General features: G+C 48.9%; 56 protein-coding genes and 2 tRNA genes (1 of these 58 running past the window's edge). 45 read left to right on the top strand and 13 right to left on the bottom strand.

Translation table 11 applies throughout. The features are described from left to right. A protein-coding gene (locus WH45_RS22720) for a carboxypeptidase regulatory-like domain-containing protein (RefSeq protein WP_152663473.1) crosses the window boundary here: on the bottom strand, positions 1–1,151 show its 5' portion. Its footprint begins 190 nt before the window's first position; only the first 1,151 of its 1,341 coding nucleotides appear in the window; the start codon lies at positions 1,149–1,151; its stop codon lies beyond the left edge, outside the window. A 465-nt stretch (positions 1,152–1,616) separates the two neighbouring features. On the opposite strand from WH45_RS22720, the gene recQ reads away from it, so the two are divergent. The 7 genes from recQ (at position 1,617) to WH45_RS03225 (ending at position 9,545) form a co-directional block, all read left to right on the top strand. After that, a complete protein-coding gene (recQ, locus tag WH45_RS03255) occupies positions 1,617–3,491 on the top strand; it encodes a DNA helicase RecQ (protein WP_046212994.1) in 1,875 nt (624 codons plus the stop codon). 306 nt (positions 3,492–3,797) lie between these two features. Further along, entirely contained in the window at positions 3,798–4,628 is an 831-nt protein-coding gene (locus WH45_RS22715; RefSeq protein WP_052723600.1) for a hypothetical protein, read from the top strand. 87 nt (positions 4,629–4,715) lie between these two features. Continuing rightward, positions 4,716–5,468, top strand: a complete 753-nt coding sequence (locus WH45_RS03245; protein ID WP_046212993.1) for a thioesterase II family protein — start codon at positions 4,716–4,718, stop codon at positions 5,466–5,468. 120 nt (positions 5,469–5,588) lie between these two features. Next, a complete protein-coding gene (locus WH45_RS03240) occupies positions 5,589–7,358 on the top strand; it encodes a B12-binding domain-containing radical SAM protein (RefSeq protein WP_046212992.1) in 1,770 nt (589 codons plus the stop codon). Positions 7,359–7,585: 227 nt separating this feature from the next. Continuing rightward, positions 7,586–8,380, top strand: a complete 795-nt coding sequence (locus WH45_RS03235; protein ID WP_046212991.1) for a PP2C family serine/threonine-protein phosphatase — start codon at positions 7,586–7,588, stop codon at positions 8,378–8,380. A gap of 137 nt (positions 8,381–8,517) precedes the next feature. Continuing rightward, on the top strand, positions 8,518–8,811 hold the full coding sequence (locus WH45_RS03230; protein WP_052723599.1) for a hypothetical protein: 294 nt from the start codon (positions 8,518–8,520) through the stop codon (positions 8,809–8,811). Between the two features lie 2 nt (positions 8,812–8,813). Next, positions 8,814–9,545 carry an HD domain-containing protein gene (locus tag WH45_RS03225; RefSeq protein WP_082096512.1) on the top strand — a complete coding sequence of 244 codons (732 nt, stop codon included), beginning with the start codon at positions 8,814–8,816 and terminating at the stop codon, positions 9,543–9,545. Between the two features lie 111 nt (positions 9,546–9,656). Here WH45_RS03225 and WH45_RS03220 read toward each other — a convergent pair whose 3' ends face one another. Both WH45_RS03220 and WH45_RS03215 read right to left on the bottom strand, forming a co-directional pair. Next, positions 9,657–11,120 carry a glycoside hydrolase family 32 protein gene (locus tag WH45_RS03220; protein ID WP_046212990.1) on the bottom strand — a complete coding sequence of 488 codons (1,464 nt, stop codon included), beginning with the start codon at positions 11,118–11,120 and terminating at the stop codon, positions 9,657–9,659. 339 nt (positions 11,121–11,459) lie between these two features. Beyond that, positions 11,460–12,374, bottom strand: coding sequence for a methyl-accepting chemotaxis protein (locus tag WH45_RS03215; protein ID WP_046212989.1), 915 nt, complete (start codon positions 12,372–12,374; stop codon positions 11,460–11,462). A gap of 330 nt (positions 12,375–12,704) precedes the next feature. On the opposite strand from WH45_RS03215, the gene WH45_RS03210 reads away from it, so the two are divergent. The 3 genes from WH45_RS03210 (at position 12,705) to WH45_RS03200 (ending at position 14,453) form a co-directional block, all read left to right on the top strand. Next, positions 12,705–12,929 carry a DUF7716 domain-containing protein gene (locus tag WH45_RS03210; RefSeq protein WP_046212988.1) on the top strand — a complete coding sequence of 75 codons (225 nt, stop codon included), beginning with the start codon at positions 12,705–12,707 and terminating at the stop codon, positions 12,927–12,929. Positions 12,930–13,145: 216 nt separating this feature from the next. Further along, positions 13,146–13,805 (top strand): nitroreductase, encoded by a 660-nt coding sequence (locus WH45_RS03205; RefSeq protein ID WP_046212987.1) that lies wholly within the window; start codon positions 13,146–13,148, stop codon positions 13,803–13,805. A gap of 171 nt (positions 13,806–13,976) precedes the next feature. Then, entirely contained in the window at positions 13,977–14,453 is a 477-nt protein-coding gene (locus WH45_RS03200) for a DinB family protein (protein ID WP_052723598.1), read from the top strand. A gap of 104 nt (positions 14,454–14,557) precedes the next feature. On the opposite strand, the gene WH45_RS03195 is transcribed toward WH45_RS03200, so the two are convergent. Next, positions 14,558–15,112, bottom strand: a complete 555-nt coding sequence (locus WH45_RS03195) for a hypothetical protein (protein WP_046212986.1) — start codon at positions 15,110–15,112, stop codon at positions 14,558–14,560. A gap of 78 nt (positions 15,113–15,190) precedes the next feature. Beyond that, positions 15,191–16,468 (bottom strand): cytochrome P450, encoded by a 1,278-nt coding sequence (locus WH45_RS03190; protein WP_046212985.1) that lies wholly within the window; start codon positions 16,466–16,468, stop codon positions 15,191–15,193. A gap of 203 nt (positions 16,469–16,671) precedes the next feature. Here WH45_RS03190 and WH45_RS03185 point away from each other — a divergent pair, with 203 nt between their 5' ends. From WH45_RS03185 to WH45_RS03145, 10 genes are all read left to right on the top strand, one after another. Further along, positions 16,672–16,851 carry a hypothetical protein gene (locus WH45_RS03185; protein ID WP_046212984.1) on the top strand — a complete coding sequence of 60 codons (180 nt, stop codon included), beginning with the start codon at positions 16,672–16,674 and terminating at the stop codon, positions 16,849–16,851. 55 nt (positions 16,852–16,906) lie between these two features. Next, on the top strand, positions 16,907–17,380 hold the full coding sequence (locus tag WH45_RS03180; protein ID WP_046212983.1) for a GNAT family N-acetyltransferase: 474 nt from the start codon (positions 16,907–16,909) through the stop codon (positions 17,378–17,380). 226 nt (positions 17,381–17,606) lie between these two features. After that, positions 17,607–17,732 (top strand): hypothetical protein, encoded by a 126-nt coding sequence (locus WH45_RS24065; protein WP_257790511.1) that lies wholly within the window; start codon positions 17,607–17,609, stop codon positions 17,730–17,732. A gap of 167 nt (positions 17,733–17,899) precedes the next feature. Further along, positions 17,900–18,559 carry a DUF2238 domain-containing protein gene (locus WH45_RS03175; RefSeq protein WP_046212982.1) on the top strand — a complete coding sequence of 220 codons (660 nt, stop codon included), beginning with the start codon at positions 17,900–17,902 and terminating at the stop codon, positions 18,557–18,559. A 178-nt stretch (positions 18,560–18,737) separates the two neighbouring features. Further along, positions 18,738–19,265, top strand: a complete 528-nt coding sequence (gene msrA, locus WH45_RS03170; RefSeq protein ID WP_046213280.1) for a peptide-methionine (S)-S-oxide reductase MsrA — start codon at positions 18,738–18,740, stop codon at positions 19,263–19,265. A gap of 453 nt (positions 19,266–19,718) precedes the next feature. Continuing rightward, entirely contained in the window at positions 19,719–20,453 is a 735-nt protein-coding gene (locus tag WH45_RS03165; protein WP_046212981.1) for a Bax inhibitor-1/YccA family protein, read from the top strand. 294 nt (positions 20,454–20,747) lie between these two features. Further along, positions 20,748–21,035: an antibiotic biosynthesis monooxygenase family protein gene (locus WH45_RS03160; RefSeq protein WP_046212980.1), complete on the top strand. Its 288-nt coding sequence runs from the start codon at positions 20,748–20,750 to the stop codon at positions 21,033–21,035. Between the two features lie 34 nt (positions 21,036–21,069). Then, positions 21,070–21,519, top strand: coding sequence for a GNAT family N-acetyltransferase (locus WH45_RS03155; protein ID WP_046212979.1), 450 nt, complete (start codon positions 21,070–21,072; stop codon positions 21,517–21,519). A gap of 115 nt (positions 21,520–21,634) precedes the next feature. Further along, entirely contained in the window at positions 21,635–21,856 is a 222-nt protein-coding gene (locus tag WH45_RS03150) for a tautomerase family protein (protein WP_046212978.1), read from the top strand. A gap of 54 nt (positions 21,857–21,910) precedes the next feature. Beyond that, on the top strand, positions 21,911–22,549 hold the full coding sequence (locus tag WH45_RS03145) for a LysE family translocator (protein ID WP_046212977.1): 639 nt from the start codon (positions 21,911–21,913) through the stop codon (positions 22,547–22,549). A gap of 71 nt (positions 22,550–22,620) precedes the next feature. On the opposite strand, the gene WH45_RS03140 is transcribed toward WH45_RS03145, so the two are convergent. From WH45_RS03140 to WH45_RS03120, 5 genes are all read right to left on the bottom strand, one after another. Next, positions 22,621–23,556 (bottom strand): alpha/beta hydrolase, encoded by a 936-nt coding sequence (locus WH45_RS03140; protein ID WP_046212976.1) that lies wholly within the window; start codon positions 23,554–23,556, stop codon positions 22,621–22,623. Between the two features lie 116 nt (positions 23,557–23,672). Continuing rightward, complete coding sequence (locus WH45_RS03135; RefSeq protein ID WP_046212975.1) at positions 23,673–24,641, bottom strand: type I phosphomannose isomerase catalytic subunit; 969 nt, start codon at positions 24,639–24,641, stop codon at positions 23,673–23,675. 104 nt (positions 24,642–24,745) lie between these two features. Next, positions 24,746–25,135: a VOC family protein gene (locus WH45_RS03130; protein WP_046212974.1), complete on the bottom strand. Its 390-nt coding sequence runs from the start codon at positions 25,133–25,135 to the stop codon at positions 24,746–24,748. Positions 25,136–25,245: 110 nt separating this feature from the next. Beyond that, entirely contained in the window at positions 25,246–25,842 is a 597-nt protein-coding gene (locus WH45_RS03125) for a tRNA 5-(aminomethyl)-2-thiouridylate-methyltransferase MnmM (protein WP_046212973.1), read from the bottom strand. 1 nt (position 25,843) lies between these two features. Then, positions 25,844–26,800 carry a tRNA modification radical SAM protein MnmL/YtqA gene (locus tag WH45_RS03120; protein ID WP_046212972.1) on the bottom strand — a complete coding sequence of 319 codons (957 nt, stop codon included), beginning with the start codon at positions 26,798–26,800 and terminating at the stop codon, positions 25,844–25,846. Positions 26,801–27,323: 523 nt separating this feature from the next. Here WH45_RS03120 and trmB point away from each other — a divergent pair. Then, positions 27,324–28,031 (top strand): tRNA (guanosine(46)-N7)-methyltransferase TrmB, encoded by a 708-nt coding sequence (gene trmB, locus WH45_RS03115; RefSeq protein ID WP_046212971.1) that lies wholly within the window; start codon positions 27,324–27,326, stop codon positions 28,029–28,031. 51 nt (positions 28,032–28,082) lie between these two features. Here trmB and WH45_RS03110 read toward each other — a convergent pair whose 3' ends face one another. Further along, positions 28,083–29,216, bottom strand: coding sequence for an MGDG synthase family glycosyltransferase (locus WH45_RS03110; protein ID WP_407667998.1), 1,134 nt, complete (start codon positions 29,214–29,216; stop codon positions 28,083–28,085). A gap of 119 nt (positions 29,217–29,335) precedes the next feature. Further along, positions 29,336–29,863, bottom strand: a complete 528-nt coding sequence (locus WH45_RS03105; protein WP_046212969.1) for a phosphatase PAP2 family protein — start codon at positions 29,861–29,863, stop codon at positions 29,336–29,338. Positions 29,864–30,473: 610 nt separating this feature from the next. On the opposite strand from WH45_RS03105, the gene WH45_RS03100 reads away from it, so the two are divergent. The 15 genes from WH45_RS03100 to WH45_RS03030 all read left to right on the top strand — a co-directional run bounded on the left by WH45_RS03100 (position 30,474) and on the right by WH45_RS03030 (position 46,962). Next, complete coding sequence (locus WH45_RS03100) at positions 30,474–31,718, top strand: glycosyltransferase family 2 protein (RefSeq protein WP_046213279.1); 1,245 nt, start codon at positions 30,474–30,476, stop codon at positions 31,716–31,718. 310 nt (positions 31,719–32,028) lie between these two features. Next, on the top strand, positions 32,029–32,526 hold the full coding sequence (infC, locus tag WH45_RS03095; protein WP_046212968.1) for a translation initiation factor IF-3: 498 nt from the start codon (positions 32,029–32,031) through the stop codon (positions 32,524–32,526). A 13-nt stretch (positions 32,527–32,539) separates the two neighbouring features. After that, on the top strand, positions 32,540–32,740 hold the full coding sequence (gene rpmI, locus WH45_RS03090; protein ID WP_046212967.1) for a 50S ribosomal protein L35: 201 nt from the start codon (positions 32,540–32,542) through the stop codon (positions 32,738–32,740). Between the two features lie 26 nt (positions 32,741–32,766). Continuing rightward, a complete protein-coding gene (gene rplT / locus WH45_RS03085; protein WP_017811384.1) occupies positions 32,767–33,126 on the top strand; it encodes a 50S ribosomal protein L20 in 360 nt (119 codons plus the stop codon). A gap of 138 nt (positions 33,127–33,264) precedes the next feature. Further along, a complete protein-coding gene (locus WH45_RS03080; RefSeq protein ID WP_046212966.1) occupies positions 33,265–33,759 on the top strand; it encodes a hypothetical protein in 495 nt (164 codons plus the stop codon). Between the two features lie 668 nt (positions 33,760–34,427). Further along, on the top strand, positions 34,428–35,462 hold the full coding sequence (locus WH45_RS03075; RefSeq protein ID WP_046212965.1) for a BMP family lipoprotein: 1,035 nt from the start codon (positions 34,428–34,430) through the stop codon (positions 35,460–35,462). A 136-nt stretch (positions 35,463–35,598) separates the two neighbouring features. After that, the gene (locus tag WH45_RS03070; protein ID WP_046212964.1) at positions 35,599–37,137 is read left to right on the top strand and encodes an ABC transporter ATP-binding protein; all 1,539 of its coding nucleotides are present in this window, start codon (positions 35,599–35,601) and stop codon (positions 37,135–37,137) included. After that, positions 37,130–38,209, top strand: a complete 1,080-nt coding sequence (locus WH45_RS03065; RefSeq protein ID WP_046212963.1) for an ABC transporter permease — start codon at positions 37,130–37,132, stop codon at positions 38,207–38,209. Before WH45_RS03070 ends, WH45_RS03065 begins: the two co-directional genes overlap by 8 nt. Then, a complete protein-coding gene (locus WH45_RS03060) occupies positions 38,210–39,172 on the top strand; it encodes an ABC transporter permease (RefSeq protein ID WP_046212962.1) in 963 nt (320 codons plus the stop codon). Between the two features lie 994 nt (positions 39,173–40,166). Further along, a complete protein-coding gene (gene ilvB, locus WH45_RS03055) occupies positions 40,167–41,915 on the top strand; it encodes a biosynthetic-type acetolactate synthase large subunit (RefSeq protein ID WP_046212961.1) in 1,749 nt (582 codons plus the stop codon). Then, positions 41,912–42,406 carry an acetolactate synthase small subunit gene (gene ilvN / locus WH45_RS03050; RefSeq protein ID WP_046212960.1) on the top strand — a complete coding sequence of 165 codons (495 nt, stop codon included), beginning with the start codon at positions 41,912–41,914 and terminating at the stop codon, positions 42,404–42,406. The genes ilvB and ilvN overlap by 4 nt, the downstream gene beginning before the upstream one ends. Positions 42,407–42,655: 249 nt before the next feature. After that, complete coding sequence (gene ilvC / locus WH45_RS03045; protein WP_046212959.1) at positions 42,656–43,645, top strand: ketol-acid reductoisomerase; 990 nt, start codon at positions 42,656–42,658, stop codon at positions 43,643–43,645. A gap of 335 nt (positions 43,646–43,980) precedes the next feature. Then, a complete protein-coding gene (locus tag WH45_RS03040) occupies positions 43,981–45,525 on the top strand; it encodes a 2-isopropylmalate synthase (protein WP_046212958.1) in 1,545 nt (514 codons plus the stop codon). Between the two features lie 76 nt (positions 45,526–45,601). Next, entirely contained in the window at positions 45,602–45,781 is a 180-nt protein-coding gene (locus WH45_RS23635; RefSeq protein WP_046212957.1) for a hypothetical protein, read from the top strand. A 98-nt stretch (positions 45,782–45,879) separates the two neighbouring features. Further along, complete coding sequence (locus WH45_RS03030) at positions 45,880–46,962, top strand: hypothetical protein (protein ID WP_052723597.1); 1,083 nt, start codon at positions 45,880–45,882, stop codon at positions 46,960–46,962. A 130-nt stretch (positions 46,963–47,092) separates the two neighbouring features. Here WH45_RS03030 and WH45_RS03025 read toward each other — a convergent pair whose 3' ends face one another. Continuing rightward, on the bottom strand, positions 47,093–48,073 hold the full coding sequence (locus tag WH45_RS03025; RefSeq protein ID WP_046212956.1) for an aldo/keto reductase: 981 nt from the start codon (positions 48,071–48,073) through the stop codon (positions 47,093–47,095). A 599-nt stretch (positions 48,074–48,672) separates the two neighbouring features. On the opposite strand from WH45_RS03025, the gene leuB reads away from it, so the two are divergent. The 9 genes from leuB (at position 48,673) to WH45_RS22710 (ending at position 57,504) form a co-directional block, all read left to right on the top strand. Continuing rightward, positions 48,673–49,755 carry a 3-isopropylmalate dehydrogenase gene (leuB, locus tag WH45_RS03020; RefSeq protein ID WP_046212955.1) on the top strand — a complete coding sequence of 361 codons (1,083 nt, stop codon included), beginning with the start codon at positions 48,673–48,675 and terminating at the stop codon, positions 49,753–49,755. Positions 49,756–50,047: 292 nt separating this feature from the next. Continuing rightward, a complete protein-coding gene (locus WH45_RS03015; protein WP_046212954.1) occupies positions 50,048–50,452 on the top strand; it encodes a hypothetical protein in 405 nt (134 codons plus the stop codon). A 152-nt stretch (positions 50,453–50,604) separates the two neighbouring features. Further along, a complete protein-coding gene (locus tag WH45_RS03010; protein WP_046212953.1) occupies positions 50,605–51,627 on the top strand; it encodes an AAA family ATPase in 1,023 nt (340 codons plus the stop codon). Next, positions 51,628–52,734, top strand: coding sequence for a DUF58 domain-containing protein (locus WH45_RS03005; protein WP_046212952.1), 1,107 nt, complete (start codon positions 51,628–51,630; stop codon positions 52,732–52,734). A 27-nt stretch (positions 52,735–52,761) separates the two neighbouring features. Then, on the top strand, positions 52,762–54,159 hold the full coding sequence (locus WH45_RS03000; protein WP_162198435.1) for a DUF4129 domain-containing protein: 1,398 nt from the start codon (positions 52,762–52,764) through the stop codon (positions 54,157–54,159). A gap of 105 nt (positions 54,160–54,264) precedes the next feature. Further along, entirely contained in the window at positions 54,265–55,233 is a 969-nt protein-coding gene (locus tag WH45_RS02995; protein WP_046212950.1) for an aldolase catalytic domain-containing protein, read from the top strand. A gap of 242 nt (positions 55,234–55,475) precedes the next feature. Then, positions 55,476–55,549 (top strand) — tRNA-Pro (locus WH45_RS02990). Between the two features lie 13 nt (positions 55,550–55,562). Continuing rightward, positions 55,563–55,633: transfer RNA gene (locus WH45_RS02985), tRNA-Gly, on the top strand. 194 nt (positions 55,634–55,827) lie between these two features. After that, positions 55,828–57,504 carry a GAF domain-containing sensor histidine kinase gene (locus WH45_RS22710; protein ID WP_052723596.1) on the top strand — a complete coding sequence of 559 codons (1,677 nt, stop codon included), beginning with the start codon at positions 55,828–55,830 and terminating at the stop codon, positions 57,502–57,504. The last annotated feature ends 167 nt before the right edge of the window (positions 57,505–57,671 follow it).

Below are 57,671 nucleotides of genomic sequence, written 5' to 3'. Positions count from 1 at the left end.
TGTGTAATAATTTTATTGTTCAGCTTTACTTTTACTCCTACGCTTACCAGTCCATTGGCAATTGGATTGCCCGTAGCATCAAAAGCACGGCCTTTAACGGTAATATTATAGCCTACTCGCCACTTTTTGCCGTAACCATAGTTTACCATTCCTTGCACACCACGGTCGGAGACCACTTCACTAATGGCAACACGTGTAATGGCCGCATTTTGGTAATTAACACTGAGTGTATAGGGGGTAGTAAGGTCAAAATTGGATGGTGCCATTACCTGCACATAATAACTTCCAGCAGGAAGTATAATCTGTCCATCTGCATTCTGGTTCAGTGTACCCAAACTTTTCAGGTTGGCGTCCCAGATTTGCAGCATATAGGTACCGTTAGCAGACGTATTATTCAAACGAAGATTTACTTTGCTCTGTGCATTCAAAGTGATTTTACTCCAGTCTTCGTCGAGAGCATTATCAATGTTTTGTTGGCTGGTGAAAGGTGTAGTACCGCGATCTTTGGCAAACCATGGATTATCATCCGGCTCACTTTGATCATAGCTGTCTGATTGAGTAGTAAACAGCGTGAATGGATTGGTTGTATCAGCACCTTGGTAAGAAGTTACACTGATATAGTAGGTTCCAGACGTTGCAATATAGCTAAGCAGCTCATACAGTCCTGCGCCTTTGGAAGAGAGAGAGACTTGTTCCAACGTAGATGTTGTCGTGTTCAGGCGATATAGTGCCAGATCATAATCGGTGTTGGTAGCGCCTGCAGCCATATAAGCAGTCAGCTTCAAGTTGGCGGGCACGGATGTTTTATACCAGCGGCTCTCTCCCTGCTGAGTAATGTAGCCATTAGTAATGGTGTTGCTATTAATGGTAAGAGCTTGATCCGGTGAGGTGTTAGTGCCGTATGTATCTTCGGCTACTGTTAGGCTACGCAGATTTTGGTTTTGCAAATCGATATTTTTAGGAGGTACTTTCTTTTGATCAGCAGATTTATTTGCGGAGGGTGCTGACTCAATTAATGGTTTAAAGTTGTGAGGCTTTGGAAAAGAATCTGTAGAGGAACCGGATTGTGCATAAGCAGAAGGGTTACTCATACTAACCCCAATTGATAGAGCAAGCGCAGCGACACTCAATATTTTCAATTTTAATTTCAAATTACTATCCCCTTTAAATGTATTAAATTACCATTTTATTATATATCTTAACAATTAGTTGTCAACCATAAATATACTTTAAGCCCTAAATAATGCAAAATTATAATGGTTCTTATTACATAGTATTGATAAAGAGTAGTGCTAACTTGCTACTAATCCATATGATTTGAGAAAAGAGGATGATTATATCGTAGCCAGCAGATGCAAATACACTGGGAAAAGACCATAGATTACGCTATAATTGAAAACAGGAAGCAGACCAGGCAGGCTACGTATCCTTACGGGTCTGCTTTTTGCCGTCTGCCGCAAATAGCATACATTCACAGGCATACTCTGATAAAATAGAAGAAGAGTATACTGTAATGAGATAAAGTTAATTGTCACCTGCCGCTGGGCAGATCATATGATAAGCCAATCAATACTACAAGATGTAAAGATACATTTTATGAGATAGGAGTTTTGTACATGAGCGTGCAGGCGCCTGCCATGCAGCAGGCACAGGAGCTGCTGCAGAAATATTTTGGATATGAGGATTTTCGGGAAGGACAGCGCAAGATTGTTTCCAGTCTGCTGGAACGACGTGATACGCTGGGCATTATGCCAACCGGCGGTGGTAAGTCGATCTGTTACCAGATTCCGGCGCTTGTCAACGATGGGGTGACGCTGGTGATTTCACCGCTGATCTCTCTGATGAAGGATCAGGTGGATGCACTGACCGCAGCCGGAGTGCCTGCTGCGTATATTAACAGCACATTGTCGGGCAAAGAAGTAAATGATCGTATTCGTGCCGCCCGGCGCGGAGAACTGAAGCTGCTGTATGTTGCACCCGAGCGACTGGAGCTGGACTGGTTCCGTGACGAGATGAACGGCATGCAGATTACCTGTATCGCTGTCGATGAAGCACACTGTGTCTCCCAGTGGGGACATGATTTCCGGACGAGTTATTTGGAGATTGCCCCATTCGTGGAGCAGATGCCGGAGCGCCCGATGGTGGCGGCTTTTACCGCTACGGCTACGCCGGAAGTGCGCAGCGATATTTTGCGGCTGCTGCGTCTGGATCAACCGGAAGTATTTATTACCGGACTGGGACGGGACAATCTGTCCATGTCCGTACTGCGGGGGACCCAGCGCAAGGAGTTTGTTATTGATTATGCCCGTTCTCATGAAAATGAGTCGGGGATTGTGTATGCTGCCACGCGCAAGGATGTGGATGATCTATACAGCCGTCTGCTCAGCAGCGGTGTAAGTGCCGGTCGTTATCACGCCGGGATGAGTGACGATGAGCGTGATCAGAGCCAGGAAGCATTCCTGTACGATGATGTGCGTGTCATTGTCGCGACCAATGCATTCGGTATGGGGATCGACAAATCCAACGTACGTTATGTTATTCATTATAATATGCCCAAAAATATGGAAGCCTATATTCAGGAAGCCGGCCGTGCTGGTCGTGACGGTGATCCGAGTGAATGTATTCTGCTGTTCAGTCCGCAGGATATCATGACCCAGAAGTTCCTGCTGGAACAGAATATGAACGAAGGCGACCGCAAGCATAACGATTACCGCAAAATGCAGCAGATGATCGACTACTGCTATACGACCAAATGTCTGCGCAACGCCATGCTGGACTACTTTGGCGAAGAACATTCCGGTGAGCCGTGCGGACAGTGCAGTTCCTGCCGGGACAGCCGCGAACTGGTCGATACGACCATTGAAGCGCAAAAGATCTTCTCCTGCATCTACCGGCTGCGCGAGCGGTTCGGCGTATCCGTCGTTGCCCAGGTGCTCAAGGGATCACGCAACAAAAAGATCGTACAATACAAGTTCGACGAGCTGCCTACCCATGGCCTGCTGTCTCATCTGACGGAAAAGGAAATCTCCGAGCGCATCAATGTACTGGCTGCCGAGGGATATCTGCTGCTGACCGAAGGGCAATATCCGGTAGTGAAGCTGCAGCCTTTGGCTGGCGAAGTGTTAAAAGGCCAGCACAAAGTGATGCAAAGAGCACCGCTGCCTGCCGCTGCTGCAGCCGGCCGAGCCGCGTCTTCACGCAGTCGTTCCGGCAGCCGCGGTGAAGAGCTGTCTGCCGTGAACGAGACGATCTTCGAACAGCTGCGCCTGATCCGGCGTGAGCTGGCTTCACGCGAAGGCGTGCCTTCCTATATCATTTTCAACGATGCTACACTGCGTGAGATGAGTGTAGTGGAGCCACAGAGCGAAGGCGAGATGCTGACGATCAAAGGGGTCGGCGAAGTCAAATATCGCAAATACGGCGAGCCGTTTCTTGCCTTTTTCCAGAAGAAGACGATGGAAGAAGACAGCGTCTATGGTGATGAGCTGTAGGAAGATGACGGGTATTTATAGTTGTATTGATTTCAGAAAAAAGCGTGGTGCCTGTGAGGGTGCCATGCTTTTTTTAGTCCGCTGCATTGTCTTCTATTAAGTACAGCATGCTCTGCGACCAATCAGCAGAGCAACATACATATTTTGCGGTCCAGTGAATCATGAAGAATATCCGAGCGGACGTCGCCATCATGCGGATCGCGGTGTATACTGAACAAGACTGGAAGTTTAGCCCAGTCTAAGATGTGTTTTTCCAATTACCAATGGTATTCTTTTCAATAAATAACGAAGTGAAGGAAGGTTGATATGCCTTTATTTCAGAAATATATAGGTATAGATTATTCCGGTGCAGAGCGTCCGGATTCGCATATACGCGGTCTTGCAGTAGCCGAGGCTGATGAGGCAGGCATTTACCGTCTGCTGTACCCGCCTCCCGACAGGACAAGCCGCAGTATCAATATCCCTCCTGCCAAATCCGGTTGGTGGTCAAGGCGAAGCATCTATATCTGGCTGCGTGATCAACTGCTGAACAGCAGTGAACGAATGATCATTGGAATCGATGCGGGTCTATCCTATCCGGTCACACAGCTTGATCGGCTGCAGCTGGCAGACTGGGACCAGTTCCTGCAGTGGAGTAATCGTACGTGGAAAACCACCCGGCTCACCATGAAAGACAGCAAGCAGCAGGCCGATTATACAAATTCGACAGACAAGCGGCTGGTGGAGCGTGAATTCATCCCCAGTACCAAAAGCGTCACCGATCTGGACCGGGTATCCGGTATGCAGGGCGCCGTCTCCTATTCGACCCATACCGTATTGCCATGGATTGGCAGACTGCGCAGATATCAGCAGCAACGCGGGATGAAAGTACATTTCTGGCCGTATGACGGGCTGGATATTCCGGCAGATCATCATGTGATTGTGGAGGGATATCCGTCACTGTATCGGCGGCGGATAGCGGAAGATGGCTGGAGTGCCGCGATAAGTGAACACGAGCGGGATGCCTGCTATATCGCCCGCTGGATGCAGCAGCGCGATCAGTCCCACACCTTGGAGCCGTATCTGCAGCTGGCTACGCTGGGTGTGGATGAACACGGGCTGATCCAGCGCGAAGGCTGGGTACTCGGCTGTCTGTAAAGGAACGTATTATCTCAAGCCGCTATAGGAAAAGCAAACAAAGCATCACCCTGTATTCAATTTCACTGAAGAGAGGAACGATATTTCATGTTATACAGCCATTCGAATGCACGCAAAATCAGATTGTTCGCCTTTGCCTATGCCGGCGGCAGCAGCAATATATTTAACAGCTGGAGAAAGCAGCTGCATCCCGACGTCGAACTGATTCCGATAGAGCTGCCCGGTCATGGAAGCCGGATGAGCGAACCGCTGCTGGAGCAAATGGACGCGGTGATTGAGAGTGCCTGGAAGGATATGAGAGATCATCTGCAAGACGACCGGGAGTTTGCTTTTGTGGGACACAGCATGGGCAGCATGCTGGCTTTTGAAATGATACATAAAGTGCACCGGGAGACCGGTCGCTATCCAATCTGCAGCTTCTTCGCAGGCCGGGTGCCGCCGCATATTAGTCGGGATCACCAGTGGGGTTCCCTACCGGATGATCAATTTATGGAAAAAGTCCGCACACTCGGCGGACTGCCGGACGCCGTACTGGAGCATGAGGAGCTGCTGCAGCTGTTCCTGCCGATCCTGCGGGCCGATTTCCGTCTGGTGGAAGACTATCGATATGACGGACAGTACCCACCACTTCCGCTGCCCATCTTCGTCATGACCGGAGAACAGGATAATATGACCACAGAAGACATCCATAGCTGGAGCGCATACTCTGCAGTCTCCTGTGATTATTTCACCTATCCAGATGGCCACTTCTTCATCAACACCTGCGCCGACCAGGTCATCCAGGACGTCAACAACACATTCACTACCATAATCAACAACCGCAACAGCAGCGTATATTAATGTTCCATATCGGCTCGTACGGTATTACATTCCTTACGTCTGCTTCATAGACAGGCACACGCACGGAGCGGAGAAAAGAGAAGTCTGCCAACGCCTACGCACACTGAAAGGAGCGATCCCATGAAAGTCGTACTGTCCACCCTGAATGCCAAATACATTCACACGTCCCTGGCGATCCGCTGTCTCAAAGCCTACAGCGAAAAAGACTTTGACATCGACCTGGCCGAATACACGATCAAGGACCCGGTGATGAACATCGTGTCCGATCTGTACCAGCGTCGTCCGGATGTGATCGGATTTTCCTGTTATATCTGGAATATCGAAGAGACGATCAAGGTCATCGATGTGCTCAAAAAAGTGCTGCCGGAAGTTCGTATCGTTCTCGGCGGACCGGAAGTGTCCTATGATACCGAATACTGGATGAACCGGTTGCATAATGTGGATTTTATCGTGATCGGGGAAGGGGAGGAGACGTTCCACCATCTTCTCCAGGAGATCGAAGGAGCAGGCAAGTACCACTTTATTTATGGAGTCGCCTACCGCAAAGGTGAAGAAGTTATCGTCATGCCGGGTCGTCCAAAGCAGGATCTAAACGCGCTGCCGAGTCCGCACCGGTTTGTGGAGGATATCCCGGATTTGTCAAAGCGGGTCGTGTATTTTGAGACGAGCCGGGGTTGTCCATTCAGCTGTCAGTTCTGTCTGTCGAGTATTGAGGTGGGAGTACGGTATTTTGATATTGAGCGAACCAAGAGCGATATTCTGTATCTGATTGCAAATGGCGCCAAGCTGATCAAATTCGTGGATCGTACTTTTAATATCAAGCGTGACTATGCACTGGAAATGTTCCGGTTTCTGATTGACAATCATAACGGCTGTACGTTCCAGTTTGAGATTACCGCCGATATTATGCGTCCGGAAGTGCTGGATTATCTGGCCGAGCATGCGCCGCCGGGTGTGTTCCGCTTCGAGATTGGCGTGCAGTCGACCAACGATCCGACCAATGAACTGGTTAAGCGCCGGCAGAACTTTACCAAACTGAGCCGTACCGTTACCAAGATTAGAGAGTCCGGCAAAATCGACCAGCATCTCGATCTGATCGCCGGGCTGCCGATGGAAGATTACAATACATTCCGCAAAACGTTCAACGATGTATTTGCACTTGGACCGGAAGAGCTGCAACTGGGCTTCCTCAAAATGCTGCGCGGCACCGGCCTGCGAATCGATGCGGACAAGTATGAATACACGTATATGGATCAGGCGCCGTATGAGATTTTGAGCAGTCATATGCTGTCTTTTGACGATATTGTCCGGCTCAAACGGCTGGAAGATGTATTGGAAAAGTACTGGAACGCTCACCGGATGGATTATACGCTGCATTATCTGATGAAGGATGAATTCAGCTCACCGTTCGACTTTTTCCAGGAGTTCGGTAATTACTGGGAAGCGCAGGGCTGGCAAAAGATCGGGCATCAGCTGGAAGATTTGTTTATCCGGCTGCAATCGTTCCTGACAGATCGCGGGACAGCACGGATGGATGTGATCCTCGGACTGATGAAGCTGGACTACTTTCTCAATCATAAATACAAGCCGCGCAAAATCTGGTGGGAACCGACCGTCGACAAGACCCGGCTTAACCATCATATCCAGCGTGCGGTCAAGCAGCCGGAGACGATCTCACCGGAATTTGCGGAGCTGGGACTCAGCGACAAGGAAATGCACAAGCATATGGTGATGGAAGAACTGCCGTTTCGCCTCGATCAGCTGCTGGTTGGCGTGCCGATTACCGGCGCGGAAGGACGCAGTCTGTTAATGGTCGCCTATCAGCAGAATGAGCAGCAAAAGCCGGTATTCTTCGTCGCTCCCCTTGCACCGGAAAGTGCCGCGATGTAAGAAGTGCGCATTATTGTCGATGCAGACCGTGGCAGGTATGTCGCGGTCTGTTTACTTTTCTGAAAATGCAGCTATCATGATACTAAACCGAATGCGAATAAGCACACCAATAATCCCCCAGTGGAGGATTGCGGTTACCGTGTGGTGCGTACGTCGGATAAGGTTAATAATAAAGGAATTCATTACAGTGATTTTCGCAGATTGGACAAAAAAGGGAGGCAGCAGCGATGAGTTACAGCTGGGTAGGCAGCAGGTATATGTTTCTGGATGAGATTTCTGTCTCCGAACAAAAAGGCATACATATTGGACGTTATGGTGGACATACGCTGAGTGGTGCGAATAAGAACGAAGATGGGCTGATGATCATTCAGAGCGAGACCGGGCACTGGAAGCTGGCTGTACTGATGGATGCCCACCAGTCGGCCGACAGTGCGACGCTGGTCATTGATTATTTGCTCAGTCAGCAGGAGGAATTGGATCGGGTGCTGAACAGCAGCGATACGTTCCAGCGGCTGGATCATTATTTCAGCGGTCTTTTTGCAGGCAGGGATTTTCGGGAGGCTTGCCAGAATGTTGAAGGAGAAACAGCCTGTCTGATCCTGTATCAGCGGGATCAGTATCTGTGGTGGTTCTCGGTAGGGGATTGTACGGCTTATCTTTTACATCCACAGCTGGCAGAATGGGATCAATATATGCTCAATCAGCGGCAGTTTTATGAGTGGATCGGCAGGGTCAATACATTTGATCAGCCAGTGCCGTGTTACAGCTCCGGCCGCAGGGAATTGAGAAGCGGGCGCAATGTGATCGTCATGCTGACCGACGGTGTACTGGATGGTGCCGAAGGATATTACAACTCTCCGGCTCATCTGTATGAAGCGTTGTACAATGACAACAGCATGAGCCACAATCTGCATCATATCCTGAGCAGGCTGCATACCCATCAGGCATATGACAGTGCGACGCTGATCTGCTGGGAAGTCGATAATCCCCACGGAGCAGCGATTCCTTCGGATATGAAATAAATTCGCAGAATGTAGATAGGCAGAAGAGCGGTCAGAGACTCTACCGCTGGTTGCCGACAGGAGGAGTAGACGAACGGAGATTGTGATATGATTTGGCAGAATGAACAATAGAGAATAATACGGGGAGGAGGGAATATATGAATCGACGCGGAACAGGAATCGGTTTGCTGGGGATTGCTGCCATATTGTATATTGGCAGGTACATCAGTGCCGCGATCATAGGCAGCGGAATGAATGTATGGGCCGGTCATTTTGAAGATGCACTGCATGTTGTAGGTCAGGCACCGCTATATTGGAGCATGGCAGCCGCTGTACTGGGTATCATCTATCTGGTCATGGCAGAGGTGGAACACAGCATGGGTTCGCAGACTTCTTCTTCTGCAAAAGCAGACACACTCCCCAAAAATACAACAGCAGAAAAGAGGAACTAACGATGAACCAACCGACAGAGCCTGCCCATGACCAGACAGAATCCATTCCTGCACAGCAACCGCTTACGGACAGCCAATCCAAGATTTCTCCGGGAAAACAGCAGATGTTGGATGAGACGGAATCCTTTGTCCGCAGGGAAATGAGCGGGGAGGCGAGCGGTCATGACTGGTGGCATATTCACCGGGTCGTCCAGATGACCCGGCGTCTGGCTGCGGCCGAGCAGGCGGATATATTCGTCACAACGATGGCTGCGCTGCTGCATGATATTCCGGATGAAAAGTTAAATCCATCCAAGGAAGTCGGGATGCAGCGGCTGAACGGCTGGTTGGATAGCCAGCCACTGGAGCCGACCGATCGCGAACATATTCTCGATATCATTAGCAATATGTCCTACAATGGCGGCAGCAATCCGCCGATGCGCACGATCGAAGGACAGGTGGTGCAGGACGCGGATCGTCTGGATGCGATTGGAGCGATTGCGATTGCACGCTGCTTTGTATATGCCGGACATGTGGGGGATCTGATGTATGACCCGGAAGTACCTGTACGGGAGCAGATGACGGCTGAGGAATATCGCAACGGCCAGAGCACCGCGATCAATCATTTTCATGAGAAGCTGCTCAAGCTCAAGGACCGGATCAACACGCCAGCCGCTCGAGAGATTGCCGAGGAGCGTCATCAATATATGCAGGAATATGTAAACCGTTTTTACCGGGAATGGAACGGCATGTAAAAAAACAAGGCAGCAGGGTGATTCCTTTCCCCTGCTGCCTTGTTTGCTACTACCCAATGGAAAGGCAGGCTATAACCAGTAAACCATACAAATGCCTATATACCCGGAGCGTTACGGTGCAGCTGCGATATAGCTGTCATACAGCCGAATATCTCCGCCCCGTGTATAGATGGAGATCCGCTCACAGGCTTTGTCCGGGAAAATGAGGCTGGTAATCGAATACAGTCCATCATTGACGAACACTTCAACCGACGAAGTATCCAGAATAATTCGCAGTCCGAAATGACTGCTCGCCGGGATATGAATCTGCTGCGGACGGTTGAACATAGGCGCATATTCCGTTTCCTCGCTCAGCTGGCGCTTAACGCTCAGCAGCTCGCTGCTGGAATTGTAGGACACACTGGTCTGCTGGTCTGGCGTATGATGGATAATGATGCCGAACTCTTCAATACCATCATGCTGCAGATGCAGATTGATATCTGCGATGCTCGCCGGCAGATCCACTTCATACGTCTGGCCGCTCGTGATGGACAGGCTTCGTAGTTTGGTTTTGGAAGTAAAGCTGCTGTCCAGCTCGGCTACCGGACGCTGGCACAGTACCATTTTGTCCTTGATCGAGCGCAGCGAGAGCACACGCGGCAGCGTCATGGACCCACGCCAGCTGCCGGTTGGCAGCTGATGGGCATACCGCCAGTTGTTCATCCAGGCCATATAGATCCGGCGGCCATCCGACTGGGGAATATCCGAGAAGCTGACTCCGGCATAATTGTCCCGCCCATAATCCAGCCACTGGATCTTCGAGTGATCCGGCATAAACTGCCGTCCGTCAAAGGAACCGGTAAAATACTGTGTACGGGAGCCGTGATACAGCTCCGGGCTGTCCCCGATGCTCACGAGCAGCACCCATTTGCTGGCTTCGGTGCCTTCCACCGGCAGACGGAACAGATCCGGGCATTCCCATACGCCTTCGTGACAGCCCATTCCGGCACCAAATTCACTGACCAATTTCCAGTCCAGCAGATTGGACGAAGTATAAAAGGAGATGCTCTGCCCTGTCGCCAGCGCCATTACCCAGTAGCCTTTGGGCCGATACCAGAACACTTTGGGGTCGCGAAAGTCCATTTTGTCGGTACTGCGCAGCACGGGGTTATGCTCATACTTGGTCCATGTGCGGCCGCGGTCATGGCTGTAGGCGATACACTGGGACTGTACATAGGGAGCATCCACATTCGGTGAATCGGCCGTATCCAGATGACTGGTGTAGATAGCTACCATGCCTGGTTCATCCGGGAACAGACCGGATGTATTATTCCAGTCAATCACGACGCTGCCCGAGAAGATCGTGCCGTGTTCATCCGGGTAGAGTGCAATGTCCAGTTCTTCCCAGTGAATCAGATCCGTACTGACGGCATGCCCCCAGTGCATCGGTCCCCAGACGGTAGAATGCGGATGATGCTGAAAGAACAGGTGATATTCACCTTCAAAATAAACAAGTCCATTCGGATCATTAATCCAGTTTTGCTGGGGTGCGAAGTGCAGATGCGGTCTGTAGCTTTTGAGAAATGAGGATTCCATCGTATGACCACCTTTGCAGTAATTTGGCTGTTTCGGATTACCACTTCATTATGATAACGTTTTCAATGTCGAGCAGTGAAGGAGGGATGACTGCTTCTATTTCCTATTTTATACAATTCAAGCGAGATGTTCTATCCCTTCATATCGTTAAAGGTAGAAAAATTGCAAAAAAATAGCCGATCAGTATCACAATATCTTGCGATGCCGAGCGGCGGACGTTGGGCAAGGAACCAATCAATCAGCAAATAACCAACCGATTGGATGATGGCTCCATGCTGCTAATATGAAAATGAATGCAGCAGATACGGTGCAGGAAGGGATAACCCTGCCTGTTATGACTTAGATAATATTGGATACTTTGCGTGCCTGGTTATCCAGCTGCTGGGCAGAGGAAGCGATTGTGGAGAATTCATCCAGAGCGACCTGGATCTGCTGCTGGCTTTGCTCTACATTGTTTTGCACCCCTGTAGTTCCGTCAGAGATTTTATTAATTTCCACAGTGATGGAGTCGACGCTGTTTTTGACTTCGATAATAGACTTTTCGACCATGCCGGATAATTTGCGTACTTCTTTGGCGACGACATCGAATCCGCGTCCGAATTCACCGGCATGGGCTGCCTCGATGGCTGCATTCAGCGCCAGCAGATGGGTCTGTGAGGAAATTTCACGGATCGTCTGTACGACTCCCTGGATGGAATGCGCCTGCTGATGCAGATTGTGGAGAGTCGACGTATTTTCCAGTGCGACATTGGCAATTTTGTTAATGCTGGACAGCAGATCATGATTGCGCTGAATGCCGGTCTCGGCGCGCTGGCTCAGTTCATCGGCCATTTTTTGCATATCCTGTACGACATTCGTAATGTTCAGCTGGCGTTTGGTAATATTGGTTGCAATTTTGGTAATGCTGATCACTTTGTTTCCTGCTTCACTGAATACAGGCATATACGTGGCTTCAAGCCAGATCGCATTGCCATTCGCGTCCATGCGCTTGATTTTATCCTGGTAACTTTTCCCGGAAAGCAGGTTTTTCCACATTATCTCGTAATCGGGACTGTTGGCGAATTCGGGAAAACAAAACTGCTTGTGACACATGCCGATCATGGCAGACGGTGAATAACCCATAGCAGCTGCAAAAATGTCATTTACATAAGCGACCTGCCGATTGGTGTCAAAACGGATAATAGCCAGATTGTTCTGAAGGGCCTTGATTACAAGTGCATCGGTTACGGTAGGGTTTTGATTATTGGTTGTCATCGTACTTTTGCCTCCACGTCCAAATTCATTCTCAGTAGGTTTCTTCATCTAGAGTTAATCGAGTTAGTAAGTGATTGAATTACCTGGATAATACCTATTATCGTATGAAACAGCTCAATTTATTAGGCCAAAAGTAGTATATGATTCAAAAAGTTTTCCCATTTTATATTGACCACAAATTAATTTCACCATTATCAATCATGTTCAATCATGTTCAATCATAAACATTCATAATTATTCAGTTAACAGGTTGTTAATGACAGAAATTGAATGATTTGTCGGGATGCCTTATTTGATCCGGCATATTTCTGGATGAAAAGGAGGAACAATATGAGCAGGTATAAAGATCGTAAAGAAGATTACCACAGAAGAACCCGTCCGGATATGATCATATTCCGCCATCTGGCCGAATCGGCAACCTTTAAAGATATTATCGAGGTGCTTAAGCAGGCGGGCCAACCGATATCGCTGACGATGATCGTTATGGCCCTAAAATACCACTACGAATATGATGCGTTTCTCGATTATGATCGGGCGTCTTGTTACAAACTATAGAGGTCTGCAGCGTATGTAGTATCTGCAAGCAAGGCTGGAGATACAGAACAATCATAATAGAGAGCTGAATAGTTGTCGTCACAACATAATCAGGTATAATAGTAAAAGCTGCTATTTAATTGTAACTAAATAAGACAGAATCGGCAGAGTGGGATGCTTATTCCGGACATCCGTCCACAATCCGTTTCTACACAGTCAGAGGAGGCATTATTTATCATGAGTAATTTATTTGAACAGCGTAAAACGGTTCGCAAGTATACATCACAGCCGGTTCCTCACGAGGTACTGCGAAGTGTGCTGGAAGATGCACAGAAAGCACCTTCCTGGGCCAACTCCCAGCCGTGGGAAGTACATGTAGCAACAGGTGAGACGCTGGAGCGGCTGCGTGCAGCCAATCTGCAGGCGTATGACGAGAAGGTTTCGGCCGATGATTCCGATATGCCGAGACCTGCCGTATGGCCGGAGTATCTTCAGGAGCGCATGAATGCAGCCTATGCCAAAGTGTTTGAGCAGAGTGGCATTGCGCGTGGCGATCAGCAGGCGCGTGAAGACAACTGGCGCAATAACTTTTACTTTTTTAATGCACCGGTGGCGGCATTCATTTGTCTGGATCGAAATCTGACGGAATGGTCCACACTGGATGCAGGCATTTATGCCGGCAATCTGATGCTGGCTGCGGCGCAGCATGGATTGGGTTCCACACCGGCAGCCAGCTCGGTATCCTATCCGCATATTTTACGCGAGGTTCTTGGTATTCCCGAACATCAGCGGATTGTAGTCGGCATTATGCTGGGCTACGAGGACAAGGAACATCCGTACAACAGACCGACCAGTTCGCGGGTAACGCTTGAAGAAAATATTCATTTCAGCCATTAATTATGGTGAGCTGCCAATTGTTTTAACCGGCAGCAGATGACTCTATCGCTTTCTGTAAAAAGAAGCTGTCCGTGCAGATAGCGGACAGCTTTTTGTTGTGTGCTATAATTTGGTAAAATTAAATTCAGAAGATGAATCCTGTTCACAAATCCCAAACAAGGAGTGCTGCATATGAATTCACTCAGCCACCGATTACAGGAACTGGTTATCCACTTTCAGGGAAAGTTAAATGATGTTCCACCGGACCAATTCAGCGCCAAGCCGCATGCCGGTCAATGGTCGCAAAAGGAGACACTCGGACATCTCTGCGATTCGGCTTCACACAACTATATCCGGTTTGTCAGTGTAGCATTGTCGGAAGAACCGGTTCGGCTAACCGATTATGATCAGGATCGCTGGGTCGAGCTGAATGATTATCAGAACAGCTATGACCAGCAGGATCTGGTCCTGCTCTGGATGACACGCAATCTGCAGATCGCGACACTGCTCAATCAGATTCCGGCTGAGGATTTTGAGAAGACATGCATCACCCGCAGCGGACAGGAGATGACGCTGAAATGGCTGGCGATGGATTATATTGCCCATATGATCCACCATTTCCGGCAGATGCTGGGCAGCGAACAGATGCAGGAGATTTTGCCGGAATAAAAGGCAGATATCCTGCTCTGCTATCAGCAGGATATCTGCCCTATCGGTCGGTATTCGCTATATGTTCGGCATTTGCCAGAGAAACTGGGATCGCGGCGCTAATGTCAGGACTGGGATTCCTTGTCCTGGTCACGCTGCTCTCCGGCTACCCGCCAGCGGGAAGCATATTTTTCCAGCCGGGGATGAAGATGGGATGGTCGCTTGGTCAGCACGAGACTGACTTTGACAATCCATTCTTCAAAAGTGGAAAAGGAAGCGAACAGATTGGCCATTTCCGGTGTCATCAGGAGAAAGTAGGGAGAGGCATAATGATCGATCAGCGTGCGCAGGGCGGCTTCGATCGGTGTGTATTTTTTGCGTTTGCCTTCCCAGTTCTCAATAATGATATCCTTGCGTCCGGTGTCGCGTCTCCATTCATGCAGCCGATCTTCACGCTTGTAAAAAGGTGAGACCGGCGCTTTGGACATGCGCTTGACGGTCTGTTCATGCAGCGGATAGAGCACCAGCCGGTCAAAATGCATCCGGTCGGCAATCGCCGCAGCTTCTGCCAGCTCCTCATCCGTCGTGTTCTCGAACGAGTCGTAGAAGATCAGCGTACCTCTGAATTTCTCGACCGGTGGTTCATATCCATAAGAGACATGCTGTGTATCATGCGGCATCGTAGATTCCTCCTGAACAATGGGTTATGCATCCTATTACCCCATTTTACCGTAATCGTGCGTGCCGTCCTATCCCGCTTAGTTTTGCATCTGAACATGGCTCATAATGAACCGGCTCTCTGGAATTGCTGGCATCCGGGACAGGTCAATCGTCAGATCCTGCTCAGGCACATCATAGCGGATATGAGTGGTCAGGAATTCTAGGCTGACCCGCATCACATCAATCGTCAGCCATTCTCCGGCACAGCGATGATTCCGGTAATGATCGCCGCCGCCCTGCGGAATCAGATCGAACGGACTGCCTCCCCAGTGTTCAAATCGCTCCGGCCGGAACGCATCAGGCTGTTGCCACAGCTGCTCGTCATGAGTCGTGCCATACACATCCAGGATGACCATGGTTCCTTCTTCGAACGGATGGTCTTTCCAGGTAAAATCCTTGCGTACCTGGGCACCGAGAATTGGGGTGAACGGATAGAATCGGCGTACTTCCTGGACAAACCACTGGCTGTAGGTATGATCACCGGACTGCAGCGACTGTACCAGCTTCTCCCGGGCTTCCGGATAATGGTGCAGCGCAACAGCACTGAACACGACATAGCGGCCAATCGCCACAATCGGACGGATGATATTGATCAGTTCGACAGCTGCGACCTTGAGATCCAGCAGATTGCCCTCCAGGTCGCGGTGCCAGGACATTGCATGGGCAGCCGTCTGTTCCGGAGCTTCCAGCTTACCTTCGCGGATCTGCTGTATCAGATTGCCGATCCACTGTTCGGTCCGGCGGCGTGCCTGTCTGCCCCGGCGATGACGCATGCCGACCGCTCCGAATGACTCCACCATATCGCCGAGATCATCTGCGACCTGCTTCACATCACTTTCCTGCAGAGGCACACCGGCCCACTGGCAGGCGGCCCGGCACAAGACCTGCTGGGCTTCATCGAAGAGAACCAGTTGATCGGTACTCTGCCATTTGAGCGCGGCGGCTTCCCATTGCTGCCTCACTAATTCTTGAATTTCACTCAGCCGCTCCGGGGACATGAGCGACATGAACAGCTTTTTGCGATGCATATGAGCCTGTCCATCAAGCGTCTGAACCCCTTTTTCACCGAACAACGATTTCTGGATACGCTTGGGGATGGCACCTCCGCGCTGCAGCAGCTCTTCATTGTAAAATAGTTCTGCGCCTTCTTTGCCGCCGATACAGATCGCTTTCTGCCCCAGCATCCGGGTCTGGAAAATATTCGATTTGAATTCCTGACGGCGATGCATGGCAAATTCATATCCTTCCGACAACAGTCCGATACCGCCTTCGATCGTGTGGTCGTGTGGAATAGCTTTGTCTTTGTTATTGGTCATGGTAAGTCGACTCCTTTGTAAAAAAGTGATAGGAACAATCTGCAATCCATTTCGGCAGAACAGCTTGTCTGCGGATGACTCTATTCTTGAAGTTATTACCTCTGATCTACCCGCAACTAACAACGGTATGGTAAAATTTAGTGACAACTGCCGAATTGGTGAATTATGCATTCTGCAGAATCGATAGGGAAAGAGGGAGAATAATGACAGAGACAGCTGTAGGAGATGTAGGCTTGTGGACTATACTGCCTGTATTATGGCTTATTGTATGTACGATTTTATTCGTAGTTGTCATCTACATTTTATTTCTGCTGATCAAGGTGCTGCGCCGTGCGATCCGGGCATTGGATATTTACCTGGATGAGAAAAAGAACAGGCTCTAAATATACAGTTATTTAGAAAAAAACTTACATAATTAAAGAGGCCAAGGAGGAGAATATGATCACATTTGTGAAGACATCATCTGAGCTGTTGGAAGTCGAACTGTCGATCATTAATTCCAATCCGTTTTATAATCGTATTATCAAAGGCAGGGAACAGCTCACCGCAGAGGAGATCCGGCAGGAGGTTGCAGAGACGGTGGAACTGGGAGCAGAGCGATATGTGATCTGCAGGAATGATCAGCCGATCGGCATCGTGGAATACCTGTCGCTGAATCCGAATGATGGTTATCCGTGGCTCGGTCTGTTCATGATCGACCGGCAGTATCAGGGGCAGCGATGGGGACAGCAGGCTTTTCAGGCGTTTGAACAGCGTCTGATCGACCAGGGAGTGGAAGCATTTCGCCTGGCCGTCAATCTGGAAAATGAGCCTGCCCACGCGTTCTGGAAACGCCAGAATTTCCAATATATCAAGCATTCGATTACCAGGGATAATATGGAAGTTATTATATACGAGAAAGAGCTCAATTAATAATTGGAAGTTATTATTTTCATCATTTTCCATCGTAAGGTTTATACGTGTGAGCCCTTATGGCGTAAGACATTACGGCATTCGGATTACTACGTTTACACACAGTTAATATAACGATAGTTGTCTTAACATATTTTTACAAAAATAGTGATTGACACAAAGGAATCACCCCCGTAAAATGTGCTTAAACCGTTAAGGTTTTATTGAATTTACGGGAGGGACTCTCATGCTGCAAACCATTCAAAAAGTATTGGAATGGCTGTTCGTCAGCCGAAGCGGAATTTATCAGTTCGGTGACGTGTATTGTGAAGACAGCGGTTTTGTCGTCTACATCCCCAGAGAAGAAGATTGATCATTACAGACATATAATAAATGCCGAATCAGCTGCAGATCCGCAGGCCATGCCTGGATTTGCGGCTTTTGTTTGTTCTATAGTATGTTACAATGGCACCACCAGACACATTACACCTACATAACAGATTTTTTCGAACTCTATATGCCAAAGGAGAAGTCTCGGAAATGAACAGATTACGTACAGGAAAGAAGCAGCGGCGGGAACAAAAGCTGCACCTCCTGCTGCTGGTCATCGTGGCAGGCGTGCTGATCTGGTCAGCGGTATATCCGCATGACTGGTTTACCTGGATACTGGAAGTATTCCCGGCGATCATTGGTGGCGCTGTTCTGCTGATTACCTACCGCCGATTCCAGCTGACCGGTCTCGTCTACAGTCTGATCGCACTGCACATGATCATTCTGATGATCGGTGGGCATTATACCTACGCAGAGATGCCCTTGTTCAACTGGCTGCAGGACAGCCTGCATCTGGAGCGCAACTATTATGACCGGCTGGGGCATTTTATCCAAGGATTTGTTCCGGCGATGATTGTCAGGGAGCTGCTGCTGCGCACGTCACCGCTGCGACCGGGGAAATGGCTCGTTACGATCGTGATCTCCGTCTGCATGGCGATCAGTGCAGCGTATGAACTGATCGAATTTGCAGTGGCAGGCATTACCGGTACGGCTGCCGAAGCTTTTCTCGGTACACAGGGTGATGTATGGGATACCCAGTGGGATATGACATTTGCGCTGTGCGGCGCCGTCATCGCCCTGCTGCTGCTCAGCCGCTACCATAATGCGGAGCTGCGCCGGCTGGAGCATTCACAGACGATCCCAAAATGAGGCGGGCAATTTCCTGACAACACGTTATAATAGAGAAGATGACAGGGAGCCAGCCTCAATACGCTGCAGATGCAGTCCCGTCTGTCCAGAGAAGTTGGAGCAGACGATCCGGCCCAAGGCAGTTATCATTTGAAGACTACCCAATTTACAGCTGAAAGGATAAATCAATATGGCAGAATTGCAAAAAGCAACATTCGCTGGCGGATGCTTCTGGTGCATGGTCACTCCATTTGAGGAATTGCCCGGCATTCATGGTATCGTATCCGGTTATACTGGCGGACACGTCAAGAACCCAACCTATGAGCAGGTCAAGACCGGCAATACCGGTCATTATGAAGTGGTCGAGATTACATTTGACCCGGAACTGTTTCCTTATGAACGTCTGCTGGAACTGTACTGGCCGCAGATTGATCCGACAGACGATGGTGGACAATTCCATGATCGTGGATCACAGTACCGTACAGCGATTTTCTATCATAATGATGAGCAGCAGGAACTGGCGCAAAAGACCAAAGCGGAAGTGGGAGCAAGCGGCCGTTTTGGCGACAAGCCGGTCGTGACCGAGATTCTGCCTGCCGATGTCTTTTATCCGGCCGAAGAATATCATCAGGATTACCATAAAAAGAACACCAAGCATTACAAGGAAGACCGCGAGAAGTCCGGCCGTGATGAGTTCATCCATGAGCATTGGGAGAATCAGGGCTGACGCATAAGCTCCGTTGTTCGATGCAAAAGGCTGCCGAGCGTGTACGAGGTAGTCTCTGCAGCATAGGGAAAGCAAGTTGATAAGCAAGTATGGATGATAGCCAAATAACGGTATAAGGATCATTCTGTATGCTCCGGTGGAAGCCGGACAGGGGCAGAACCTTGTACCGTTATTTGTTTCCTGTATCCGTTCTGGAAATAATACATATCTATACTGGAGGCAGTAGGCAATACGAGACAACGTTCCGTATTTATCGCTTGCCGGAGACCCTTATGAGACTTTGCTGAATATGTACACCTCGGATGATCGGCAGCTGCTGCAGCTGATTCGTCAGGCTGGTTTGTTATAGCATCATCAGAGCCGGTTAGCAGGCAGTTATTCAATTTTCAGACAGAAATGCCGTTAATAATAAAGGATGTAATTTATTCATAATCGAAGAAAAGAGATGATGGTATGGCTTTGAAAAATCCGGTATTTAACAGCAGGACATTCTCGGAAGCGGGAGATTATGATCAGAGGGAGTCCATGACGATTGCAGGCGCCGCAGGCAAAGCGCTCGTATTGACCGTTCTGCTGATTCTGTCCGCTGCGTACACATGGTACTTATTTAACAAGGGCGAAGACGTCCGTACTTACATGATCGTCGGCATGATCGGCAGCCTCGTGATTGCACTGCCAACCGTATTCTTTCCCAAAATCGCTCCAGTCACTGCGCCGCTGTATGTAATCGTAAATGGTCTTGCACTGGGCGGATTGTCAGCCATGGTCGAGATGGTATATCCCGGTATTGCACTCAATGCGGTGCTGATTACGGTAGGGATTCTGTTCTTTATGCTGCTGCTGTATGCGACGCGTATTGTGCGTGTAACGCCAGGGTTGGCGATGGGCATTATGCTCTGTACGCTGGCGATTGCTTTTGTGTATCTGATTAATTTCGTACTGGGTTTCTTTGGCATGAGTGTACCTTATATTCATGATACCGGCTGGATCGGTATCGGAATCAGCGTATTTGTCGTCATCGTGGCAGCTGCCAATCTGCTGCTCGATTTCCGGACGATTGAGGATTCCGCTCAGGCCGGTGCGCCCAAGTATATGGAATGGTACGGCGCATTCGGATTGATGGTAACCGTCATCTGGATGTATGTGGAGATTCTAAGACTGCTCAGCAAACTGGCCAGCCGGGATTAATTACTGCTCCGGCAAGATATAATAATAAATAGCTAAAGTGATAAAGTAATAAAAAACCTGTACTTCCTGTAGAGTGCCTTTTGAAATAAAGGCTTGGCTGCCGGGAATACAGGTTTTTTTGTGACCAAATCAATTATGGATAAATGGGACCAACAATACGGACAACAATCAGGGATTGACGATGTACCTTTTATTCGTCAATATATGATACAAGCATAATCGCCTGGCTGCTGTTATGACAGCGATAGCAGCATTTCTAGGCCAGTTCACTATTTGGATGAAGGAGGTTACACGATGATTCTGGAAGTTGCCATACTGAACGTCAAGTCTGGACATACCGACGCATTTGAAGCCAGCTTTGGTGAAGCCAGCGCCATTATTGCCGGCATGAAAGGATACCTGTCGCATGAACTGCAGCGCTGTCTGGAGATCGACAATCAATACATACTGCTCGTCCGCTGGGAGACACTGGAAGACCATACCGAAGGATTCCGGGGCTCGGAGCCCTATCAGGAATGGAAAAAGCTGCTCCATCACTACTATGATCCGTTTCCGGTTGTTCATCATTACGAATTGGCTTGATAAGGATAAGAGTTATCACAGAGGGGGAGTATTCATGATTACCATTTCACCCGTAAAATCAGATCAGGCGGATCTGCATATGCTGATCCGGGAGCTGGATACCTATCTGCTGGAATGTTATCCGTCAGAGTCGGTGTATGGATTACAGCCGGATGACTCTGCCACTTTTATGATCGCCTATACTGCCGAAGGACAGCCTGTAGGCTGCGGAGCAATACGTGCGCTGGATCAACAGAGCACTGAGCTAAAACGATTTTATGTACGTCCTTCACACCGCCGCCAGGGAATAGCGGGCGAGCTGCTTCAGGCGCTGGAGAAGCAGGCGAAGCAGGAGCATTTTCGGGCGATTCGTCTGGAGACCGGGGCTGCCCAGCCGGAAGCCATCGCTTTTTACCAGCGTCACGGCTATGGACAGATTGAGCGATTTGGCATTTATGTGGATGATGAGAGCAGTCTTTGTTATGAGAAAAAGCTGCTGCTCTAGCACCTCCTACGGATGAGGATTCATCAGAATATTCCCTCCCAAATATGTTTTCCTTGATTCATACGTGGTATGCTATTTCATTATCAGATGACTATTCCGGAAAGGGTGAAGAAAAATGCCATTTATCACTGTCAAAGTACTCGAAGGCAAGACGACCGAGCAGAAGCGTGAACTGGTACAAAAAATGTCGGAGCTGGTATCCGATGTGTTCGAAGTGGAAAAAGAGAAAATCTTTATCTTTTTTGAAGATCTGGCGCCGCAGAATTACGGCAAGCATGGCGAACTGCTGCCTTATCTGAATACTTCCGCTGAAGAGGAACCGGACGAACAGAAATAGACCGTATCGAATGGACATAGACAGCATTACAATGGATAGGGAGGAAATCGAGAGATGTGGGGCATTGAACATTACTGGTTGTTTGTGTTGTCGAGTATTCTGCTGAATATTACACCAGGTAGCGATACGATCTATATTCTGAGCCGCAGCATGTTCCAGGGCAGACAGGCGGGACTGATGTCCGTCTACGGCATTGTCAGCGGCTCACTGGTACATACGCTGCTGGCCGGTCTGGGATTGTCCCTGATCCTCATGCAGTCGGCACTTGCCTTTAATCTGGTCAAATGGATCGGTGCAGGTTATCTGATCTGGATGGGCATTCGTGCGCTGATGGCACGGAAGGAAGAGGGAACGATGCTCAAGCAGGTGGAGCAGCGTCCGCTTCGCAAAATCTATCTGCAGGGCATGCTGACCAATGTGCTGAATCCCAAGGTAGCGCTGTTTTATCTGGCCTTTATCCCTCAGTTTGTCAGTCCATCACAGGGGATGGGACCCATTCCGTTTCTGCTGCTCGGGCTCACATTCAGCGCGACCGGATTGTTATGGTGCATTCTGCTCGTACTGTTCTCCAGCAAAATGTCGGATCGGCTGCAATCCAGCCGGGTATCCCGCTATCTGAACAAGATCACCGGTGGCATTTTCGTTCTGCTTGGACTGAATCTGCTGCGTACATCACGGCACGTATCTTCCTGATTTCATTTCAGAGACAGAGAAATAATATACATTAAAATAGCCAGCAGACCAGAATCAAAACGGTCTGCTGGCTATTTGGCTGTGAGACAGTGGCGGCCAAGCCAGTCCAGAATATCGGCGGTCACTTCCTCGCGGTTCGTATCATTGAGCGTCTCGTGCCTGGCATCCGGATACAGCTTCATTTCCACATCGCCGAGCTGCAGACGTTGATACTGCTCATATAATTTGCGTACACCCTTTCCATAGCCTCCTACCGGATCGCGGTCGCCACTGAACAGATAGACAGGTTTGTCCTTTGGAATTCGCTGCATATGGGCAGGCTGATGAATCTCGATCAGCAGCTGGAAGAAATGAACATAAAAACGCACGCTGGCGAGCTGCGCACAGTAAGGGTCATTGATGAACAGTGCGACTTCCTCGGGATCACGGGAAAGCCAGTCAAACCGGGTTTTACGTGGACGAGGCAGTCCGCGGTTAAATGGACCGAATACGAGTGCATTCAGGAGCATACTGCGATGCATCGGTCCATGCAGCCGACTCTGCAGCAGGGCCAGCCTTGCACCAGCCTGCAGCAGACCACGCGGACCATTGGTGCCGGACAAGATGAATCCGTCATACAGTTCGGGATGCTCATACATCAATTTCTGGACGATAAAGGACCCCATGCTGTGCCCGAGCATATACAGCGGCAGTGCAGTGTAGCGCTCATGAATCCAGCGCGACAGCATAGCCAGATCCTCTTCCATCCAGTAAAAGCCATCTTCACCGGGATCACCAATATCCTCCGGTGTCGCCGCTGTCAGACCATGCCCGCGGTGATCATTGGCATAGACAGCATATCCGTGGGAGGTGAGAGACCGGGCCAGCCGCTGATAACGTCTTGCGGTCTCCGCCATACCGTGCGAGATTTGCACAATGCCCTGTATCGGCTGCTCGTCAGGCAGCCATTCATAGATGTGCACATGAATACCTTCCTCATCTGTCATACGAAAAGTACGTTCCTGCATGGCCTTCAGCTCCTTTCCATCCATAAATATAACCTGTACCAGAGCGAATATCCCACTGGTACAGGTTAATGAGATCAAAAATATTAAGTCAGCGCAATGCTCAAGAGAATGACGGATTAAGGCAGATAGGAGCGGATAATCGTGCAGCTGCCATCCAGTGTGTAATCACCGAGGTTGGCAGGAAGCAGGAAGCATTGTCCGCCTTTGAGCGGTGCACTGCCGTCGCTCCATGTGATGGAACCTTCGCCATTGGCTACGACGAGAATGGTGAAGCTCTCTGGTGTGGTAGACAGACTCCAGGCACCGTCAACAATTCCTTTTTCTACAATAAAGTAAGGAGAGGTTGCCAGAGTGAGCCATTGTCCTGCAGACAGTCCATCGGTCTTCATCGTGGTGGCACCGGCACCTTCGTAAGCAATCACGTTAAGGGAATCTTCAATATGCAGCTCACGCGGCTTGCCATCCAGCCCCGGACGATCGTAGTCATACAGACGGTACGTCGTATCGGAGTTCTGCTGAATCTCGGCGACCAGCACACCGGCGCACAGTGCATGTACCGTACCTGCCGGAATATAGAAGGTGTCGCCGGCTTCCACCGGAACTTCCTGCAGTTCATCCATAATCTGATTGTTGCGGATCGCTTCCGCCAGGGATTCGCGGGTTACGCCTTCTTTGAGTCCGTAGATAATTTTGGCGCCCGGTTTGGCATCCAGTACATACCACATTTCCGTTTTGCCCAGTTCGCCGGCTGGCAGTCCTTCATAATCATCGGTCGGATGAACCTGCACCGACAGATCATCATTGCAGTCCAGCAGTTTGATCAGCAGGGGAAAGCGTCCGTTGGTCTCGGATACACCGCGTGTACCGAACCAGTCACGGCCCAGCGTCTCACGAAGCTGATCCAGGCTCTTGCCGTCCAGCTCGCCTCCGATTACCGATGTAGTACCGTTCGGATGATCCGCGATCATCCAGCCTTCACCAATCGCTCCTTCGGGAATCTCCCAGCCGAACTGTTCCAGCGCTCTACCTCCCCATACGCGTTCCTTGAATTCGGGTTGAAATTGCAGTGGGTATGGCTTCGTCATTAATCTCTCTCCTCCACATGGTCATATAGTTAGCGTTCACCCCGTATGTATCGTTGTCCTATCCACAGACAATATCAGATGTAAAGCCCGGGGCTCTATCCATCTTAACGTGCAGACTGGAAAAATTCCAGACGCTCCCCATCCGGGCCGCTGAAAAAGAAATATCGGCTTCCGTTCGGTAAAGTCGTAATCTGCTGATCCAGATTGGAGAGATTCAGTCCATGGATACGTGTATATTCCTCTTCGATATTATCAACGGTAAAAGCGATATGATGCACACGGCCTTCCTCGGTCAATGCACCGGTATAGCCCTGCACCAGTTCCACTTCCGTCTCGCTGTGACCGGGAAAGGCAAGAAATGCCAGCCGGATCGAATCATCCACATGACCATTTGTCTCCAGGTGCTGAAGCCCGATTACCTGCTCGTAAAAAGCAATCGATTTTTCGATAGAAGTCACCATAATGCCTACATGTTCCAATTTGCGTACTGCCATAGTGTTTTCATCTCCTCAAGTTTATTTGGAAAGGGGAATAGGATCGGTTTCTGATTCCTATAATGAGCCGCCTTGGTTCAACAGGTTATAGAGCCTGCTCATAGGATCTATTATAATTGCTTTTTTTCAATAGCAATCAGATAAGGTGCATCGCTGCGCTGCAGCTGTCGATAGATGATGCACTGTGCCGCAGTAGTAGGCAGGGAAGAGGCCCACTGCTGCACAGCCTCGGCTTCTTCCGCGCCGCCAGCATGGCCGGGATATAATACAATAGTCAGTACACCGCGTACGTCCAGCAGCTCCAGCGCAGCTGTCAGCGCCGGCAGTGTCGATTCCGGGCGGGTGATAACCGAGGTATCGCCGGCTGGCAGATAACCCAGATTGAACATAACGGCCTGCAGTCGCCCGTGCAGCTCGGCAGGGATATGTTCCTTCATTCGGTCATGACTGTCCAGCACCAGTTCGGTCCGGGCTAATCTGTCCGGATATTCATACTTGCCGAGCCGCTCCGAGGTACGGTCCAGCGCCTGCTGCTGAATATCAAAGCTGTACACCTGCCCGCCTGCGCCTGCCGCCTGTGCCAGCATCAGCGTATCTGCACCTGTACCGGCTGTAGCATCGACAGCTATTGCTTGTGGACCACCCAGGCTGCCCAGCCGTTCGGCAGCCAGCTTATGGGCATAACTGAGAACAGACAAAAATCCCATCTTAGCGCCCCCTCCAGTACTTGCCCTGCCACGTATCACGCTGCCGGAGTTCTTTGTCGATCGAGTTCAGCACTTCCCATTTGTTAAGACTCCACATCGGACCAATTAGCAGATCACGCGGTGCATCGCCGGTCAATCGGTGAACGATCATATCCGGCGGCAGGAACTCCAGCGTATCAACGATCAATTTAATATATTCATCCTGGTTCAGAAACCGCAGCAGTCCCGCTTCATACTGCTTGACCATTGGCGTCTTGCGCATCAGATGCAACAGATGGATCTTGATCCCTTGTACATCCATATTGGCTACAGCTCGCCCGGTGTCCAGCATCATCTCATGCGATTCCTGGGGCAGCCCGTAGATAATATGGGCACACACGCGAATGCCGCGTGCCCGCAGCTTGGCGACCGCTTCTTCATAGCACGCCGTATCGTGAGCCCGGTTGATAAGCGTGGAAGTGGACTCATGGATCGTCTGCAGTCCCATTTCCACCCATAGATAAGTCCGTTCATTCAGTTCAGCCAGATAATCGACCACATCGTCGGGCAGACAGTCGGGACGTGTGGCGATCGCGAGACCGACCACACCGGGCTGTTCGAGAATGACTTCGTAATATTCGCGCAGCTCTTCTACCGGTGCATACGTATTGGTATATGCCTGGAAATAGCCGATATACTTGGCATTCGGCCATTTTTGGTGCTGCCGCTCACGAATGGTATTGAACTGGGTGACCAGATCATCCCTGCGTCTGCCGGCAAAGTCACCCGAACCGCGCGCACTGCAAAACGTACAGCCGCCCTTGGCAATCGTGCCATCCCGGTTAGGACAGGTGAATCCCGCATCCAGCATTACTTTGAATACTTTTGTTCCGAACTGCTCGCGCATCTCGGTGTTCCATGTATGGAATCGTTTATCTCCCCAGAGAATCGGAGAGTCGGTCTGTTCTATAGTAACCATACTACAAGCTCCTTTATGGTATATCCATATTCTGATTATTCCGCCAATCAATAATCCCTATTGTAACAAAAATAAATGAACAGAGGGGAGGGAATGCGGTCATTCTACTATAGCTCAACTTCCAAAGAGGCGCAGTGATTCTGCCCATAGCCAGCCTGTCGTATTTCCAAGTTTTTCGATAGGAAATAAAGCTGCTGAAAAAAACAAATAACAGGCGTGTCATAGCGCTTTAAAGTGGTTAATAATAGGTGCACCTAGCTTAATTTCTTAATTGCATCATGGCTACTAGGGAAAATGGATTTGATTTTCCGACAGAAAATGGGTAGACTATGAATGCTTAAATTTGTTGGACCCCAATTCCAAATATAGAAAGAAGGATTTCCACGTGCTGCTTGCAGGATGCGGAAATCCTTCTTTCCTTTTATATACCTTTTAGCAGATAACTCTTTACATTTCCCGTTTTCTTCGTCAAAATAATTCCGTACGAAATAATGATGAGAATTATTCAAATCGGAGGACAAAGATGCGTTTAAGAGGTAGAAAAGGGATTCGCGAGGATCTGGAGCAGCAGCAGGACCTTGTCGTATTGAACCCTGAAGCTTATAAAGGAAAATGGCGTGAGCGTTTTAACAATGATTATCCGATCCATGTGGAATTCGGAATGGGTAAAGGACGCTTTATCAGCCAGATGAGTGTCAAAAATCAGCAGGTCAATTATATCGGCTTTGATATGTATGATGAACTGGTACGTCGTGCCGCAGAGAAAACGCGTATTGCCTGGAACGAAGCGGAGCTGGGCGATCCAACGACGATTCAGCTGGCACTGGCCAATATCGAGAATATTGAAGATATATTCGCACCGGGTGAGATCGAGCGCGTCTATCTGAATTTCAGTGATCCATGGCCAAAGAAAAAGCACGGACGCCGTCGTCTGACGCATCCGCGTTTTCTGGAGAAATACTGTCGTCTGCTGAATACGCAGGGGCAGATTCATTTCAAGACCGATTCGGAGACATTGTTCGAGTTCTCGATCAATTCCTTTGCCGATTACGGACTGCAGATGACCAATATCAGTCTGAATCTGCATCGCGATGGCATTAATGAAGAACATGTCATGACCGAATATGAATCCAAATTTATGGGTAAAGGGATGCGCATCCACCGCTGCGAAGTACTGGTAGGGCAGGATGCCCTGCAGGAATACCAGAAGTCCCGTCTGGACAAATATTGATCCGGTACCCTGTTCAATAGGAACAAACACAAATAAGGTCTTAACCTGAACTCAGGTTAAGACCTTATTATGTTCAACCATATCCATGATGCTGCGTGCGCATTCGGTAGGATTATAACGGTCGATCTGCTCCAGCTTGAGCTGGCGCTGCATTACCACAGCATCATAATCATTAATGAGCAGTTCCATCCACTGGGTAACCACATGGATCGAGGTGATCGGTTCACCCCAGCCCTGTTCGGTAAAGTAACGGGAATTCTGTTCTTCCTGCCCGGGCAGCGGATTGTAAAACAGCATCGGAATCGCTTTGGCCAATCCTTCCGTGCATGTCATCCCGCCCGGCTTGGTAATGAGCAGGTCCGACACTTCCATCAGTTTATCAATCTCTTTGGTATAGCGGATCAGATGGATATTTTCATGACCGAAGTTCAGGTCCCGCTGTGCCCGCTGATAGGCTTTATCGTTGCTGCCGAAGCAGAAAATAAATTGTACTCGGTCTGCGAAGCTGGTCAGATAAGCATTGACAGCATCATCGCTCATCATTCCCCAGCCGCCGCTCATAATCATCACAGTAGGCATATCCTTTAAGCCGAATCGCATCCGGATCTCCGCCTTGCTGGGATGTTCCCAGAAGTTCGGATGTACGGGAATGCCGGTGACTTTGATTTTGGAGAATGGTATTCCACGCATCATCAGCTTGGAACGTACTCCATCCGTGGAGACCAGATAGCGATCCACCTCCGGGATAATCCATGTTCCATGAGCATCGTAGTCCGTAATCACCATACACAGCGGAATCGGCATACCCAGACGTTTCAGCCGGGAAATAACCGCACCCGGGATCGGATGGGTACATACGATAATATCAGGTCGCAGCTGCCGGATCACATTCTGGGTATGCGTATAAAAAATACGATGAAGCGCCAGTGTTGCCAAACGGTTGATCGATTTTTTATATTGACTGCGATACATCATGCGTACAAGCTTTGGCTGCGAGACAACCGTTTTTTTATAGGCGGTGATAATGAGCGGCGCTACTTTGGGATTGAGGAAACTGCCGAGCTCCAGTACTCTGGTTTGTATATTCGGTGAGATTTTACGCAGGCTGCTGGATAGGGCATAAGCAGCTTGTGTATGTCCTGAACCAAAACCTTCCGACAAGAGCAGCACTCTGTATTTTGACACGTTCATTTCACCTTTTCTGCAAGGTATTCTCAATTAAGTAAATAAAGCCTTCCAGACCGTTTTTGAGCCGGTCTGTAATATAACTGTAACAATGTTACCGTACTGTTACAATAACCGCTTTACGGCCACAATGCAACTGTGCCAAAAGCAACCGACGATCCGATGAGCGCGCCTACCAGTACATCCGATGGATAGTGAAGCCCCAGATACATACGGGACACCGCTACAATCAATGCCAGCGGCAGAAGAAACGGGATAGTATGTGCATCAGCCAGCATGAACGGAACCGTTACCGAGAATACAGCTGTCGTATGTCCGGACGGAAAAGAGTGGTCCGTGAGCGGATTACGAAAAGTGATCGTCTCGGGTATGGCGAGATACGGGCGTATACGCGGATACAGTTTTTTGGCAATAGCGACAGGGATATGACTGACTGCCAATGCAACAGCAGCATGCAGACCAGCCTGATCCCAGGGAGCCGGTGCCAGCAGCCAAAGGGCCAGTGTAGCAATAATCGTAAAAGTGGCTCCACCCAGATTCGTCAAATAGTAAAAAAAGATGTTGAGGAACCGGTTATGAAGCCTTGTGTTAAACCATCTGAAAATATACTGCTCCATGGTTTGTAGACGTATAAGGAACTGACGCATGAGAGACCCCCGTATATATTGCCTTTGTAGGCTTAAATTAATCATATTTTTATTCTTTAACCATTTCAAGCATTATAACGTTAACTCAGGGTTAAATCATACATAATCTCCCTTAATTACTCTTACCCTCTAATCGGTTTACTCATTCATTTCGGACAAAGACAGATAATCAGGCCATTTACAGTTTGTGATTCAAGCGAAATTAATCGGTTTATAGATTGTCAGGCAACTTGTTGCCTGGTTCCATTTTCCAAATCGAACTGTAAAATTAAGGCTAAAGACGTGAAAAGTGAGAAAAACCAAGATATTATACCATAAAACGCTGATAGACCTCGCCTTGGAACCTTTTCGCCGTGTTTGTCGTCCTAATTATAGAGTTTTTCACAGCATACTGCATTTGATACCTTTGACAAATGAGCAAAAAGTGTGCAAAATCTTTATGTCTACATGTAAAAGTTTCATGAGGCTTACATCAGTTACTTGGAATTATGAAATTTGAGTCATTTATAAAACAGATATTCAAAAAATGAAGTGTTAGACAAAAGAGAAAACAGTCGTCAGGGTTTGAAGGGGTTTCATATGAAGGGGGTCACACATTCTCATGGGTAATATCTTGGATACAACATTTATAGTGCTGCAGATTCTGCTGGCACTGATCGCGGTCTATCAGTTCGGGTTCTCCCTGTTCGGGATTATCAAACGCAAAAGAAGACCGGAGCATGCTCCGCAAAAGTCTTTTGCGATTCTGGTAGCTGCGCATAACGAGGAAAAAGTTATTGGCGCATTGATGGAAAACCTGAAAGAAATGGATTATCCGGAAGAATTGTACGATGTGTTCGTTATCTGTGATAACTGTACAGATGACACAGCTGATATTGTACGCAGCCACGGCATGAACGCATGTGTACGCACAAATCCCAATCAGCGCGGTAAAGGGTATGCGATTGAGTGGATGCTGAACGAACTGTGGAGTATGCCTCGCCAGTACGACGGTATCGTGATGTTTGACGCGGACAATCTGGCTGCTTCGAACTTCCTCAAAGAAATGAACAATGACATGTGTGAAGGCGCACGTGTTATCCAGGGTTATATCGACACCAAGAACCCGGAAGATTCATGGATCACTGCAGCTTACGGCGTATCCTACTGGTACATCAACCGTCTGTGGCAGCTGTCCCGTCATAACCTGAATATGGCGAACTTCCTCGGTGGTACGGGTATGTGTTTTGAAAATGAACTGCTCAAGGAAATCGGCTGGGGTGCAACCAGTCTGGTAGAAGATCTGGAGTTCACCATGCGTTGTGCCGAAAAAGGCATCTATCCAAAATTCAGCTATGACGCCAAAGTATTTGACGAGAAGCCGCTGACATTCAAAGCTTCCTCCCGTCAGCGTCTGCGCTGGATGCAAGGTCACTTTACAGTGGCGCGCCGCTATTTCTTCCCGCTGCTGTGGAAAAGTATCAAGGAAGCCAACATTATCAAGTTTGACCTGGCGCTCTACAGCGTTAACGTCTACATCGTATTGATTACCTTCCTGATGACAGCGGCAGTATGGATCGATACAGCGATTCTGGGCGGTCCTCATATCGCATCTGTATATAACTACATGCCGATGTGGGTAGCCTTTGTAGCGATCTTCGCCAACGTAGTGACTTTTATCCTGGCAATGATTCTGGAGAAGGTCAAATCGTGGAAAGTGTACATGTATCTGCTGTTGTTCCCAATCTACGGATTGTCCTGGTGGCCGATTACGTTCTACGCATTCTTTACACAGAACAACAAACAGTGGAGCCATACCGAACATACACGTGTGGTACGGCTGGAAGAAGTACAGGGTAAACAAAGCTCTCTGTAAGCGAGAGTGCATCATATAACTAGTCCTCAACAGCCTGCATAATTTAATTGTGCAGGCTGTTGACTTGTATGGAAACCCATGCTATAATATTCAAGTGTGTTAACGAGAACGTTAATGAAAAGCAGAAGCTAGTCTTCTCACCTGACCGATCTGTTATCGGCTGGTTCATTGATCTGTAATTTATCGACAATGATTTGTCATGAATGTATACTGATCAAGGGATGCGGGTGATGAGACCTGCATCCCTTTTTATTTTGTAATAGTAGTGTCTATTATATCTTGGAGGTGGAAGGTTATTAGTAAAGAACATATGATCAATGACGAAATCCGGACAAAAGAAGTACGTCTGGTAGGTGCTGACGGTGAACAAATCGGAATTAAGCCGACTCGCGAAGCATTGCAAATGGCGATCGATCTGAATCTGGATCTGGTTAACGTTGCTCCGCAAGCGAAGCCTCCGGTATGTCGGATTATGGACTACGGTAAGTTCCGCTACGAACAGCAGAAGAAAGAAAAAGAAGCGCGCAAAAATCAGAAGATTGTTGAACTGAAAGAAGTGCGTTTCCATGCGAATACGGAGGAGCATGATTACCAAACCAAACTCCGTAACGTGAACAAATTCTTGAATAATGGCGACAAGGTGAAATGCTCGGTCCGCTTCCGCGGTCGCGAGATTGCACATGCAAATATTGGACAAAGAGTCTTGGAACGCGTAAGAGATGAAGTTGCAGATATCTGTACTGTAGAGCGCCAGCCCAAACTGGAAGGCCGCAGCATGATTATGATCTTGGCGCCGAAAAATAACTAAGGGGGATATTCAAATGCCTAAAATGAAAACTCATAGCAGTTTAAAAGGACGCTTCAAAGTTACAGGAACTGGTAAAGTGAAACGTCACAAAGCTTTCAAAAACCACTTGCTTTCTCACAAATCCAAACGTCAAAAGCGCGTACTGGGAACTAGCCCGCTGATGGCAGCTGGCGACGTAAGACGTTTGAAACAAGGCTTAGCTAATCTTAAATAATTTAATTTTCCGGGAGGGTTATCAATATGGCACGAGTTAAAGGCGGATTCGTCACACGTCGTAAACACAAGAAATATCTGAAACTGGCAAAAGGTTACTTCGGTTCCAAACACCGTATTTTCAAAACAGCAAAAGAACAGGTTAACAAATCCCTGCTCTATGCTTACCGTGACCGTCGTCAAACAAAACGTAACTTCCGCAGACTGTGGATCGTACGTATCAATGCAGCAGCTCGTCTGAACGGACTGTCTTACAACAAAATGATGCACGGCCTGAAACTGGCTGGCGTTAACATCAACCGTAAGATGCTGGCAGACCTGGCAGTTAACGATGTAACTGCGTTCAACTCCCTGGCTACTGTAGCAAAAGAAAAAATCAACGCGTAATTTAATTTGCGCCCTATAAAAGGCTATCTATTTATCTATTCATTGGATAATGGATGGCCTTTTATTATGTACTAAATGATAAACGAAAGGGTACAGAGCAAATAGTCACTACCTATATACATAGAGAGGACCATTATAATGAAGCGAAAGCGCCACATGTTCATTGTATCTTCAGCCGCAGCCCTGCTGTTCATCACAGTCGCGAGCCTGAACAGTATAAAGCATCCTGTTACACAGCCTGTGCTCCCTGCAGCTGCCCTTTCAGCACAGTCTATTGATCAATCAGAGCATCACGAAAGCAGTAAAACGTCATTACATACAGAACAAATTTTGAATGAGATTAAAGTTATATTCAATGGACAAGCGCAGCAGGTGTTCACTGTAAATGCAAAGTCGAGCACAGGAACACAGAACCTCCAAATTCATATGAAGAATACAGGCACAAAATCATTTACATATTATCTGAATGATCCGACAGGAGAGCGATGTGCTGAAGTAACCATCGCTCCAGGCAAAAAGGTTACGACTCAATATACATGGATTGCACAGCAGGCCGGAGACTGGATGATTCGTATTTCCAATGCAGACGGCTCTCAAGGTGCAGTTGCTTATTCTATCGAAAATCAATTCTGACTTGCTGCTTACCAGACAGGGGCTTATCAAAAACAGGGTTTTGTCCGAAATAACAAGTGAAGGTGATATTGCGAATTTCCTTTTTATTTACAGTATTCCAGAGAGTGGATTCTGAAACGGAGCAGCAGCAGAAATGTGTTGCTGTCCGCAGGCAAATCACGTAAACTGTCTGAAGGGCATTACGCAGGTGCAGGCTTTTGGGTCTTTCCATCCAGGTTGTTCATGGATAATCTTAGCTGGATAAGAAGGCTATTATGCACTTAATTAGGGGATTGTTTATTTTGATTTTGCTGCTGAAAAGGTGATTTCTTATATATGGAATCAAACCGTCCATGAGGAAATAAAGATGTCAGGAATAATCGTCAATTTTATTCTTTTTACCCTAATAAAACGGATATATTGTAAAGTATGTGAAGGTTATATAACACATACCTAACATTAATTAGTAAAAAATTACAATATAAACCGCTTACATAGTTTAGAGGATAAATTAATTGACCATTTGTTATTAAAATAGTAGATTTTCCTATCACATGATTGTATAATCGGTTCAGTGACTATTAAATCTGCTCCGAAAGCGAACAAAATAATGTTATTTTCAGAAAATGTTCGTGTTTTCATGAGAGAGACAGAAACATAGTTGATACTTTTAAGGGGGAAAAAGATACATGAAGAAGGTCTATTCACTTTCGCTGATTATGGTACTGGCACTGTCGGTATTTCTGGCAGCATGCGGTAACAAGAGCGACAATGCAAGTGGCGGCAGCACATCTGAAGGCAAAGGTTCCAGCGACGTCAAAGTCGGTATGGTAACTGACGTAGGCGGCGTAAACGATAAATCCTTTAACCAATCTGCCTGGGAAGCTCTTGAAAAAGTACAATCCGCTGGCGGAGCAAGTGTAAAATACCTGCAAAGTAAATCGGACCAGGATTACATTCCTAACCTTAACCAGTTCGTCAAAGACGGCTATAGCCTGACTTGGGGTATTGGATTCAACCTTGCAGACGCAATCAAAACCGTTGCAGGACAAAACCCTGATGCCAAACTGGCAATCATTGATAGTGTAGTAGACGCTCCAAACGTTAAATCTGTAACATTCTCCGAAAATGAAGGTTCCTTCCTCGTAGGCGTTGTTGCCGGTAAAATGACAAAAACGAATAAAATCGGTTTTGTAGGCGGCGAGAAAAGCCCTCTGATCCAACGCTTCGAAGCTGGCTTCCAGGCTGGTATCAAAGCGGTTAACCCTAAAGCTGAATTTATTGCCAACTATGCCGGTGCATTTGACAAGCCGGATGTAGGTAAAGCAGCTGCGGCAACGATGTACAATGAAGGTGTGGACATTATCTTCCACGCTGCCGGTGCAACAGGCACAGGCGTATTTAACGAAGCAGCATCCCGCAAAAAATCCGGACAGCAAGTATGGGTTATTGGTGTAGATAAAGACCAATCCCTGGAGTTCGGTGATGAAGTAACTTTGACTTCCATGATCAAGCGTGTTGATACTGCAGTCGAGAAAGTATCCCAGGAAGTAATCGATGGTACTTTCAAAGGCGGCACAGAAACACTGGGTCTGAAAGATGACGGCGTAGGTATTGCGGATACATCCAGCAAAAACGTACCTGCTGACGTACTGAAACTGGTTGATGAGTACAAAGCAAAAATCATCGCTGGCGAAGTTAAAGTACCTGATACAGTGAAATAATTGTTACTGATCATATAGTATGAAAAACAAGGCTGGTTAATAACTAGCCTTGTTGTTACGTCTACAGGTAATTTTGAGGGAAACAGCAAGTGCCGGGTAATACATGAACTATTAATTTGCTTATAAGGGTGATCTAATGGATACAGCAACCCCTGTTGTAGAGTTAAAACAAATAACAAAGCGTTTTCCGGGTATCGTAGCCAATGACTCGATCAGTCTGAAGCTGCATAAAGGCGAGATTCATGCTCTCCTCGGTGAGAATGGTGCCGGCAAATCAACGCTTATGAATATCGTTTTCGGGTTGTATCAGCCGGATGAAGGCAGCATTGAAGTGAACGGCAAGTCGGTTGTCATCGATGGCCCCAACAAAGCAATTGAGCTGGGCATCGGTATGGTCCACCAGCATTTTAAGCTCGTTCAGCCATTTACCGTTACGGAGAACATTATTCTGGGTTCCGAACCGAGAAAAGGTGCCCGAATCAATTATAGAAAAGCAACTGAGGAGATCCGCAAGCTGTCCGAACAGTACGGTCTGCGTGTAGATCCAAATGCCAAGATTCATGATATTTCGGTCGGTATGCAGCAGCGTGTAGAGATCCTGAAGACACTGTACCGCGGCGCTGACATTCTGATCTTTGACGAGCCGACAGCTGTACTGACACCGCAGGAAATCTCCGAGCTGATGGAGATTATGCAGCGTCTGATTCAGGAAGGCAAATCCATTATCCTGATTACTCATAAACTCAAAGAGATTATGCAAATTGCGGATACGGTAACGATCATTCGTCGTGGTAAAGTCATCGATACGGTCAAAAAGACAGAGACCACTCCACAGGAACTAGCCGAGAAAATGGTTGGCCGCAACGTCAGTTTCAAAGTGGACAAAAAAGCTGCCGAGCCTGGTGAAGTCGTTATGCAAATGCAAAATATCCTTTCCAAAAACAAGGATGGCATGGCTGTACTGAACAATCTGAATCTGCAGGTGAGAGCCGGAGAGATTCTGGGTATCGCTGGCGTAGACGGCAACGGACAGACTGAGCTGATCGAGGCGCTGACCGGTCTTAGACATGTAGAGGGTGGCAAGGTGACCTTGCATGGCAAAGACATCACCAACCTGACTCCGCGTAAAGTCACTGAATCCGGCGTAGCTCATATTCCGGAAGACCGTCACAAGCACGGTCTCGTACTGGACTTCTCGGTCAGTGAGAATATGGTACTGGAAACGTACTACAAAGCACCGTATAACAAAAACGGATTTTTGCAATATGATGAAGTCGACAAAAAGGCTACCCGTCTGGTCGAAGCTTTTGACGTGCGTACGCCAAGCATCCATACAATGGCGCGTTCACTCTCCGGTGGTAACCAGCAGAAGGCGATTATCGCTCGTGAGATCGACAAGAATCCGGAACTGCTCGTAGCGGCACAGCCGACACGCGGTCTGGATGTGGGTGCGATTGAATTTGTACAGAAGCAGCTGATTGCCCAGCGTGACCAGGGCAAAGCGGTTCTGCTGATTTCCTTTGAACTGGATGAAATCATGAATGTATCTGACCGGATTGCGGTTATCTATGAAGGACAAATTGTGGGTGAAGTGCTGCCGGAACAAACCAATGATCAGGAATTGGGCTTAATGATGGCGGGAAGCACCGTAAAGAGAGGTGCAGCGCATGAGTAAACTAATGAAGATATTTACCGGGGATTCGTTCATTCTGTCTCTGGTGGCCATTATTATGGGTCTGATTCTCGGCGCACTCGTTATGCTGATTGGCGGCTATGATCCGTTTGAAGCCTACAGTGCACTGATTACCCGTGTATACGGAGACTCGTATAACTTTGGTGAAGCGATCCGTGAGATGACACCGCTCATTATGACAGGTCTGGCATTTGCTTTTGCGGCACGTACCGGTCTGTTCAATATCGGTGGTGAAGGACAGTTCTTGATCGGGATGACGGCAGCTTCCATCGTCGGTATCCATGTGCAAGGACTGCCTGTATACATCCATGCTCCGCTGGCTGTTATTGCGGGTGCGGTATTTGGTGGATTGTGGGCAGCGATTGCCGGCTATCTCAAAGCTGCACGAGGCGTGAACGAGGTTATATCCTGTATTATGCTGAACTGGATCGGTCTATACCTGTCCAATATGATTATTAACAACTTTGCACTGCTGGAAGGCGAGAACCGTTCGGTGAATATTCAGCCAACAGCTTCTATCGCGATCGGCTGGTTGTCCGAGATGATGGGCAACGCGCGTGTACACTGGGGAACCGTGATTGCGCTGCTTGCTGCGGTATTCTTCTATATCTTTATGTGGAAAACCAAGCAGGGTTATGAGCTGCGTGCGGTAGGTTTTAACCAGGATGCTTCCAAATACGCAGGTATGAACGTTAATCGCAATGTAGTCAAAGCGATGTTCATCAGTGGTGCGTTTGCCGGTCTGGGCGGCGCGTTTACAGTACTCGGGGTATTCGGTTACCAGTCGGTTATGGCGAGTTCACCGGGAACCGGGTTTGACGGTATCGCGGTAGCCTTGATCGGGATGAATAATCCGTTTGGTATTATCCTTGGTTCCATTCTGTTCGGTACGCTGACCTACGGTTCGGCAGGTATGAGCTTCAGCGCGGATGTACCGCCTGAGATCGTACGTATCGTTATCGGTGCCATTATATTCTTTATCGCTGCACAGGGTATTGTGCGCTGGGTACTGAAGCCGTTCTATGCCAAGCGTAAGAAAGAGAAGGTGTTGTAAATGGACGTATTAACAATTATCGGGCAGCTCATTAATACGACGCTTGTATTTGCTACAGCTCTGATATTCACTTCCCTTGGCGGCATTTTCTCGGAAAAATCCGGTGTGACGAACCTGGGACTGGAAGGTCTGATGGTCTTTGGCGCTTTTGCAGCCGGTGTTGTAGGTCACTATGCACAGGATGCGGGCATGGATGCATTCTCGGCGGCAACGATGGGCCTGCTGGCTGCGATTGTAATGGGAACGATTGTATCGCTCATTCATGCACTGGCTTCGATTACTTTCAAAGCCGATCAGGTCATCAGCGGTATTGTAATCAACTTCCTGGCAGCAGGAAGTACGCTTTATATGGTTAAACTGCTGTTTGAGGGTGCGGGTGAGACGGAACTGATCGCCGGTTACAGCCGTATCGCTATTCCTTATCTGAGCGAGATTCCGCTGCTGGGTGATGCGATCTTCAATGCATATCCAACCACGTATCTGGCGATTATCCTTGTTTTTGTATCTTTCTATGTATTGTACAAAACGCCGTTTGGTCTGCGCCTACGTTCCGTCGGGGAACATCCGAGTGCAGCCGATACGGTAGGTATCAAAGTAAACCGGATGCGTTATATCGGCGTTATGCTGAGTGGTGCACTGGCAGGAATTGGCGGCGCGACCATTACGCTGACCACTACCGGTACCTTCTCGCATAATACGATCTCCGGCCAGGGTTATATCGCGATCGCAGCGATGATCTTTGGTAAATGGAATCCAATTGGTGCTTTTGGTGCAGCCGTGTTCTTCGGTCTGGCACAAGCCGTGCGTAACTATGTACAGCTGTTTGCCTGGACACAGAGCATTCCGCCTGAAGTCATCTACATGCTTCCTTATGTACTGACCATTATCGTACTGGTTGCAGCTGTGGGACGCTCCAGCGCACCTTCAGCATTGGGGCAGCCGTACGATCCAAGCAAGCGATAGACAGACAGTGAATTGTACGATCCTGTCTGTCTAAAAGAGCCCGGTATGCCGTCTGTCAGACAGTACATGCTGCATACTGGCTCTTATATACAAAAAAGCCGGAATTCGATGTATCGGATTCCGGCTTTTTTGTATATAAAATTTGCAGGGCGAAGCAGCATGAATTTTCCTGAGTAAACATAAAAACAGGTAGTGAGGAATCATCTGCAAAGCAGTATTCTTTTGTAAAAAGGATTATAAAATGTTAATTTTAAAATTAAAGCATGTGTGAATTATATACAAAATGCCATACAGAATTATAGCGAATGATTGTGCACCGAGCACAAATGGGAAAATGGTTATGTAAACGATGGATTAAAATAACATAGTATAATCCCTTGATACAAAAGGTTTTTTCGACCATTGGATAAATATAGCAGTTTGAGAATGTCAAAACGATTGTTCAAAAAGACAAAAAAATTAGTGTTGACTCTGTCTGGAATGAGTCATATAATATTCCTAAATTAGCGGCCGACACAACAACCTAGTTGTTACGGTCCGGATGAGAATACCAATTATCGGCTATGAAGAGGACGAAGTTTTAGGGGCTATTTTGTCCAGAGAGTGAAGCATTCGCTGCAAGCTTCATCAAAAACCCTTAGATACGAGCTCACCTTGGAGCCATTTTCCTGAAAGGCATCGATTCTGATGATTATTAGGGAAAATCGTACAGTCTACGTTACAGACTACAGGTAAGATGCACAAGCACATTACCTGGCGAGGTGTACATTGCCGTGAGGCTGTACACGAATATGGGTGGTACCACGGAAGCGATAGCCTTTCGTCCCTCTACAGAACACTTTTCTGTGTGAGGCGACGAAAGGCTTTTTTTGATACCTTGTTCGTCTCAGCTGCCAGCCTGATACGTAATCAGAATGCATCCGGATTGGGATGCAGCGGCTTTGTATATGCTGTTTGTGTGAGATTGATGTAAATTTTGGGAGGAGGAATACTGATGAGCGCGCAAATACCCAATGTGCAATCGACAGATGAATTACGAGAGAAATGGATGAAACCTGAAGTCATTACAGGTTCGGAAATGCTGCTGCGCAGTCTGCTGCTGGAAGGTGTGGAATGTGTATTCGGATATCCGGGTGGAGCGGTGTTGTACATTTACGATGCTATGCACGGATTCGATGATTTCAAGCATTTGTTAACAAGGCACGAGCAGGGAGCGATTCACGCAGCTGATGGTTATGCCCGTGCCAGCGGCAAAGTCGGCGTCTGTATCGCAACATCCGGTCCGGGGGCAACCAACCTGGTCACCGGAATCGCGACAGCTTATATGGATTCCGTACCCCTCGTTGTAATTACAGGTAATGTGGCGACAACGCTGATCGGAACCGATGCTTTTCAGGAAGCGGACATTACCGGGATTACAATGCCAATCACCAAACACAGTTACCTCGTTCGTGATGTGGAAGATCTGCCGAGAATTATTCATGAGGCGTTTCACATTGCCAATACAGGACGCAAAGGCCCGGTGCTGATCGATATTCCAAAAGATGTATCGGCAGCCAAATCGTTATTCAAACCACATACCGAACCGGTGATGATGCGCGGGTACAACCCGAGAGTGATGCCGAACAAGCTGCAGCTGGACAAATTGCATCAGGCGATTGCCGAAGCCAAGCGTCCGCTGATTCTGGCAGGCGGCGGTGTAGTCTACTCCGGTGGACATGAAGAACTGCTAAAGTTCGTTGAGACGACAGGTATTCCGATTACGACGACACTGCTCGGACTGGGCGGTTTCCCAAGCGGGCACGATCTGTGGATCGGGATGCCGGGAATGCATGGTACCTATGCAGCCAACAATGCGATTCAGCAGTCCGATCTGCTGATCAGCATCGGAGCACGGTTCGATGACCGGGTAACCGGCAAGCTGGACGGATTTGCCCCGCATGCCCGGATCGCCCATATCGATATCGACCCGGCTGAAATCGGCAAAAACGTCAAGACAGACATTCCGATCGTCGGCGATGTGAAGACCGTACTGGAGATGCTCAATATCGAAGCCGGTCATTCCAGCTATGCCGATGAATGGCGCACCCTGATCGCCGGCTGGAAAAAGGAGAAGCCTTTCCGTTATGACGATTCCGACGAAGTGCTCAAACCGCAGTGGGTTGTGGAAATGCTCAATGATACAACTCGCGGAGAAGCGATTGTAACGACAGACGTGGGGCAGCATCAGATGTGGGCAGCCCAGTATTACCGGTTTAACAAGCCGCGCTCCTGGGTGACCTCGGGTGGACTCGGTACAATGGGCTTTGGATTCCCATCGGCAATTGGTGCCCAGATGGCCAACCCGGACCGACTCGTTATTTCCATCAACGGAGATGGTGGTATGCAGATGTGTGCACAGGAACTGGCGATCTGCGCCATTAATAACATCCCGGTCAAAGTTGTCGTTATGAACAATCAGGTGCTTGGCATGGTCAGACAGTGGCAGGAACTGATCTACGATAACCGTTACAGTCATATCGACCTCTCCGGCAGTCCGGACTTTGTCAAACTGGCTGAAGCTTATGGAGTCAAGGGACTGCGGGCGACGAATAAGGAAGAAGCGGCCGCCGCATGGCAGGAAGCGATGGATACACCGGGTCCTGTCTTGGTGGAATTCGTAGTCAACAAGCATGAAAATGTGTATCCGATGGTTCCGCAGGGAGCTACCATTGATCAAATGTTAATGGGGGATAAAGAATGATACCGACAACGCTGAAACATACCATCGCCGTATTAGTGAATGACCAGCCCGGCGTGCTGCAAAGAGTCTCCGGACTCTTTGGCCGCCGCGGATTCAATATCGAGAGCATTACCGTCGGTCAATCGGAAGAAGCAGGATTGTCCCGGATGGTCATTGTAACAACCGGGGACGAGAACACGCTGGAGCAGGTCGAAAAGCAGCTTTACAAAATCATCGACGTCATCAAGGTAATTGACCTTAGTTCCCGTCCGATGGTTGCACGTGAACTGGCGCTGATCAAAGTCAAGGCAGAGCCGGCAGAGCGTCCCGAAATTATGGGTGTTATCGAGACATTCCGCGCTGCGGTTGTCGATATTGGACCCAGCAGTCTCATCGTACAGGTCGTTGGCGATACCGAGAAAATTGATGCCATGGTGGAACTGCTCAAGCCTTACGGCATCCGCGAACTTTCCCGCACAGGCGCGACAGCGATGATACGCGGTAACGTATAAAAACATAGTCATGCCCGCTGACAAGAGCGGGGATTTGAGAAGAACATAGCGTACTGAAAAGTTGGCAAGGCTGCAGCAGCAGGCATGACAGACAGAGTATCCTCACAAGGCTGTATGGATGAATAGGGTAATGCCGGACCAACAGACGAAGTCTAATCGTTCTTTTGAAATACCCGCTCTTCTCAGAGGGTTGAAATAACCATCGGCAGCGCCGGTACTACGCTTCATACATTAAAGGAGGAAGAAAAAATGGCAGTAACTACTTATTACGAAAATGATGCAGATTTGAACGTATTGAAAGGTAAAACAATCGCAGTAATCGGTTATGGCAGCCAGGGACATGCACATGCACAAAACCTGCGCGACAGCGGTTTGTCTGTTGTGATCGGTCTGCGTGAAGGCAAATCGTTCGACAAGGCCAAAAACGATGGTTTTGAAGTGTTGTCTGTAGCTGAAGCGACCAAAAAAGCGGATATCGTACAAATCCTGATGCCGGATGAGACACAGGCCAGCGTATACAACAGCGAAATCGCGCCAAACCTCAAAGAAACCGCTGCATTGATGTTCGCTCATGGTTTCAACGTTCATTTCGGTCAAATCGTTGCTCCTAAAAATGATGTACTGCTCGTTGCTCCCAAATCTCCTGGTCACATGGTGCGTCGTACATATGAAGAAGGATTTGGCGTACCCGGCCTGATCGCGATTCATCAGGATGCTACCGGCAACGCCAAAGAAATCGGTCTGGCGTATGCCAAAGGGATCGGTTGTACACGTGCCGGGGTTATCGAGACTTCCTTCCGTGAAGAAACCGAAACGGATCTGTTCGGTGAGCAGGCTGTACTTTGCGGTGGTGTGAGTGCGCTGGTTAAAGCAGGCTTTGAGACACTGACCGAAGCAGGTTATGCACCGGAGATGGCTTACTTTGAATGTCTGCATGAGCTGAAGCTGATCGTTGACCTGATGTATGAAGGTGGTCTGGCGACGATGCGTGATTCTATCAGTAACACTGCGGAGTATGGTGACTATGTAACTGGTCCTCGTATCGTTACCGAAGAGACCAAAAAAGCAATGAAAGAAGTACTGACCGATATCCAGCAGGGCAAATTCGCACGCGACTTTATCTTGGAAAATCAATCCGGTCGTGCCTTCCTGACGGCAACACGCCGCAACGAAGCCGAGCATCCACTGGAAGTGGTGGGTTCACAGCTGCGTGATATGATGCATTGGATTAAAAAATAAGATTTGAAAGTTTGAGTTGGGGGAGGTCGGGTTGAGATACGGGCGCTCCGGGAAAAGATTGTTCGGTCGATCGCTGTTAAGATCTGATTTTTTGAACGACTGCTTCAGCAGTCAAAATCAGATCTTAAAGGCGAACGCTTCGCTTCTTTCGAACCATTCTTTTCCCTCCGCTGGCACGTATCCAACCTGCCTGCCGCAAATCAATTTAAAATCTTGTTTTTTAAGGTTAGGGTAGGGAAGTAGAGAGGAAGGCAGTTGGGAGGTAAGTAAGGTATATTCATTACTTGGGGAATATAGAATTATTTTTTTACCTATAAAAACAAGGAGGTGCGATAATGCGTAAAGTTTATATTTTTGATACTACGCTGAGAGATGGGGAACAATCGCCAGGGGTTAATTTGAATACTCGTGAGAAAGTGGAGATTGCTCATCAGCTTGAGCGTTTGGGTGTCGATCGTATTGAAGCCGGTTTTCCTGCGGCATCGCCTGGAGACTTGGCAGCGGTTAATGCTGTGGCACGTGCAGTGAAGAATGCGAGTGTTATTGGACTGTCGCGTTCCAGAGAGCAAGATATCGATGCGGTACGCGAGGCGCTGAAGGGGGCGCAAGATCCGTGCCTACATCTGTTCCTGGCGACTTCACCGATTCACCGCCAGTATAAATTGCGCATGGAAAAAGAGCAGGTCAAGGATACGGCACGTTCGGCGATCCGTTATGCGCGCAAATATTTTGATAAAGTGGAGTTCTCGCTCGAAGATGCCGGACGCACCGAGCTGGAGTTTGTCGCTGAGATGACGAAAATGGCGATTGAAGAAGGCGCTTACGTCGTCAATCTGCCGGATACAGTCGGTTACCTGTCTCCTTATGAATACGGCAATATTTTCAAATATGTCAAAGAAAATGTACCCGGTGTGGAAAAGGTACAGCTGAGCGCACACTGTCATGATGACCTGGGGATGGCGACAGCCAATGCGCTGGCCGCGATCTTGAACGGGGCGGATCAGATTGAAGGTACGATCAACGGGATCGGCGAACGCGCCGGTAATACAGCGCTGGAAGAAGTGGCTCTGGCTCTGGAAACGAGACAGGACTTTTACCAGGCGAAGACGTCCTTTACCCTGTCCGAGATTGCCCGTACGAGCCGTCTCGTCAGCAAGCTGACCGGTATGGTTGTGCCGGGCAACAAGGCGATTGTTGGTGCAAATGCGTTTGCGCATGAATCGGGAATTCACCAGGATGGTATGCTCAAGGAGAAATCCACGTATGAGATCATGACGCCGGAGACGATCGGGTTCAAAGAGAGCAAACTGGTTATGGGCAAGCATTCCGGCCGCCATGCGTTCCGGGAGCACCTGATCGAACTGGGCTTCGAACTGGATGAGGATGCGATTAATACCGCTTTTGCCAAGTTCAAAATCCTGGCGGACAAAAAGAAAGAAATTACCGAGGATGATCTGTTTGCACTGCTGGAAGAGCGTCTGGCCGATGCGCCGGAATTCTTCCAGCTGGATTCCCTGTTTGTGTCCTTTGACAGTGAATCGGTACCGGTTGCCAAAGTACGCCTGACGACAGCCGACGGCGAAGTGCGTCACGAAGAGTCCAGCGGCAATGGTGCAGTGGATTCGATCTACAACGCGATCGATAAGGCCTCCCAGGAAGATGTAACACTGGCGGACTACTCGATCAAAGCGGTTACCCAGGGCAAGGATGCACTTGGTGAAGTGCATGTTGCATTAACCCAGGAAGGCATCACTGCCCAAGGACGCGGCGTTAGCACGGATATTCTGGAAGCGAGTGCCCGCGCCTATGTGGATTCGCTGAACCGTCTGGTCGAGAAGCGCAAAACCTATGGCAGACGTGATAACATCAGTATGATCTGATAGTGAATCTGTAATATTTGGAATGAAAATATAAGTGAAGTATATATGCGATCCCCTCAGGGTGGAACAGCGGTAAATGATTCTGTTTATGGAATCAGCTGCTGGTTCTCTGAGGGGATTTTTGCGATACTTGGTTGAGGTTGAGGTTGAGGTTGAGGTTGAGGTTGAGGTTGAGGTTGAGGTTGAGGTTGAAGCACAAGCACAAGCTAATTATTTATATGAACTAAATGAAAATCGAAGTTGTGAAAATGCCTGATTTTTTACCTTTATAGATGAACCCTTAAAAAAAGCTGGCTGTTCGATCAAGTACTTAGTCAGTCTTTAAGGGCCACATTGATAAGGGAGGAATTACTAATGAGAGACAGTGGACGTGATTTGACGATTGAAGCAGTGGATACGACAGGTGTAGCACAGTATGATATCGCTTCGGCGACCCGGGGTGGTACACGCCGACTAATGGTCAGCGACAACCCGGAGACACTGAGCGAGACGACTTTTCCGGTACGCCAGGGGACACTATGGCATGACGTGGTGCGCAGCAGCAGTAGCACAATCACTCACCGGGTATTCGGATGGCATTATAATGTGCTGACAACGCCGGTCAAAGTAGGGATTACCGTGGAGAACCGGGCCAATCATGGCGCGCTTCGCATCGAAGATGTCACTCGCGAGTATCGTATCGGTGGTGACGAAGTCAACTGGATCACGGATATTGGTGGCAGCATTTCCCGGGCAATTCTGGCAGATACGACAGATGATCGTACACCCAACACTGCACTGATCAAGCAGCAGCAGTCCGGATTGATTGAGGAATTTATTATTCCGCCAGGCAAGCTGCTCGGTTTTACGTACGACTTTACCGTGAAAAGTACAGACAGCGGAGAGATTCTGTATACCGTACGGACAGCCGCTTCCCGTGATACCGCTTATGACCTTACTTTGATCAAAGACGCTCCGCTGCCGCCGGCTCCACAGGCACATCCACGCGGCAACTGGACGTTCTCGGAGACCAATGCAGTCACTCCAACCTATACGGTTGGCAGCAGCCGTGTCATCTATCCCACAGCTGCCAAAGTGAAAAAAGACGGCTCGCTGCCAGCGGATCAGCTGTTCACTGCTGCAGCCAGCGAGCTGCCGGAACTGTCGCTGGATAACCGGGCACAGTTCGGCGCAATCTACAATGTCACCGTACCGGTGCACAACCCGGGTACTCAGAAGCGGACCGTTCAGATCTCGCTCAACCCGCGCGGCGGAAGCTATGGTGGTGCGGTGCGTGTCAATGATACCGTGTATGGAGTGCCGCTCATGCGTACCAACAAGCAAAAAGCGCCGGTCTATGTAGCAAGCGTACCGCCCGGCAACAGCAAATACACGTTCAGCCTGATGATCGCCGGTGCGTCTTCGACGCCGCTTGGCATTCTGGTGGAGACGCTGTAATCGGCTTGCAGCGATCATTTGCTGGTAATCAAAAGAAAGCATAAATATGGATACAAGGCAAAAGCCCCTGTGGATGTGATTCATCCGCAGGGGCTTTGCTGATCATATATTCGGTATTGGTATCGTGCATTTACCAGGCGTAAGCCTTTGGAGCGGCGCCGCCAGGACCGGGGAAAATCTCATCCAGACGCTTCATGGTGGATTCATCCAGCTTCACATCCAGTATACGCAGTGAACTCTCAAACTGCTCGGATGTACGAGGCCCGATAATCGGTGCAGTTACCGAAGGATTCGCCAGTACCCAGGCCAGAGCGACCACATCCTGCGGCTCACCCAGTTCTTCACAAAGAGAAGCGAACTGTTCCAGCTGCTGCTTATGCTTTTCTACGCGTTCGGCATTGCCGCCGCTGCGGGAACCTTCGATTTTCTTGAGGGCATTGCGTCCGAGCAGTCCGCCATCCAGCGGGCTCCATGGAATAACGCCCAGTCCCAGTTCTTTGGAAGCAGGCAGTACTTCCAGTTCCGGCTCACGGCAGAGCAGGCTGTATTTATGCTGTTCGGAGACGAGACCGAGGAAATGGCGCTTCTCCGCTTCCTTCTGGGCAATCGCAATATGCCAGGCGGCAAAGTTGCTGGAGCCGACATAACCGATCTTGCCCTGCTGAACCGCTACTTCAAAAGCACCCCACAGTTCATCCCAGCTGATTCGTGAATCTTCATGGTGCATCTGGTACAATTCCACATGATCCGTCTGCAGGCGCTTAAGCGAGCCTTCCAGATGGCGGCGGATTTTATAGGCGGACAGTCCACCTTCATCATTGGGACCATCGGTCTCATCATGCATTTTCCCATATACTTTGGTTGCCAGTACGACTTTCTCCCGGCGCCCTCCGCCCTGTTTGAACCAGCGTCCGATAATTTCTTCGGTAGCGCCAACTCCTACTTTGAATCCGTATACATTTGCAGTATCAAAAAAGTTGAGACCTGCATCCAGAGCAGCGTCCATAATGCGGAAAGATTCTTTCTCGTCGGTAACCGGTCCGAAGTTCATTGTGCCCAAACAGATCCGGCTGACTTTCAAGCCTGACTTGCCAAGATATGAATATTCCATTATCGTCCACTCCTTTGATTGGTTGGATACGATGATCCAACAAGGTTTCGGTAATATTCTATTCCTCTTGGACAGCAAGTTCAAATCCGGTTAACCAATATATGGTATTAATGACTATGACTATATCGGATATAACAATAACGAACTTCGTAAAATGTATAATGGTTCATTTGGCAAGGGAGATAGAGGAAGGGTATAAAAAATGAATAACGTTTTAGAGTGAAAATAGAAAGCAGAAGAATGAGTTTGTAAGGTGCAAAAAGCATACGGTATTTCATTTAATGATACATCAATCTCTACGATGATCATCCGCAGTATGTGGATTACGATAATACTGTAATTCTTGTAATAATCCATATAAAGCTAACCACTATGTATATATTTAGGAGTATTATTCACCCCGGGTCAGTTCTTGACCAATTATTCTAAGTATTCTCCGCTCTATAGGTTATGCCTATCAGCGTCATAGTTTGTATATCTTGGCGCATACCTGACATGTGTGTTAAAACTGAATATAAGTAATTCGTGAATAAGAGCGACCCGTTTTCCAACTATCAAGCAGATGCGGATCAACCGCTGAACAAAGGAGAGTCATATATATGGCAGACGTCAAAAAAATCGCAGTCATCGCCGGTGATGGGATCGGACCGGAAGTTGTAGCCGAAGCGGAAAAAGTGCTGAGAAAAACCGAAGAGGTATTCGGATATTCCTTTGAGACCGAGCATGCCCTGTTCGGCGGAATCGCTATTGATGAAAAGGGTACACCACTGCCTGAAGATACGCTGCGCATTTGCAAAAGTGCGGATGCCGTACTGCTGGGGGCTGTAGGCGGACCGAAATGGGATGACAATCCCAAAGAGCTGCGTCCCGAGACCGGACTGCTCGGTATTCGCAAGGAACTGGGATTGTTCTCCAATCTTCGCCCGGCAGTTGTATTCGACTGCCTCAAGGAAGCGTCCACACTCAAGCCGGAAGTGCTGGAAGGCACAGACCTGATGGTGGTACGGGAGCTGACCGGGGGCATTTACTTCGGGGAGAAGCTGAGAAGACAGGGAGCCCACGGAGAAGAAGCGGTAGATACCTGTGTGTACAATGTAACCGAGATCGAACGTATTGCCAGACAGGCATTCGAGATTGCCCAGGGACGCCGCAAAAAGCTGGCTTCTGTCGACAAAGCCAACGTACTGGAGACTTCCCGTCTATGGCGTGAGATGGTTAACCGCATTGCTCCGGAGTATCCGGATGTGGAGCTGGAGCATGTGCTGGTCGACAACTGCGCGATGCAGCTGCTGCGCCGCCCTTCCAGCTTTGACGTGATCGTTACCGAGAATATGTTCGGAGACATTCTGAGCGATGAAGCGGCGATGCTGACCGGTTCGATCGGCATGCTGGCTTCGGCTTCACTCGGTGAAGGAAGCTTTGGATTGTATGAGCCGGTTCACGGTTCGGCGCCGGATATTGCAGGACAGGGTCTGGCGAATCCGATCGCTACCATTTTGTCGCTGGCATTGATGTTCCGTACTACTTTTGGATACAGTGAAGCGGCAGATGCGATCGAAGCAGCGGTAGCCGGAGTGCTGGACGAAGGTCATCGTACAGCGGATATCGCTGTCGACAAGAGCAAGGCACTGTCCACCACGCAAATGGGCGACCTGATCGTGGCAGCCATCCGCAAAGCCTGATTGCTGTGCTGCCCGAGCCCTTCGTAGACTGCGAATATTGCAGCCGGACAGCCGGTGCCGGTCAATAATCTGGCAGCACCGGAATACGGTTAACAAGCTGATTTGTGCCTGTTTTCACCTGCGTAAATTAACCCCTTTATCTCCGTATTTTACGAATAAAGGGGTTTTGTCTTATCCGGAAAAGGTGTAAAATGGAGATAAGCTGGTTAATAATCTTTCACAAACATGGATTTAACATTGATGCGAAGTCGCTTTTTACGATTATAGAATCATGTCTGGAGGGAGAACTACGATGAGCTTTTGCTGTGGCGGCAGTATGATTGGAACGAAAGGGACCCTCAAACATTTTCGAACCCAGGTTCACAATGTTCCTCTGCTGGTGTGCCCGGTGTGTGAGCGTATCGAAGTGCATTACAAAGTCGAGAATGAGTACGAGATTCTCGCGGAATATGCACATGATGACGGTACACCGGAGATCGATTTCCAGGATTATGTGATGGAAGACGATGACACCATGTTCGAGAACTGCGTGAATGTGGAAGAGGATGACCCTGTAGATATGGTACAGCGGCAGATCGACATGAGTCTGGACCTGCTGGCGGTAGCCAAGGAAATCAAGGATGAAAAATGGGAACGTGATTTGAAAAGACGTCTTGCCGTAATGAGTATGCGTCGTTCGCGTCTTCAGCATAAATAATAGAAGAGAGCTCAGTGTACGGTGATATCCACTATCTGCGTACAACTCTCTACCAAAAAGAGCAGCCTTTGACCGGCTGCTCTTTTTCATTTGCACCGGTATCGTTGTATGATAGGGAAGTGTGTGATTTACATAAGAAGGGATGAAGCCTCATGATACCGATCAACCAGGTACAACGTATCACTGAACGTCTGCAGGAAGAGATAGGCAGGAAAATCGTAGGCAAGCAGCATGAAATTCAGCTGCTGCTGACCGCCCTGTTCGCATCGGGTCATGTGCTGATGGAGGACGTGCCGGGGACCGGCAAGACGATGCTTGCCAAGACACTGGCTGCATCAATGAACTGCCGCTTTCAGCGTGTCCAGTTTACACCCGATCTGCTGCCGTCGGATCTGACCGGCGGAAACTTTTATAATCAAAAAGAATCCGAATTCATGTTCCGTCCGGGGCCTTTATTTGCCCATATCGTACTGGCGGATGAGATTAATCGGGCCACACCCCGTACCCAGTCCAGTCTGTTGGAATGTATGGAAGAGAAGCAGATCAGCATCGACGGTACCAGTATGAAGCTCGAAGATCCATTTATGGTGATCGCCACCCAGAATCCGGTGGATAACCAGGGCACCTTCCCGCTGCCGGAAGCGCAGATGGACCGTTTCATGCTGAAGCTCTCGCTCGGTTACCCTTCCTCTGGTGAAGGCGTAGAGATTCTGAGACGGTCGCTGGATAGGGCGGACGCCAAACTGGAATTTGCCCATACTGCCGATCCCAATGTTCAAAACAATACATCCAGCAGTACAGATGCACAGGTAACGAGGGAGCAGATTATCGAGACCCGAAATATATGCCGTCAGGTCAGAGTGCATGAAGATCTGCTGGATTACATGGTCCGAATCGCTGAAGCTACGCGTGAACATCCCGAGACAGCTCTCGGTGCCAGCCCGCGCGCCACCCAGGCACTGCTGCACGCAGCGCAGGCTTTTGCAGCTATTCAAGGGCGAGACTACGTGCTGCCGGATGATATCCGTACACTGGCACCGCCAGTGCTCGCTCACCGGCTGGTCTTCCGCAGCAGGCATCATAATGGACCAGAGCAGGCCCGGCAGCTCATTCAGTCGATTCTGGAGACGGAGCCGGTGCCGACAGAGAATGGTATAGAAAGCAGTGTGAAATAAATGGAACTGTTCTGGCTCATGTTGGTCGCTGCCGTCATGATTGTGATTCAGGCGCTGGTATTTGGCAGACGTTCTCTTGCACCGATTCATTATGAACGCAAGCTTTCCCGTAACCGCTGTCATGTTGGTGAGCCGGTCGAGATGATTGAAATACTGGAAAATGGACGCGCGCTGCCGCTGCCCTGGCTGCGCCTGGAAGCGATGCTGCCGATGGCATTTCAATTTGCCGGGACGACTGATACGGTTATCAGCGAAGGGACGGTATATCAGAACCACAACAGCCTGTTCAGTCTGGGACGGCGTACCCGTATTGTGCGGCGCCACTATATGGTCTGCAGGCAGCGCGGCAGTTTCCGCATGGAGAGCGCACTCATGACGACGGGAGATTTGTTTGGACTGGCCCGGGTCAGCCGTCCGGTGCAGGTGCGGATGCAGATGATGGTGTATCCTGCCTATATACCGCTGGACCATATGCCGGAAGCTTACCGGAGCTGGCAGGGAGAAATCGAGACCCGTCGCTGGATTAATGAAGATCCTTTCCTGATTACAGGGGTGCGCGAATACCGCAGCGGTGATCCGATGAATCAGGTGCACTGGCGGGCGACCGCACGCACTGGTCAGCTGCAGGTGTTCCAGCATGGGTACAGCGCCGATCCGGAAGTGATGATTCTGCTTAATATTGAGCTGAGCGAGCAGATGTGGAGCATTGTGACCGAGCCGATCGTGGCCGAGTATGCGATCAGCTGCGCCGCAACCGCTGCTGCCGACCTGATCGGCAGAGGGATGAAAGCCGGTTTTGGACATAACGCGATCATGCCTTCCGAAGATGAAGCCGATGCGCGGCTGTGGCCTGCCTATGGCAGCGAGCAGCTCACTGCCATTTTGCAATCAATGGCCGAGCTGCAGCTGCGATTACGCCGGCCATTTCCCCAGTTTCTGCATACACTACTGCCCAAAGACAACGAGCAAAGGCTGGATATTCTGATCATCACTCCGCATTATTCGGAAGCGATGCGTACCGAAGTGGAAAGGATCGAACAGGCGGGTTCCAAAGTCAGCATCCTGCCGATTCCCGGTGTGGAGGAATTGAAAAATGCGGCAAAGTAAGCTGCAATTATGCAGGGAGGTGAAGCGATGACAGCCCATCCACGAACCACATTGCCGGTAAGGCACCGACTGGTGTGGTATGCCATACATATTATAGCGGGCATGGCAGCAGTCTATCCGCTCATTCTGCTGCTGGATGTGTACTGGCTGCGTACCCAGCAGCCTGCCGGCTGGTTATTGATTCTGCTGTCGATGGCGGGTCTCGGAACAGTGCTGCGTACTGCCGGACAAGCAAGATCATCCGGATGGAAATGGATCATCAGTCTGGTGATCTATCTGATGCTGACTGCAGCAGCGCTAGTGTGGCTCTATAGCGAGTCGGGCGGCATGCCGCTGCTTATCATCGCTGTGGTGCTGGGTGCAGCAGCGATGCTCTATGGCATTGTGCTGGCGGCGGGGCAATGGGATCGGGTATTTCCACTAAAATGGCAAATGATCCTGCTCGGGGTGACCTGGATTGCCTATGTGGCAGCAGGACATGCCGGCGGACTGGATGAGGTGCGCGGATCGATCTATGCCGCAGGTGCCATCAGCATCTTTTCCATTTTGTTCCGTCTCGGTTCCCAGCAGATTGGCAGTATTGCTTTTGAAGAAGGATTTTCCCTGGCAGCGCTGCGTGCCGTAATCCGTCGCAGCCGCAGTTGGACCTGGCTCGTGGTGATCCTGATTGCGATTATCGGCGGCAGCAGCCAGCTGTCTGCCGCACTGCGCTGGCTCTGGCACAGACTGGTACAGCTGCTGTCACCGGATGTACCGCCGCAGCTGTCACAGCCTACCGAACCGGTGAATCCGCCCATGCTGCCGCCGATGGACCTGCCAGAATCAGACAGCAGCTCATTCAATCCGTTAATTCTGGAGAGAATTGCCCAGATTGTCATGCTGCTGGCACTGGCTGCTTTTGCCGGCTGGCTGGGCTGGATGCTGTACCGTCTGATTCGCAAATATGCGCCCCGGTTGTCCCGCTGGCTCACCAGTCTGTGGGGAGGTGCACTCGCAGAAGATACAGCCGAACCGAAAGGCTACACCGATCATACGGAAAAAATACAAAAGCCGCTTGCTTCGCGTCTGCGCTGGAACCGGCGCAGCGAACCAATACCATCCGACCCATCCGGCCGGGTACGTTACCATTACAGACAGCTGCTGCGCAGTGCCCGTAAAAAAGGCATAACGATAAATGTCGCAGATACACCAGCCGATATTGCCCGCAGGCTGTCCCCATCAGTGGAGATTCCCACTTCGGATCAGCGCCGCCAGCAGAGCGTGCAGACCGAACAGACTCGCACGTCCCATATGCAGACAGAGCAGATACAAACGTCCAGCATGCAGCGTCTGATTGTCTGGTATAATGAGGTGCGCTATGGCAATCATTCTGTTAGCGAAGAAGAACTGCAGCAGTGGGAACAGCAGCAGAAACAACCGAAATAGTCGATTTATTCAATTGATGCGTTAAAGCATGTGAGAATTTTCTTTACTTTTCAATTCCGCGTACAGTATCATGGAGAGAATGAAACGGCTGAAAGGAGATTAACAATGAAACTCAACCACTGCAAAATTGTTGACTGCACGATTCGCGATGGAGGTCTGGTGAATAACTGGGACTTCAGCGTTGAATTTGTACAGGATTTGTATAATAACCTGAATGAAGCAGGCATCGATTACATGGAGATCGGCTACAAAAACTCTCCAAAGCTGCTTAAAGGTGCAGAATCCGCAGGTCCATGGCGTTTCCTGGATGACGAGTTCCTTCGTACCGTTATTCCTCATAAAGGCCACACCAAGCTGTCTGCACTCGTCGATATCGGTCGTGTGGATGAAGATGATATTCTGCCGCGTGAAGAGAGTATGCTGGATCTGATCCGTGTAGCCTGCTACATCAAGGATGTTGACAAGGCCCTTCAGCTTGTTCAGACGTTCCATGACCGCGGTTATGAGACAACCATCAACATTATGGCATTGTCCAATGTGATGGAAAATGAACTGCTTGAAGCGTTTGAACTGATCAAGGAAAGCGTAGTAGATGTGGTCTACATCGTAGACAGCTACGGCAGCCTGGACTACAAGGACTTCATTTACCTGGTAGACAAGTTCAAGACGAATCTGCCAAACAAACGTCTGGGTGTACATACCCATAACAATATGCAGCTGGCGTTTTCCAATACGCTGATTGCTGCGGATAACGGTGTCGAGCTGCTGGATGCCTCCGTATACGGCATGGGCCGTGCGGCAGGTAACTGCCCGACCGAACTGCTCGTTACCCATCTCAAGAACACGAAGTACACACTTCGTCCGGTTCTGGAAGTTATCGACAAGCATATGATTCCATTGCGTGAAAAAGAAGAATGGGGCTACCTGATTCCTTATATGATCACCGGTACACTCGATGAGCATCCACGTTCGGCGATGGCGCTGCGCGCTTCCGAAGACAAGGATAACTCTGTTGATTTCTACGACAAGCTGACTACACCGGAAGTAAGCTTCGAGAAGTCTCCCAAAGGCTGATTTCAGCGCTGGAGCATGACTTTATCCCGGTAGAGCAGAGAAATATCTGATCCCATACAGCCGGTCTGTCCTGAAAAGGACAGGCCGGTTTTTGGCTATGGCGATCAGGAAAGTGAACGGTATATTTATCAAGGCAGATCATTTTTCAGGTATGTCCAATGTAAAATCTGCTTGCCAAATAAATGTGATTATGGTATATTAGATCCTGTCGTTAAGAGATAATATTTCTTAGCGACTGACTTCGGGATGTAGCTCAGCTTGGTAGAGCACCTGGTTTGGGACCAGGGGGTCGCATGTTCAAATCGTGTCATCCCGATACTGATATTTATGCGGGTGTAGTTCAATGGTAGAACTTCAGCCTTCCAAGCTGATAGCGTGGGTTCGATTCCCATCACCCGCTTCACAGAAAAGGTCCTTGCTCTGCAAGGGCCTTTTTTTATTTTATAATGTGATCTGCAATTTCTCCCATACAGTTTAAATAATTATGAAGAATGGAATTATTTAGCATATCTATGCCATCGCTCATCCCCTATACTGTTTGTACGTCGTTTTAATGTAATCTCCTTAGAAATTCAAAGAAAAAAAAGGTGGACCATGATCCAAAAATTGTTTTTTGATAATGTTGTGGATGCGGCCAGACATATTACAGATATGCTCAGCAGCATGTTGAAGGTAAATACGATATTTGTAGCAAGCAATGACGGTAAAACCAATCATATACTGAAAGCGTTCAATAGAGATCAGATTCTGGTAGAAGAGGGAATTCAGCTCCCCCTGCAGGATACCTACTGCGGTCTGGTCTCCCGTAAAGTCGTTTATATTTCACATACGCTGACCCATCCGTATACTTGCGAATTGCCGGTAACAGCAAATACAGGAGATCATTCATTTATAGGATTTCCGGTGCTTTTACAAAATGGAGAATCGTTCGGTACGGTATGTGCACTGCATACACCAGGTTATATATTTTCCAAGTCGGAAGTCAAAACGATGCATTCGATGGCGATCTTCCTGTCGTACGTTGTGGAACTGGAGAACCGGCTGGAGCAGCAAATCGAAATCAATGATGATCTGATCCAGGATCATCAGCAGGTTACGGTCAAGCTGGACGATCTCAAGCAGCAAAAGGAAGAAGTCGATCTGCAGCTGCAGTACAAATCGGATACGATGGCAATCTTAAGTCATGAGATCCGCAATCCGCTCAATGGTGTGATCAGTATGGTGGAACTGCTGGAGCCGACTCCGCTGAACCCGGAACAGCGTTCCCATCTGGATATTATCCGCAAAAGCAGTCATACACTGATGGAGATGCTCGATAATGTACTGGACTTTAGCAAGATGGAAGCCGGGGAAATGCAGGTTGATATGGAGCTGTTTGATCTGCCTGCTCTAGTGGAAGAATCGACCTATTTGTTTGCTGCCAAAGCGATGGAACGCAATATTGAGATCATCCTGGAGATTGAAGAGAATATTCCGATCCTGTACGGTGATACACGCAAGATCCGTCAGATCCTGATCAACCTGATCAGCAATGCGGTCAAATTCACCCAAAAAGGTGATGTGCATATTCAGGCTCAGGTGCTGCCTGAATCGAATAGCGATGAAGTATCTGTGAAATTCTCAGTCACAGATACAGGGATCGGGATTGATGATCAGCAGCTGGATCAGTTGTTTGAACGGTATGTACAGGTGCATAACAAGCAGGGTCAATACAAAGGAACCGGCCTTGGACTGCTCATCTGCAGACAGCTGGTAGAGCTGATGGGCGGCCAGATTATCGTCTCCAGTATCAAAGGAAAGGGCTCGACATTTGCATTTATTCTGACACTGCCTCGTCATGAGTTCTCTGTGCCTACTTTCCGCCAGCCGATTTTGCAGGGCAAACGGATGCTGGTCGTAGATGATAACGACAAGGCATTACAGTGGGTGTCCCGTCTCGCTGAAGACTGGGATATCCAGCTGTCGCAAACGGATCGGATCGAAGAGATGCTGCGGCGGCTGGAGAAAGGGCAGAGTTTTGACGTGATTATGCTGGATCATGAGCTGGTAGCGACAGAAAAACAGACTGTCATACGCCAGCAGATCGAACAGCTGCAGCAGATGTATGGCATCCCGGTCATTCTGCTCACCTCTGTAGGCATGACGATGGACCCCACCCTGCGAACATGGTCCAAAAGTGTAGTATCCAAGCCGGTGCGCCGATCGTATCTGATGAATGCGCTTATATTTGCATTGACTGATACGAAAAGTAATACCACTCCTTCTTCCTGAATGCGCTGGCTTGAAGGAAGCTGTAAAGCGGAAGGACAAGCCTAAGGTTGTTCGAGAGCGAATGAGAATATAGAAAAGCCTGTCTCCGCGATGAACTGCACCCCTTAAAATGGACATTAGAAAACCCCTCGGTTAAACTAATGAACATTTGGGGGTGCATTTTTCAT

The sequence above is a fragment of the Paenibacillus wulumuqiensis genome (genome assembly GCF_000971965.1).
GTDB lineage: Bacteria > Bacillota > Bacilli > Paenibacillales > Paenibacillaceae > Saccharibacillus > Saccharibacillus wulumuqiensis.
Note: the sequence above shows the minus strand (reverse complement) of the source record. Positions and strands in the feature narration are given on the sequence as shown.

Excerpts from the sequence above, each read along its gene's own strand:
- WH45_RS03160 (WP_046212980.1), top strand. The coding sequence starts at position 20,748 with ATGATTCTGGAAGTTGCCATACTGAACGTCAAGTCTGGACATACCGAC.
- WH45_RS03010 (WP_046212953.1), top strand. The coding sequence starts at position 50,605 with ATGATACCGATCAACCAGGTACAACGTATCACTGAACGTCTGCAGGAA.
- WH45_RS03130 (WP_046212974.1), bottom strand. The coding sequence starts at position 25,135 with ATGGCAGTACGCAAATTGGAACATGTAGGCATTATGGTGACTTCTATC.
- WH45_RS02995 (WP_046212950.1), top strand. The coding sequence starts at position 54,265 with ATGAAACTCAACCACTGCAAAATTGTTGACTGCACGATTCGCGATGGA.
- WH45_RS03005 (WP_046212952.1), top strand. The coding sequence starts at position 51,628 with ATGGAACTGTTCTGGCTCATGTTGGTCGCTGCCGTCATGATTGTGATT.
- WH45_RS03070 (WP_046212964.1), top strand. The coding sequence starts at position 35,599 with ATGGATACAGCAACCCCTGTTGTAGAGTTAAAACAAATAACAAAGCGT.
- WH45_RS03215 (WP_046212989.1), bottom strand. The coding sequence starts at position 12,374 with ATGACAACCAATAATCAAAACCCTACCGTAACCGATGCACTTGTAATC.
- WH45_RS03180 (WP_046212983.1), top strand. The coding sequence starts at position 16,907 with ATGATCACATTTGTGAAGACATCATCTGAGCTGTTGGAAGTCGAACTG.
- WH45_RS23635 (WP_046212957.1), top strand. The coding sequence starts at position 45,602 with ATGATTCTGTTTATGGAATCAGCTGCTGGTTCTCTGAGGGGATTTTTG.
- WH45_RS03080 (WP_046212966.1), top strand. The coding sequence starts at position 33,265 with ATGAAGCGAAAGCGCCACATGTTCATTGTATCTTCAGCCGCAGCCCTG.
- WH45_RS03220 (WP_046212990.1), bottom strand. The coding sequence starts at position 11,120 with ATGGAATCCTCATTTCTCAAAAGCTACAGACCGCATCTGCACTTCGCA.
- WH45_RS03065 (WP_046212963.1), top strand. The coding sequence starts at position 37,130 with ATGAGTAAACTAATGAAGATATTTACCGGGGATTCGTTCATTCTGTCT.
- WH45_RS24065 (WP_257790511.1), top strand. The coding sequence starts at position 17,607 with ATGCTGCAAACCATTCAAAAAGTATTGGAATGGCTGTTCGTCAGCCGA.
- WH45_RS03135 (WP_046212975.1), bottom strand. The coding sequence starts at position 24,641 with ATGACGAAGCCATACCCACTGCAATTTCAACCCGAATTCAAGGAACGC.
- WH45_RS03230 (WP_052723599.1), top strand. The coding sequence starts at position 8,518 with ATGAATCGACGCGGAACAGGAATCGGTTTGCTGGGGATTGCTGCCATA.
- WH45_RS03175 (WP_046212982.1), top strand. The coding sequence starts at position 17,900 with ATGAACAGATTACGTACAGGAAAGAAGCAGCGGCGGGAACAAAAGCTG.
- WH45_RS03145 (WP_046212977.1), top strand. The coding sequence starts at position 21,911 with ATGTGGGGCATTGAACATTACTGGTTGTTTGTGTTGTCGAGTATTCTG.
- rpmI (WP_046212967.1), top strand. The coding sequence starts at position 32,540 with ATGCCTAAAATGAAAACTCATAGCAGTTTAAAAGGACGCTTCAAAGTT.
- WH45_RS03120 (WP_046212972.1), bottom strand. The coding sequence starts at position 26,800 with ATGGTTACTATAGAACAGACCGACTCTCCGATTCTCTGGGGAGATAAA.
- WH45_RS03200 (WP_052723598.1), top strand. The coding sequence starts at position 13,977 with ATGAATTCACTCAGCCACCGATTACAGGAACTGGTTATCCACTTTCAG.
- trmB (WP_046212971.1), top strand. The coding sequence starts at position 27,324 with ATGCGTTTAAGAGGTAGAAAAGGGATTCGCGAGGATCTGGAGCAGCAG.
- WH45_RS03125 (WP_046212973.1), bottom strand. The coding sequence starts at position 25,842 with ATGGGATTTTTGTCTGTTCTCAGTTATGCCCATAAGCTGGCTGCCGAA.
- leuB (WP_046212955.1), top strand. The coding sequence starts at position 48,673 with ATGGCAGACGTCAAAAAAATCGCAGTCATCGCCGGTGATGGGATCGGA.
- WH45_RS03240 (WP_046212992.1), top strand. The coding sequence starts at position 5,589 with ATGAAAGTCGTACTGTCCACCCTGAATGCCAAATACATTCACACGTCC.
- WH45_RS03225 (WP_082096512.1), top strand. The coding sequence starts at position 8,814 with ATGAACCAACCGACAGAGCCTGCCCATGACCAGACAGAATCCATTCCT.
- rplT (WP_017811384.1), top strand. The coding sequence starts at position 32,767 with ATGGCACGAGTTAAAGGCGGATTCGTCACACGTCGTAAACACAAGAAA.
- WH45_RS03015 (WP_046212954.1), top strand. The coding sequence starts at position 50,048 with ATGAGCTTTTGCTGTGGCGGCAGTATGATTGGAACGAAAGGGACCCTC.
- WH45_RS03150 (WP_046212978.1), top strand. The coding sequence starts at position 21,635 with ATGCCATTTATCACTGTCAAAGTACTCGAAGGCAAGACGACCGAGCAG.
- WH45_RS03165 (WP_046212981.1), top strand. The coding sequence starts at position 19,719 with ATGGCTTTGAAAAATCCGGTATTTAACAGCAGGACATTCTCGGAAGCG.
- WH45_RS03040 (WP_046212958.1), top strand. The coding sequence starts at position 43,981 with ATGCGTAAAGTTTATATTTTTGATACTACGCTGAGAGATGGGGAACAA.
- WH45_RS03000 (WP_162198435.1), top strand. The coding sequence starts at position 52,762 with ATGACAGCCCATCCACGAACCACATTGCCGGTAAGGCACCGACTGGTG.
- infC (WP_046212968.1), top strand. The coding sequence starts at position 32,029 with ATGATCAATGACGAAATCCGGACAAAAGAAGTACGTCTGGTAGGTGCT.
- WH45_RS03210 (WP_046212988.1), top strand. The coding sequence starts at position 12,705 with ATGAGCAGGTATAAAGATCGTAAAGAAGATTACCACAGAAGAACCCGT.
- ilvN (WP_046212960.1), top strand. The coding sequence starts at position 41,912 with ATGATACCGACAACGCTGAAACATACCATCGCCGTATTAGTGAATGAC.
- WH45_RS03025 (WP_046212956.1), bottom strand. The coding sequence starts at position 48,073 with ATGGAATATTCATATCTTGGCAAGTCAGGCTTGAAAGTCAGCCGGATC.
- WH45_RS03185 (WP_046212984.1), top strand. The coding sequence starts at position 16,672 with ATGACAGAGACAGCTGTAGGAGATGTAGGCTTGTGGACTATACTGCCT.
- ilvC (WP_046212959.1), top strand. The coding sequence starts at position 42,656 with ATGGCAGTAACTACTTATTACGAAAATGATGCAGATTTGAACGTATTG.
- WH45_RS03235 (WP_046212991.1), top strand. The coding sequence starts at position 7,586 with ATGAGTTACAGCTGGGTAGGCAGCAGGTATATGTTTCTGGATGAGATT.
- WH45_RS03155 (WP_046212979.1), top strand. The coding sequence starts at position 21,070 with ATGATTACCATTTCACCCGTAAAATCAGATCAGGCGGATCTGCATATG.
- recQ (WP_046212994.1), top strand. The coding sequence starts at position 1,617 with ATGAGCGTGCAGGCGCCTGCCATGCAGCAGGCACAGGAGCTGCTGCAG.
- WH45_RS03205 (WP_046212987.1), top strand. The coding sequence starts at position 13,146 with ATGAGTAATTTATTTGAACAGCGTAAAACGGTTCGCAAGTATACATCA.
- WH45_RS03245 (WP_046212993.1), top strand. The coding sequence starts at position 4,716 with ATGTTATACAGCCATTCGAATGCACGCAAAATCAGATTGTTCGCCTTT.
- WH45_RS22715 (WP_052723600.1), top strand. The coding sequence starts at position 3,798 with ATGCCTTTATTTCAGAAATATATAGGTATAGATTATTCCGGTGCAGAG.
- WH45_RS03195 (WP_046212986.1), bottom strand. The coding sequence starts at position 15,112 with ATGCCGCATGATACACAGCATGTCTCTTATGGATATGAACCACCGGTC.
- WH45_RS03060 (WP_046212962.1), top strand. The coding sequence starts at position 38,210 with ATGGACGTATTAACAATTATCGGGCAGCTCATTAATACGACGCTTGTA.
- WH45_RS22710 (WP_052723596.1), top strand. The coding sequence starts at position 55,828 with ATGATCCAAAAATTGTTTTTTGATAATGTTGTGGATGCGGCCAGACAT.
- WH45_RS03140 (WP_046212976.1), bottom strand. The coding sequence starts at position 23,556 with ATGCAGGAACGTACTTTTCGTATGACAGATGAGGAAGGTATTCATGTG.
- WH45_RS03075 (WP_046212965.1), top strand. The coding sequence starts at position 34,428 with ATGAAGAAGGTCTATTCACTTTCGCTGATTATGGTACTGGCACTGTCG.
- ilvB (WP_046212961.1), top strand. The coding sequence starts at position 40,167 with ATGAGCGCGCAAATACCCAATGTGCAATCGACAGATGAATTACGAGAG.
- WH45_RS03190 (WP_046212985.1), bottom strand. The coding sequence starts at position 16,468 with ATGACCAATAACAAAGACAAAGCTATTCCACACGACCACACGATCGAA.
- WH45_RS03105 (WP_046212969.1), bottom strand. The coding sequence starts at position 29,863 with ATGCGTCAGTTCCTTATACGTCTACAAACCATGGAGCAGTATATTTTC.
- WH45_RS03030 (WP_052723597.1), top strand. The coding sequence starts at position 45,880 with ATGAGAGACAGTGGACGTGATTTGACGATTGAAGCAGTGGATACGACA.